Annotated in this window: 43 protein-coding genes and 1 pseudogene (1 of these 44 only partly in view); 19 read left to right on the top strand and 25 right to left on the bottom strand. The window is 64.7% G+C overall.

Annotation, left to right across the window (positions count from 1 at the left end):
- The 7 genes from ACODSD_RS16605 to ACODSD_RS16635 form a co-directional block, all read left to right on the top strand.
- A protein-coding gene (locus ACODSD_RS16605) for an ABC transporter permease (protein ID WP_488877854.1) crosses the window boundary here: on the top strand, positions 1-196 show its end. It extends 500 nt beyond the left edge of the window; 196 of the gene's 696 nt are visible here — the last part of the coding sequence; its start codon lies beyond the left edge, outside the window; its stop codon occupies positions 194-196.
- A 175-nt stretch (positions 197-371) separates the two neighbouring features.
- Entirely contained in the window at positions 372-1574 is a 1203-nt protein-coding gene (locus ACODSD_RS16610; protein ID WP_488877855.1) for a pyridoxal phosphate-dependent aminotransferase, read from the top strand.
- The gene (locus tag ACODSD_RS16615) at positions 1571-3160 is read left to right on the top strand and encodes a 5-guanidino-2-oxopentanoate decarboxylase (protein ID WP_488877856.1); all 1590 of its coding nucleotides are present in this window, start codon (positions 1571-1573) and stop codon (positions 3158-3160) included. The genes ACODSD_RS16610 and ACODSD_RS16615 overlap by 4 nt, the downstream gene beginning before the upstream one ends.
- A gap of 133 nt (positions 3161-3293) precedes the next feature.
- Positions 3294-3968: a hypothetical protein gene (locus ACODSD_RS16620; RefSeq protein WP_488877857.1), complete on the top strand. Its 675-nt coding sequence runs from the start codon at positions 3294-3296 to the stop codon at positions 3966-3968.
- Between the two features lie 41 nt (positions 3969-4009).
- On the top strand, positions 4010-4690 hold the full coding sequence (locus ACODSD_RS16625; protein ID WP_488877858.1) for a hypothetical protein: 681 nt from the start codon (positions 4010-4012) through the stop codon (positions 4688-4690).
- Between the two features lie 228 nt (positions 4691-4918).
- Positions 4919-5794 (top strand): toll/interleukin-1 receptor domain-containing protein, encoded by an 876-nt coding sequence (locus tag ACODSD_RS16630; protein ID WP_488877859.1) that lies wholly within the window; start codon positions 4919-4921, stop codon positions 5792-5794.
- A 642-nt stretch (positions 5795-6436) separates the two neighbouring features.
- Positions 6437-7537, top strand: coding sequence for a hypothetical protein (locus ACODSD_RS16635; protein WP_488877860.1), 1101 nt, complete (start codon positions 6437-6439; stop codon positions 7535-7537).
- A 497-nt stretch (positions 7538-8034) separates the two neighbouring features.
- Here the strand turns inward: ACODSD_RS16635 and ACODSD_RS16640 are convergent, their stop codons facing one another.
- The 7 genes from ACODSD_RS16640 to ACODSD_RS16670 all read right to left on the bottom strand — a co-directional run bounded on the left by ACODSD_RS16640 (position 8035) and on the right by ACODSD_RS16670 (position 13539).
- Positions 8035-8448, bottom strand: a complete 414-nt coding sequence (locus tag ACODSD_RS16640) for a phosphatase domain-containing protein (RefSeq protein WP_146176669.1) — start codon at positions 8446-8448, stop codon at positions 8035-8037.
- A 538-nt stretch (positions 8449-8986) separates the two neighbouring features.
- Positions 8987-9205, bottom strand: a complete 219-nt coding sequence (locus ACODSD_RS16645; RefSeq protein ID WP_488877861.1) for a peptidylprolyl isomerase — start codon at positions 9203-9205, stop codon at positions 8987-8989.
- A 449-nt stretch (positions 9206-9654) separates the two neighbouring features.
- Positions 9655-9909, bottom strand: coding sequence for a Txe/YoeB family addiction module toxin (locus ACODSD_RS16650; RefSeq protein ID WP_081575981.1), 255 nt, complete (start codon positions 9907-9909; stop codon positions 9655-9657).
- A complete protein-coding gene (locus tag ACODSD_RS16655; RefSeq protein WP_019101444.1) occupies positions 9909-10172 on the bottom strand; it encodes a type II toxin-antitoxin system Phd/YefM family antitoxin in 264 nt (87 codons plus the stop codon). Before ACODSD_RS16655 ends, ACODSD_RS16650 begins: the two co-directional genes overlap by 1 nt.
- 396 nt (positions 10173-10568) lie before the next feature.
- Positions 10569-11045 carry an FKBP-type peptidyl-prolyl cis-trans isomerase gene (locus ACODSD_RS16660; RefSeq protein ID WP_048410490.1) on the bottom strand — a complete coding sequence of 159 codons (477 nt, stop codon included), beginning with the start codon at positions 11043-11045 and terminating at the stop codon, positions 10569-10571.
- A 307-nt stretch (positions 11046-11352) separates the two neighbouring features.
- A complete protein-coding gene (locus ACODSD_RS16665; protein WP_488877862.1) occupies positions 11353-11877 on the bottom strand; it encodes a hypothetical protein in 525 nt (174 codons plus the stop codon).
- 726 nt (positions 11878-12603) lie between these two features.
- On the bottom strand, positions 12604-13539 hold the full coding sequence (locus ACODSD_RS16670; RefSeq protein ID WP_107799912.1) for a LysR family transcriptional regulator: 936 nt from the start codon (positions 13537-13539) through the stop codon (positions 12604-12606).
- A 210-nt stretch (positions 13540-13749) separates the two neighbouring features.
- On the opposite strand from ACODSD_RS16670, the gene ACODSD_RS16675 reads away from it, so the two are divergent.
- Both ACODSD_RS16675 and ACODSD_RS16680 read left to right on the top strand, forming a co-directional pair.
- Positions 13750-13821 (top strand): NAD(P)H-dependent oxidoreductase, encoded by a 72-nt coding sequence (locus tag ACODSD_RS16675; RefSeq protein ID WP_488877878.1) that lies wholly within the window; start codon positions 13750-13752, stop codon positions 13819-13821.
- 152 nt (positions 13822-13973) lie between these two features.
- Positions 13974-14498, top strand: a pseudogene (locus ACODSD_RS16680) (NAD(P)H-dependent oxidoreductase); the annotation flags it as partial.
- A gap of 26 nt (positions 14499-14524) precedes the next feature.
- Here ACODSD_RS16680 and ACODSD_RS16685 read toward each other — a convergent pair.
- Positions 14525-16480: an oxidoreductase gene (locus ACODSD_RS16685; RefSeq protein ID WP_488877863.1), complete on the bottom strand. Its 1956-nt coding sequence runs from the start codon at positions 16478-16480 to the stop codon at positions 14525-14527.
- Between the two features lie 138 nt (positions 16481-16618).
- On the opposite strand from ACODSD_RS16685, the gene ACODSD_RS16690 reads away from it, so the two are divergent.
- Together ACODSD_RS16690 and ACODSD_RS16695 are read left to right on the top strand one after the other, a co-directional pair.
- Complete coding sequence (locus ACODSD_RS16690; RefSeq protein WP_233246706.1) at positions 16619-17203, top strand: cupin domain-containing protein; 585 nt, start codon at positions 16619-16621, stop codon at positions 17201-17203.
- A 395-nt stretch (positions 17204-17598) separates the two neighbouring features.
- On the top strand, positions 17599-18633 hold the full coding sequence (locus ACODSD_RS16695) for an ABC transporter substrate-binding protein (protein ID WP_235089588.1): 1035 nt from the start codon (positions 17599-17601) through the stop codon (positions 18631-18633).
- Between the two features lie 66 nt (positions 18634-18699).
- On the opposite strand, the gene ACODSD_RS16700 is transcribed toward ACODSD_RS16695, so the two are convergent.
- The 4 genes from ACODSD_RS16700 to ACODSD_RS16715 form a co-directional block, all read right to left on the bottom strand.
- A complete protein-coding gene (locus tag ACODSD_RS16700) occupies positions 18700-20130 on the bottom strand; it encodes a carbohydrate-binding protein (protein WP_488877864.1) in 1431 nt (476 codons plus the stop codon).
- 67 nt (positions 20131-20197) lie between these two features.
- The gene (locus tag ACODSD_RS16705; protein ID WP_107799917.1) at positions 20198-20830 is read right to left on the bottom strand and encodes a lytic polysaccharide monooxygenase auxiliary activity family 9 protein; all 633 of its coding nucleotides are present in this window, start codon (positions 20828-20830) and stop codon (positions 20198-20200) included.
- A gap of 104 nt (positions 20831-20934) precedes the next feature.
- Positions 20935-21759, bottom strand: a complete 825-nt coding sequence (locus ACODSD_RS16710; protein ID WP_488877865.1) for a nucleotidyltransferase domain-containing protein — start codon at positions 21757-21759, stop codon at positions 20935-20937.
- 144 nt (positions 21760-21903) lie between these two features.
- The gene (locus ACODSD_RS16715; protein WP_488877866.1) at positions 21904-23130 is read right to left on the bottom strand and encodes an RtcB family protein; all 1227 of its coding nucleotides are present in this window, start codon (positions 23128-23130) and stop codon (positions 21904-21906) included.
- Positions 23131-23679: 549 nt separating this feature from the next.
- Here ACODSD_RS16715 and rtcR point away from each other — a divergent pair.
- From rtcR to ACODSD_RS16735, 4 genes are all read left to right on the top strand, one after another.
- Positions 23680-25284, top strand: a complete 1605-nt coding sequence (gene rtcR, locus ACODSD_RS16720) for an RNA repair transcriptional activator RtcR (protein ID WP_488877867.1) — start codon at positions 23680-23682, stop codon at positions 25282-25284.
- Between the two features lie 78 nt (positions 25285-25362).
- On the top strand, positions 25363-25695 hold the full coding sequence (locus ACODSD_RS16725) for a metal-sulfur cluster assembly factor (protein WP_107799924.1): 333 nt from the start codon (positions 25363-25365) through the stop codon (positions 25693-25695).
- Positions 25692-26783, top strand: a complete 1092-nt coding sequence (locus ACODSD_RS16730) for a DUF8744 domain-containing protein (RefSeq protein ID WP_107799925.1) — start codon at positions 25692-25694, stop codon at positions 26781-26783. Before ACODSD_RS16725 ends, ACODSD_RS16730 begins: the two co-directional genes overlap by 4 nt.
- Entirely contained in the window at positions 26780-27184 is a 405-nt protein-coding gene (locus ACODSD_RS16735; RefSeq protein ID WP_488877868.1) for a hemerythrin domain-containing protein, read from the top strand. Before ACODSD_RS16730 ends, ACODSD_RS16735 begins: the two co-directional genes overlap by 4 nt.
- Before the next feature lie 142 nt (positions 27185-27326).
- On the opposite strand, the gene ACODSD_RS16740 is transcribed toward ACODSD_RS16735, so the two are convergent.
- Positions 27327-28199: a LysR substrate-binding domain-containing protein gene (locus ACODSD_RS16740; RefSeq protein WP_107799927.1), complete on the bottom strand. Its 873-nt coding sequence runs from the start codon at positions 28197-28199 to the stop codon at positions 27327-27329.
- Positions 28200-28299: 100 nt separating this feature from the next.
- Here ACODSD_RS16740 and ACODSD_RS16745 point away from each other — a divergent pair, with 100 nt between their 5' ends.
- Positions 28300-28905 (top strand): LysE family transporter, encoded by a 606-nt coding sequence (locus ACODSD_RS16745; RefSeq protein WP_488877869.1) that lies wholly within the window; start codon positions 28300-28302, stop codon positions 28903-28905.
- A gap of 80 nt (positions 28906-28985) precedes the next feature.
- Positions 28986-29738, top strand: coding sequence for a substrate-binding periplasmic protein (locus tag ACODSD_RS16750; protein ID WP_488877870.1), 753 nt, complete (start codon positions 28986-28988; stop codon positions 29736-29738).
- Between the two features lie 248 nt (positions 29739-29986).
- On the opposite strand, the gene ACODSD_RS16755 is transcribed toward ACODSD_RS16750, so the two are convergent.
- On the bottom strand, positions 29987-30409 hold the full coding sequence (locus ACODSD_RS16755) for a MarR family winged helix-turn-helix transcriptional regulator (protein WP_107799930.1): 423 nt from the start codon (positions 30407-30409) through the stop codon (positions 29987-29989).
- An 82-nt stretch (positions 30410-30491) separates the two neighbouring features.
- Between ACODSD_RS16755 and ACODSD_RS16760 the strand changes: the two genes are divergently transcribed.
- Positions 30492-31067, top strand: a complete 576-nt coding sequence (locus ACODSD_RS16760; RefSeq protein ID WP_158274302.1) for a YIP1 family protein — start codon at positions 30492-30494, stop codon at positions 31065-31067.
- 1 nt (position 31068) lies between these two features.
- On the opposite strand, the gene pgaD is transcribed toward ACODSD_RS16760, so the two are convergent.
- From pgaD to pgaA, 4 genes are all read right to left on the bottom strand, one after another.
- Complete coding sequence (pgaD, locus tag ACODSD_RS16765; protein ID WP_107799932.1) at positions 31069-31542, bottom strand: poly-beta-1,6-N-acetyl-D-glucosamine biosynthesis protein PgaD; 474 nt, start codon at positions 31540-31542, stop codon at positions 31069-31071.
- A complete protein-coding gene (pgaC, locus tag ACODSD_RS16770; RefSeq protein ID WP_227107376.1) occupies positions 31539-32786 on the bottom strand; it encodes a poly-beta-1,6-N-acetyl-D-glucosamine synthase in 1248 nt (415 codons plus the stop codon). Before pgaC ends, pgaD begins: the two co-directional genes overlap by 4 nt.
- Before the next feature lie 67 nt (positions 32787-32853).
- Positions 32854-34812: a poly-beta-1,6-N-acetyl-D-glucosamine N-deacetylase PgaB gene (gene pgaB, locus ACODSD_RS16775; RefSeq protein ID WP_488877871.1), complete on the bottom strand. Its 1959-nt coding sequence runs from the start codon at positions 34810-34812 to the stop codon at positions 32854-32856.
- The gene (gene pgaA, locus ACODSD_RS16780; RefSeq protein WP_488877872.1) at positions 34812-37235 is read right to left on the bottom strand and encodes a poly-beta-1,6 N-acetyl-D-glucosamine export porin PgaA; all 2424 of its coding nucleotides are present in this window, start codon (positions 37233-37235) and stop codon (positions 34812-34814) included. The genes pgaB and pgaA overlap by 1 nt, the downstream gene beginning before the upstream one ends.
- Positions 37236-37532: 297 nt before the next feature.
- Here pgaA and ACODSD_RS16785 point away from each other — a divergent pair, with 297 nt between their 5' ends.
- On the top strand, positions 37533-38012 hold the full coding sequence (locus ACODSD_RS16785; RefSeq protein ID WP_227107373.1) for a VOC family protein: 480 nt from the start codon (positions 37533-37535) through the stop codon (positions 38010-38012).
- Positions 38013-38022: 10 nt separating this feature from the next.
- Here the strand turns inward: ACODSD_RS16785 and ACODSD_RS16790 are convergent, their stop codons facing one another.
- From ACODSD_RS16790 to ACODSD_RS16820, 7 genes are all read right to left on the bottom strand, one after another.
- Positions 38023-38586 carry a MarR family winged helix-turn-helix transcriptional regulator gene (locus ACODSD_RS16790; protein ID WP_107799936.1) on the bottom strand — a complete coding sequence of 188 codons (564 nt, stop codon included), beginning with the start codon at positions 38584-38586 and terminating at the stop codon, positions 38023-38025.
- A gap of 136 nt (positions 38587-38722) precedes the next feature.
- Positions 38723-39571 (bottom strand): 5'-nucleotidase, lipoprotein e(P4) family, encoded by an 849-nt coding sequence (locus ACODSD_RS16795; RefSeq protein WP_107799937.1) that lies wholly within the window; start codon positions 39569-39571, stop codon positions 38723-38725.
- 170 nt (positions 39572-39741) lie between these two features.
- A complete protein-coding gene (locus ACODSD_RS16800; RefSeq protein ID WP_488877873.1) occupies positions 39742-41997 on the bottom strand; it encodes a TonB-dependent receptor domain-containing protein in 2256 nt (751 codons plus the stop codon).
- A 159-nt stretch (positions 41998-42156) separates the two neighbouring features.
- Positions 42157-44292 (bottom strand): S9 family peptidase, encoded by a 2136-nt coding sequence (locus ACODSD_RS16805; RefSeq protein WP_488877874.1) that lies wholly within the window; start codon positions 44290-44292, stop codon positions 42157-42159.
- 86 nt (positions 44293-44378) lie between these two features.
- Positions 44379-45143 carry an energy transducer TonB gene (locus tag ACODSD_RS16810; RefSeq protein ID WP_488877875.1) on the bottom strand — a complete coding sequence of 255 codons (765 nt, stop codon included), beginning with the start codon at positions 45141-45143 and terminating at the stop codon, positions 44379-44381.
- 1 nt (position 45144) lies between these two features.
- A complete protein-coding gene (gene exbD / locus ACODSD_RS16815) occupies positions 45145-45564 on the bottom strand; it encodes a TonB system transport protein ExbD (protein ID WP_488877876.1) in 420 nt (139 codons plus the stop codon).
- Positions 45565-46043, bottom strand: a 479-nt coding sequence (locus tag ACODSD_RS16820; protein WP_488877877.1) for a MotA/TolQ/ExbB proton channel family protein, incomplete at its 5' end; no start/stop codon positions are given. It abuts the gene before it with no gap.

Below are 46043 nucleotides of genomic sequence, written 5' to 3' on the forward strand. Positions count from 1 at the left end.
GCTCAAATCCACCGCGCTGGCCTCCACCGTGGCGGTGATGGACGTGCTGGGCGCGGCCAACCTGGTGCGCGCGCAAACCCTGCGCACCTACGAACCGCTGCTGACCGTGGCGCTGATCTATTTCACGCTGGCCTGGCTGATAGAACGCGTCTTTCTGCGGCTGGAAAAGAGACTGCCGGTCCGCACCGCCTTCTGAGAACGTGTTTACGATCTAGCGAGCAAGAGCGAGACAAGGCGAAAACCGCTGAGAAAGCGGAATGTACGGATGGTACATGAGCATTTCGAAGTGGTTTTCAACGCCGTATCGCTGAAGCGCAGCAGATTGTAAATAGGTTCTGACACCGTCCTACACCATTATTACGGAGACCCCCATGCGCTTTTCCCCCCTGGTCGAACGCATCGCCGGCGAACGCGTCGATGCCTGGAACATCCACCTGGCGGCGCAGCAAGCCGCCGCCCGCGGCGAGGACGTGATCATCCTCAGCGTGGGCGATCCGGAGTTCGCCACCCCGGCCCCCATTATTGAGCGCGCCGTGGCCGCGCTGCGCGACGGCGACACCCACTACAGCCCGGTGGACGGCCGCGCCGACCTGCGCGCCGCCATCGCCCGCCGCCACGCCGCCACCACCGGCCTGGAGATGGACGCCGACAACGTCATCGTGGTGGCCGGCGCGCAAAACGGCCTGTTCTCCGCCGCGCTCTGCCTGTGCCAGGCCGGCGACGAAGTGCTGGTGCCGGAACCGATGTACCTGACCTACGAAGCCAGCATCCGCGCCAGCGGCGCCGCGCTGGTGCCGGTGCCGGTCAAGCCCGCGGACGGCTTCCACCTGGACCTGGCCGCGCTGGAAGCCGCCGTCACCCCGCGCAGCCGCGCGATCTTCCTCGCCACCCCCTGCAACCCCACCGGCGCGGCGCTGCGCCCGGACGAACTGGCCGCGGTGGCCACGCTGGCCCGCCGCCACGACCTGTGGGTGGTGGCCGACGAAGTCTACGCCGGCCTCAGTTTCGAAGCCCCGCACCACAGCATCGCCGCCCTGCCCGGCATGGCGGAGCGCACGCTGACCCTGGGCAGCCTGTCCAAATCCCACGCCATGGCCGGCTGGCGGCTGGGCTGGGCCGCCGGCCCGCGCCCGCTGATCCAGCACATGGGCACGCTGGCCCTGTGCATGCTCTACGGCATCCCCGGCTTCATCCAGCAAGCCGCGCTGCTGGCCCTGCAAGACTACGACGCCTTCGTCGACCCCGTCCGCGCGCTGTACCAGCGGCGGCGCGACCTGGCCCACAGCCTGCTCAGCGGCGTGGACGGCCTGCACTGCCCGCTGCCGGAAGCCGGCATGTTCCTGCTGCTGGACGTGCGCGGCTGCGGCCTGGAAGCCGGGGATTTCGCCTGGAAACTGTTTGAAGCCACCGGCGTCTCCGTGCTGGACGCCGCCGCCTTCGGCCCCACCGCCGCCGGCTTCATCCGCCTGGGCCTGGTGGTGGACGACGAACGCCTGGCCGAAGCCTGCCGCCGCATCGCCCGCTTCGCCGGCCAACTGCGCGCCGCCGCGCCAAGACAAAAGGAATCCGCATGACCCTGGGCAGCTACCTCACCGCCTGGCTGGCGGCTTACGGCGTCGACACCGTGTTCGGCATCCCCGGCGTCCACACCATCGAGCTCTACCGCGGCCTGGCCGGCAGCGGCATCCGCCACATCGCCGCCCGCCACGAACAAAGCCTGGGCTTCATGGCCGACGGCTACGCCCGCGTCAGCGGCAAGCCCGGCGTCTGCTTCGTCATCACCGGCCCCGGCCTCACCAATATCGCCACCGCCATGGGCCAGGCCTACGCCGACTCCATCCCGCTGCTGGTGATCTCCGGCGTCAACGCGCGCGGCAAGCTGGGCTCCGGCGACGGCCACCTGCACGAACTGCCGGACCAGCACGCGCTGGCCAGCCAGATCGCCGCCTTCAGCCACACCCTGACCGCGGCGGCGGAACTGCCGCAAGTGCTGGCGCGCGCCTTCGCCGTGTTCGACGGCGGCCGCCCGCGCCCGGTGCACATCGAAATCCCGCTGGACCTGATGGCCGCGCCCGCCGACGGCCTGCCGCCGCCGCAAGCGCCGGCGATGCGGCTGCTACGCGGGCCGGCCGCCCCCGCCGCCATCGACCGCGCCGCCCGCCTGCTGTCCAGCGCGGAACGGCCGCTGCTGCTGATAGGCGGCGGCGCGCGCCAGGCCGCGCCGCAACTGACCCGGCTGGCGGAAATGCTGGACGCGCCGGCGCTGATGACCATCAACGCGCGCGGCGCGCTGCCGGACGGCCACCCGCTGGCCCTGTCCTGCAGCCCCTCGCTGCCAGCCGCGCGCCGCCTGATCGCCGCCAGCGACGTGGTGCTGGCCGTGGGCTGCGAACTGGGGCCCACCGACTTCGACATGTACGTGGACGGCGGCTTCCGCCTGCCCGGCGCGCTGATCCGCGTCGACATCGACCCGGAACAACTCTGCCGCGGCCGCGGTGCCGACCTGCCGCTATTGGGCGACGCCAAAGAAACCCTGCAACTGCTGACGCTGCAACTGACCGACGCCGCCCGCCAGGGCGAAGAGCGCGCCGACGCCGCCCGCCGCCTGGCCGCCGCCGAAATGGAACCGGAACACGCCGCCGACCTGGCCTGGCTGCACCGCGTGCGCGACATCCTGCCGCAAGCGCGCTGGGTGGGAGACTCCACCCGCCTGGTCTACGCCGGCAACCTGGGCTTTTGCGCGCCGCGCGGCAACAGCTGGTTCAACGCCTCCGTGGGCTTCGGCGCGCTGGGCTACGGCCTGCCCGCCGCCATCGGCGCCGCGCTGGCCGAACCGGACCGGCCGGTGCTCTGCCTGGCCGGCGACGGCGGCTTCCAGTTCACCCTGGCGGAAATGGGCACCGCGATGGAAACCCGCGCCCGCCTGATCGTGCTGCTGCTCAACAACCGCGGCTACGGCGAAATCAAAAGCGCGATGCGCGCCGCCGATATGGAACCGCTGGGCGTGGACCTCTACACCCCGGACTTCCCGGCGCTGGCCCGCGCCTACGGCTGGCGCGCCGAAACCCTGGCGCTGGGCACCCCGGAACCGCTGCTGCGCCAGGCGCTGGAACAGGCCGCCGCCGCCGCCAATCCCACCCTGATAGAAATCGAAGCTTAAAGCGCGCGCCGGCCCGGCCCCGGGCCGCGCGCCGCAAACTCAATTTGCATAGAACCCGGCCGCGGCGATAACATGGCTTATCCACGGCGGCACCCGCCCCGCAAGCAATGCGAGACCGGCTCCGGGCATCCCTATGAGAGAACTCGAAATTGTCGAACAACTGGTCCTGGGCCTAGACCCGGCCGGCCGGCGCGACCCGCTGGGCACCCCCAAGGACCCGGCGCTGGACAAGGCGCGCGCGCAGTATTACGAGCAACTCAAGCGCGTCGCCAAACAACACGCCGCGGACCCGACCACCGCGCCCGAGCCTCCGCCAGCCCCCGGCGGCGCGCGCCAGGGCCAGCGCTGGACCATAGCCGAAGACAACCGCCTCGCCCTGCTGTGGGAAGCCTCCCCCGCGCCGGTGCGCCAACTATCGGAAAAACTGGGCCGCAGCCCGCTGGCCATCGTCTCCCGGTTGGTCCACCTGGGGCTGTACGAGCACCAGCAAGCGGCGATGCAGGCCGACAACGCCCGCATGCAAACGCTGCAACTGCCGCCGCTCTGGGACGTGCCCGCCGCCGCGGAAAAGCCGCCCACCAAACCCGCCGCGCCGCCCACAGCCGGCAAGCAAGGCGCGGTCTGGACTGTGGCTGACGACCAGCAACTGAAAACCCTGTGGCACAGCCCGGCCCAGCCGGACAGCCAGGCCATCGCCAAGCAACTGGGCCGCAGCCGCGGCGCCATCCTCGCCCGCCTGGTGCGCCTGGGCCTGTTCAGCGACCGCGAGGCGGCGTATCAGGCGGATCAAGCGAGGCAAGCGGGATGAAGCGCTCCCCTCACCCAACCAAGCCAATCTGAGCAGACGCCATGGCCTTTTCGCTCGCAAGCATCAGAAAAACTCTTTCACTGAAACCATCCACAATGACGGCCCCAACACCCAACCCCGCGCCCGCGCCGCCGCAAACAGCGGCCCCCATCCAAGCCGCTATCCCAGTTCCAGCTCAAGCACCCGCGCCTAATCCGCCGCCCGCCATAACCCAGACCGCCCCCAACACGGCGGAGGAAAAAGGCCATGAGGGCGAAAAAGCGCTCAACGCCTGGTTCAACCAGCACAAACTGGCCTATGTGGGCATCTGCCAGAACAAGGACAGCTTCGCCTCGCTATTCCAAGGCGCAGCCAAGCGGCCGGACTTCCTGCTCCTGCTGCCCTCGCTGGGCATGATCGCCATCGACGCCAAGAACTACACCCCATGGTGCGGCGAACTCACCCTCAACCTGGAAGAAGAACTCAAAAAAGCGCTCACCTTCGAGCGGCTGTTCCGCCTGCCGCTGTGGTACGCCTATTGCGATAAAGAAAACATGGGTCAGAACTGGTACTGGATCAGCGCGCTGAAAGCGATGGAAGTGGGCGAAGTGCGCAATGGCAGCAAGGGGCAATTCCTGGCCATCAAGATGGAACACTTTGAAACCATCGCCAGCCCCAAGGATTTGGCCAAGCTGTATACCCACACTTTGCCGAGTTTGGAGAAGGTGACGGCGGGGGTTTGATTTTGGGGTGGGAGGGGGAGTTATGGTGAGGCGTGCTGTTATTCAGCTATTCGGCCAGAGTTATCTTTTATCGATCCACATGCAATGACAGCTTTACACAAAATGCCAGACATACTCTTTCTTGCTGCTTCATGAATACTATGCACATAATTTTTCATCATTATTTGCTCATGTATGGCCTTAAAATGGCCATTTGATAGTTGTTATATTTTCGAGAGATTAACTACTATGCTTCCCACCGTTTTCCTCAGCCACAATCATGCCGATAAACTATTTGTTCGCCGACTAGCAGCGGATCTCGATAATCAAGGTGTAATGTATTGGCTGGATGAAGCGGAGATAAAGGTGGGTGAATCACTCATTGAGAAAATACGTGATGGTATCGATAGAATGGACTATATTGCTGTGGTTCTATCGCCCAACTCCATCGACTCACCCTGGGTTCAACGCGAAGTTGACGTAGCAATGAATCAGGAGATCATGGGCGGCAGAATCAAAGTGCTGCCCATTATGTACCGAAAATGCGAGCTTCCTGGTTTTCTTCTTGGCAAGCGCTACGCGGACTTCTCTGACGAGTCGCGCTACGCAGCAGCACTTGAAGATTTGGTGCGAAGTCTTGGTGTAGTCTTCAACCGCAACGCCTTGGCACCGCCTTCAGGTGTTACCCATTTAGGTGGTGCCCTCGACAAGGCATTCGACAAGGCACTTTTCATACTGCCTATGCCATTTCATCGTCCGTTCCAGTTCATGGGTATGACCATACAAGATGCCGCGCGTGCGACTGGAGGAACACCGAATGATGTCGGGAACATCATTCTGGACACGGATGAATGTCACATGTACCTCGAAGCAGAAGGGAACTTCATAAGCTACATAGACGTTGAGTTGAAGCGCACCGCACCTCACCGGCAGAACCAATGGTTCGACTCAGAGGCTATCTTAGGTGCCTTGAGCATCAGCCCTTCAGAATTGGAACTTGTAAGTAGGAAGGCTCACAGCCACACGTATTACGACCACAGGAAGCGTCTAAAGATCTGCGTCTCATGCCAATATAATGGTGCTCCGCTATCTGTCGGATTCAGCAGCAAATACTACGGAATGTAGGCCAATATCCGAACACGCGAAACATTAAGGTAGAGAGCTGCTCGGTTGTCTCACTAAGCATTTACCACCCCCATCGTTTAACACTAGCGATGCTGAAGTATGAGTTTTGAGTGGGGAGCAAACACACGTATTTACCAGATAAAAAACTACCGCTCTAAGCTATCAGACACTGAGCGGCAGACCTGTGCCAGATTGCAGCCTGATACAGGCCGATGGACCAACGACAGCTTTGGCTGAGGTTCTGCCGTTGCACTCGCATGATCAGCGGGAGGCCGACCGAAACAGTCCTTTACTTGAAGGTCAACTGTAGCTGCTTTACACAGTGAATTAGCCGCAAAAGTATATAGCTAAGGATGGCGATTCAGACCTCCACAGCACTCATCTCACAAAGGTGACGATGATGGTGAAAGCACAAAAAGTACCGAGCCAAATTGACGTATTGCTGCTTGGTTTACAAGCTGTACTGCCTGAGTCGCAGCACATCGAGCAAGTGTAGTGCGGCAGCCCTACCTGGCTGTGTACTTTCAAGCATTGACAGCCTACTAGCTCGTTAAAAAACACATGTTGCATACCAAGTTATACACAGAAAATTAAATATATACCTGCACAGATTTATATCTCACATCTAAAAGGGACACAATAATGGCCAATGGCGTGGTTGCAGACAACTGGTCACTGCAAGACATTTCCTCTTTGCTGGAAAATGGGTTTGACTCAGAGCCATCTGGGGAGATTATCGTTTCTGATGCAGATCATTCATATAAAGCTGTCTCAAGTGCCGCCATTCAAACGGAAGCTCTTTTTGACTTGGTAACAGATATTATCCTCAGGGATGAAATACTTGTCGAGGAGAAATTTACTTATGCCTGGGAAGCGCACGACAGCCCAATTAACCAAGCTAAAAATGCCGGCGTGATTAGAAGCTATCCATTCCTGAATGAACCAGAAAAACTAAAAGAACCTAGAGACAGAATCGTGCAGCATATTTGCTCTACGAAACCTCTTGCTGACGCACACAAGAAAAACGTAGAAGGGTGGGCTAAAAACAAAGAAACCCCAGACCCTCTGTTATCTGCCACATTATGGGGAGGAGCAGGCATGTGTGCTAGAAGCTTTGTTTACGAAAAAAGTTATACACCTCATCCACTACGCAAGAGACTTTTTCTTAATTCAGGCTTTCTCCTTCCGGCTCAAGACACGCTACATCAAGTAATTACATTTATAGATGACAACAAGGTAAAAGTATCGAAAAAAATATACGGAAACGACTCTCTTTACTCAGCATACTTAAAAATTCCTTCCTTGCCTGTGCGCGTGATCCAAGAGTCTTCGTCAGCTGATCAGATCATCTCAATTGCACTGGAAATGCGATCCGACTTCAAAAAACTAAGAGAGTGGTTAAAAATATTTCAGAATTCGATGACGTTAGAAGACACTGAAGAGCTCCTTAAAAAAAGGAAAGAATTAGATTCAGTTGCACAATATGTGAGCACTAAACTTGGACTAAATGATGGAGAATCAAATTCTTCTTTAGAAGTTGGCATAGGAATATTCAAGTTGTCGCTTGGCATAGGAGGCCCAATCAATTTCTTGAAAAATCAATTTGGGGTAAGGGCTACTCTTAATAGACTAATCTTTGGCTCTAGTGGAAAAAAAGAATTAGAAAAATACGTCGACATGTTTGATGCAAAGGGCACTGGCATTGGTTACGAAATTCAGCACTACTTTAGCAGGAATGCTTAACATGGCGCTCAACAGGGCAGGGAAAAGGCTACGCTTTTTCCTTGCTTGTTAGCTCCACGTTTGAATCGCCTATCATTTGCTAGAAACATTTTCGGCTGCTGCTAGCAGGAAAGCCGACGTTTTACATCGTGCATACGAATGTCTGATTTTGCCGGGTTAGAGACACTCAAAAAATTTGCCTCTACCTTCTACTTTTGACTACTAACAGCCCCCTGCTCTATTCACCTCCTACGCATATCAGCAACCAATCACCACCAACCCAAACGCCAGGTCCCACGCAAAAAAGCCCTCCCAAATCGGGAGGGCTTTTTTGTATGAGGCCGGTACTATCAATGCTGATGCCCGTGCTCACCGTGCACATGCTGGTGAGCGATTTCCTCAGCCGTTGCCGCGCGCACGTCCACCACTTTGACGGCAAAGCGCAGGGCTTTGCCGCACAGCGGGTGATTACTACTAAAGGAGTGCTAAAATCCCTCAAAAGAGGGCTTTTTACTTCATCAAACCTGGGCGCTGTTCAGCCCCAGTCCGCGCCACATATCGGCATGAGCATTGGAGCGCTCAAAGAACATCCGAACAGGATATTTTATTTTGCCATTATGGAACCATTCATTCTTGATTTGCATGTAGTCGCGATTGTCATCATCGGCACGCATCAACAAATCATAATCTTCATTTCCGCCCATAAAATTAAAAATCAATTTCTTGACTTCTTCGCGCTTGGATTCTTTGATGGAGGTTGTAATCAGGATGCGATAGCCTGCACGATGTGGCCTCAATGCCGTCAAAACTTGAATCAGATTCCAGTTATAAGAAGAATTTCCGTAGAGCTCAGAAACCAAATCAACACCAGAGATAATGGCCCCAAGCTCAAAAGCCATGTACGCATTTTCAACAGTCATCTCATTTTCCATTACAAGCACCTTAAGTGAACGTTAACATTCCAGACCAAACCCAATGACCTGAACCATAACTAGCAGCTTCAGCAATTGAAAACCCTAGCAAAGCTAATCAGCCAAAAATAGTATATCTATAAAGCCATACCGATACAGTCTGACAAGTATCACTGCCATTCAAATAATGGCAATAAAAAGACGGCAGCCACTTGGTTCCACTCTCAGCATCCATGATTCTGGCCATCAAATTTTATGAATGTTTGAACGTATACTCTCAGTACCTTACCTTAGCTTTTGTAAAGCCCCCTGCCCCAGCAATGGCAATGGGATTTTGGAAACAGAAGCGACCGAATCTCTGACGAATTCACCGCAATCAAAAACTAGCATCAACACAAATACCTAATGTTAGCCATCAAAGAGAATATGCTTTGAGACATCAAATTTAATCTCACAAGTGACAAAGCACTCAAGAACAGATACCCCCCAAACCACCAGACCCCATATAAAAAAAGCCCTCCACTTGAGGAGGGCTTTTTTTTGTGTGAGGCCGGTACTATCAATGCTGATGCCCGTGCTCGCCATGCACATGCTGGTGAGCAATTTCCTCGGCCGTGGCCGCGCACACATCCACCACTTTGACGGCAAAGCGCAGGGCTTTGCCGCATAGCGGGTGGTTGCCGTCCAGCAAGATGGTGGGGCCTTTGATCTTGGTGACGAAGTCGTAACGCGGCTCGCCGTCCGGGCCGATTCGCTGGATTTGGCCGCCTACCGTCACGCCGGGCGGGAAGTCCTACTTGGGCATGGTAGTAACCATGCGCTTCGTCGCGCGCGCCGAAGGTGTCGAGGAGCGGGAGGGCGTCAAGCCGGCGGCATCCTGCGAGACGAAAGTAGCCGTACACGGTAGGCCGCGGCCCCTACTAAATCATCATCCGCGCAGCGGACTCAATGCCTTGGCAATTGTGCTTAGAACGTGTTTACGATCTCGCGAGCTAAGGCGAGACAAGGCGTTGCGGCTGAAAAAGCGGAGTGTACACACGGTACATGAGCATTTTAAAGACGTACTCACCGTGTAACGCGTCCACGACGTGCAGCAGATCGTAAACAGGTTCTTAGACCCGCTAACAAAACCCCTGATCCTGCGTTGCGCCTCCTTGTCGTACGGCTTGTACTGCCTGCGTCGGCGCGCCTTGGCTCAGGTTCTCTGCGAGCTTTTGTTAGCAGCTCTTAGTAGTGGTAGCGGCACTGCAAGATGGTCAGAACGTTGCTCTGGACAGCGTAGACCAGCCGATGCTCATCATCGATGCGACGCGACCAGAAGCCAGCAAACTGATGCTTAAGCGGCTCAGGCTTGCCGATCCCCTCAAACGGGTTGCGCTGGATGTCCTTGATCAGAGCGTTGATGCGCTTGAGGGTAGGCTTGCTGCTCTGCTGCCAGTAGAGGTAATCCTCCCATGCGTTATCATCAAACTTGATCTGCATTACTCGCCCTCGTCTTCGAGAAGCGTTCTCTCTTTGGCCGCCCCGCTGTGAAACCTTGCCGCCGCATCGGCCAGACGCTTGGCATTTTCAGGGGAGCGCGTCAGGTAGGCGGTTTCTTCCAGCGCGTTGTAGTCGGCCAGCGACATGATCACCACCGGCTCACCGCGCTGGGTGGTGACGATCACCGGCGCCCGGTCTTCGTTCACTTGACGCATGACTTCGGCCAGGTGCTGGCGGGTGTGGCTGTAGGTAAGCGCTTTCACGGTGTTCCTCGCTCAAATCGACAATGATTGTACAAATCATAGCACAACCCAGGCGGCATGGTTCACGCACTAAGAACGTGTTTACGATCTGCTGCGCGTCGTGGAGCGTTACACGGTGAGTACGGCTTCGAAATGCTCATGTACCAACCGTACATTCCGCTTTTTCGCTCGTTTTCGCCTTGTCTCGCCCTTGCTCGCGAGATTTTGAACAGGCTCTCAGTGCGCCGCCGCCGGGTGACACGCGCCCACGCCTCCATCTCCGAATATGTCAGCGCTCGCGGGCCGCAGTCCGAAAACTGCCGCCCTGCCGATAAGCAACGCCAAATAATAGGTGGGGTCCAGACAAAACAAAGCCCTCCCAAATGGGGAGGGCTTTGTCTGAATGAAGCGGGGGAATCAGTGCTGATGCCCGTGCTCGCCATGCACATGCTGGTGAGCGATTTCCTCAGCCGTGGCCGCGCGCACGTCCACTACTTTGACGACAAAGCGCAGGGCTTTGCCGCACAGCGGGTGGTTGCCGTCCAGCAATACCGTGGGGCCTTTGATCTTGGTGACGAAGTAGTAACGCGGCTCGCCGTCCGGGCCGATGCGCTGGATTTGGCCGCCTACCTTCACGCCGGGCGGGAAGTCCGACTTGGGCATGGTGGTGACCAGGGCTTCGTCGCGTTCACCGAAGGTGTCTTCGGTAGCCAGTTCCAGCGTGGTTTGAAAACCCGATTCCTGGCCTTCCAGCGCGGCTTCCAGCTTGGCGAACAGGTTGTCGTAATCGCCGTGCAGGTAGGAGACGGGCTTCTTGCCATCGTCGTAAACCAGACCCTGGCTGTCGGTGACTTTCATGCGCAGGGTGACGGCGGTGTTGGCGGTGATTTTCATGGCAGGCAATAACAAAAAAATGGAAGCGGGAAGGTTCTCAGTTCAGCGAGGGAGTGTCAACCGAAACGCCCCTGCTTTGCTGGATACGGATGCGGCTGTTTTCCGGAACGCCCCTCCCCGTCCCCAACAGCCAGCCCCAAAGGGGCCGGCTGCCCCTCCCCGGCTTAGAACCTATTTACGATCTGCTACGCGTCGGCGATACGGCGTTGAAAGCAAGCTCAAAATGCTCATGTACCCCTTGTACATTCCGCTTTCTCAGCCGTTTTCGCCTTGTCTCGCTCTAGCTCGCAAGATCGTAAACAGGTTCTTAGCTTCTCTTCTTCTTCCGCCCCAGCCTCCGCGGCAAGGCTTCCAACTCGTCCAGGCTGAGATGGAGGCGGTTCACCGCCTCCACATGCCTCGGCAGGTCCACCTGTTCCACCCCCAGGTTCAACAACAACTCCAGATAGTTGAAGAAGCTCTTGCACATGCGGCGGCGGTGGCCGCGTTGGCTGAAATCCATATCGCTGGCGATGCGGAACAGCAGGCCGCGCGCGGAGTGCTGGCGGTTGAGTTTCAGCATCTGCGCCAGATGGGCGGCGTACTGATGGCCCAAGGCACGGGCTTCACATTCATCCTTGGCCTCGGCCGGCTGCCAATAATGCGGGTAGGTGCGGCCTTTGACGCGGCGGATGAAGGGCAGGCTGAGGTCTTTGGCGTGGGGGCCGGCAAACCGGTAGCGGGAGCGCGGCCCTAGCGGCGGGAGTGGAGAAGCGTCCTGATGGACGTCTTGGGTTTCAGCAGCGGATGGAGTGAGTTCGATGCCTAGCACCGGACGGACTAGCTTTACCATTTGCAACCTCCTGAGCAGAAGGGCCCGGCCGCAAGGCGGCAGGGCGGGCACATGACAAGAGTTAGCCTACCGGTGAGTCCTTACGAAAGCCGGCGCGCCCGCGAGGGCGCCACTTGCCATGGCCCGCCCGAATAGGCAAAGCAATGGCAGCGGATACGCTGTGGAAACAGCGCATCCGCAGTAAGAACTCATAAGCGGGAGGCTAATCCCGAGCGCCGCGATTGCTGCGGCGCGGGGGCTATTGTTGAGGAGGAGTGGGAGGGCGTCAAGCCGGCGGGGTCCGGTAAGGTGGATCGCCGCCATCATCTTGTGCGGCGCAGCGGGGTTCCGCGTGGGTATCGCTACGCTCCACCCACCCTACGCGCGGCCGCTCGTCATGGGTAGGGTGGGTGGAGCCGCAGGCGATACCCACCAGCCGCCAGCCCCGGCAGGAACAAGCCATTAGCGCAGCGGAACGTAACCGGTTCTAAGAACGTGTTTACGATCTCGCGAGCTAAGGCGAGACAAGGCGTTGCGGCTGAGAAAATGGAATGTACGCGCGGTACATGAGCATTGCGAAGCGGTACTCACCGTGCCACGTCTCACGACGCGCAGCAGATCGTAAACCGGTTCTAAGAGCCGCTAACAACACCTCGCAGAGAACCTGAGCCAAGGCGCGCCGACGCAGGCCGTACAAGTCGTACGGCAAGGAGGCGCAACGTAGGATCAGGGGTTTGGTTAGCGGGTCTAAGAGAGAGGCACCGCATCCGCCGCCAACCCCGCCTGCGCATTGACCAGGGTGATGATGAAGTCCCGCATCCAGCGATGGCCGGGGTGCTGCTGGGTGCGGTCGTGCCAGGCCATGCCCACTTCAAAGCTTTCGGTGGGCAGCGGAAACTCCACTTGCTTCAGCGCGTCGCCGCGGTCTTGCACCAGGCGCTGCGGCACCAGCGCGACAAAGTCGGACTGGGCCACCATTTCCGGCACAAACAGGAAGGACGCGGCGGACAAGGCCACGTTGCGGCGCAGGCCCAGCGCCGCCAGCGTGCGGTCCACCGGGGTGAAGAAGCCGTTGCCGTCCAAGGACACGATGACGTGGTCCAAGGCCGCGTATTCTTCCACGCTCAGCCCTTCTTTCAGGGTGGGGTGGTCGCGGCGGCCTATCAGCACATAGTGTTCGTCGAACAGACGGCAGCTTTGCAGCTTGGACGGGGCGGCCGGCGGGGTCAGCAGCGCCAGGTCCAGATCGCCCTGCTCCAGTTGCGCTTCCAGCCGGTGCAGGTCCAGCGCGCGCACCGCCACCCTCACGCCGGGCGCGCTTTTGCGCAGTTCCCGCGCCAGCGGGATCAGCAGCGCGGCTTGCAGGTAATCGGTGCAGGCGATGGCCACGGTCAGGTCCGCGCTGGCCGGCTCGAAATCCTGATGCCCGGCCACGGTGGCGCGCACTTCGTTGAGCGCCTTGCGCAAGGGCTCGAACATTTCCAGCGCCTTGGCCGTGGGATACATACCGCGGTGGACGGCCACCAGCAGCGGGTCGTCAAACAACTCGCGCAGGCGGTTCAATTGCGCGCTCACCGCCGGCTGGCTCAAGCTCAGCCGCGCGGCCGCGCGCGTCACGTTCTGTTCCACCAGCAAGGCTTCCAGCGTTACCAGCAGATTGAGGTCGAGTCGTTTGGTATCCATCTGATGAATAGTAAGCAATAAAAACCGTGATTTCACGGATTGTTGACCACGCGTCAGACTGACGGCTTTCCCCCTTTAAACGCTTGGAGGCCGCATGAACCGACACGCCCTGATCATCCACGCCCACCCGGACCCGGCATCGCTGACCGCCCAATTCGCCGCGCTGGCGCGGCCGAACAGCGCAAGCGGCTTGCAGCGGACTTGGTGATCATGCTGCTTCCGCTATGGTGGTACGCCCTGCCCGCCTTGCATAAAGGTTGGATTGAACGAGTCTACGCTTAAAACCTGTTTACGATCAGCTGCGCGTTGGCGATACAGCGTTGAAAACGTCTTCAGAATGCTCATGTACAACATGTACATTCCGCTTCTTCAGCCGTTTTCGCCTTGTCTCGCCTTAGCTCGCAAGATCGTAAACAGGTTTTTACGGCTTCGCCTATGGCTACCGCAACGAGGGCAATCGCTGGCGCTACGGCGACGGCGCGCTGAGCGGCAAACGCGCGATGCTGGCCGCGATGGTGGGCGGGCAGGAGCGGGACTACGGCCCGCGCGGCATCAACGGGCCGCTGGAGCAACTGTTGTTTCCTGTGACACACGGCTGCCTGTTCTACCCCGGCATGGAGGTGCTGCCCACCCATGCGGTATACGACGCCAACCGTCTTTCCGCCGCCGATATAGACGCGGCCAAGGACGCCTGGCGGCAAAGGCTGCTTGGGGTATTCGACGAAGCGCCCATCCCCTTCCGCCGCCAGAACGGCGGCGATTACCCGGACGGCCATACTTTGGGCGAACAGGTAGCCGCCGACGCCAGCGGCCTGAGAACCTGTTCAAAGTCTGCTGCGCTTCAGCGATACGGCGTTAAAAACAAGCTCAAAATACTCATGTACCACGAGTACATTCCGCTTTTTCGCTTGTTTTCGCCTTGTCTCGCCCTTGCTCGCGAGACTTTGAACAGGTTCTGACGGCGCATATCGCCGGCTGACGGCGGCTACAAACGCCAGCCCAGCCGCATGCCTTCATAAACGGCTTCTTCCGCGGTGCGCGGCGCCAGGCAATCGCCTATCGCGTGCAGTTCGGCGCCGCAGCCGCTCAGTTCCTCCCATAAACCATCCTCGGCCTGATGCCCCTGACACAGCACCAGGCAGTCCACTTCGCTCTCCACCATCGCCTCCTCGCTGGCGGTGTGCAGCAAGTACACGCTGTCGTCGTCGTGGCCGTACAGCCGCGCGTACGGCGTTACCGCCACGCCGGCGCGCTGCAGTTGGCCGGCCAGGTGGTCGCGCACATACATTTGCAGCGCTTCGCCGGCATGGGTGCCGTTGACCGCCAGCCTCACCTGGTGGCCGGCGGCGGCCAGCCGCAGCGCGATGCCGGGGCCGATCCAGTCGCAGCGCCAGTCCGCCACCAGCACCTTGCCGCCCCGCACCGCCTCGCCGCGCAGCACTTGCCAGGCGTCCAGCACTTGCATGGCGCCGCCGCCTTCCAGCGCCGGCCAGCGCGGCCGCGCGCCGGTGGCCACCACCACCGCGTCCGGGGCCAGCCGCCGCACCAGTTCGCGGTCTACCCTGACGTTGCGCCTCACTTCCACGCCGGCCACTTGCAGTTCCCGCTCCAGATTGGTGATCAGGCCGCCAAATTCCGCGCGGCCGGGCAGCAGTTGCGCCAGCAGCGCCTGGCCGCCCAGTTGCGGGCCGGCTTCGTACAGGCTGACCTGGTGGCCGCGCTGCGCCGCGATCACCGCCGCCTTCATGCCGGCCGGGCCGCCGCCGGCCACCAGCACTCGCCGCGGCGCGGCAGCCGGCCGCGGTTCGCCGTATTCCAGTTCGCGGCCGCTTTGCGGGTGTTGGATGCAGGAGATGGGCAGACCGCGGTGGAAGCGGCCGATGCAGGCTTGATTGCAGCCTATGCAGGCGCGGATGTCCTCATGCCGGCCCTGTTCGGCCTTGGCCGGCAGTTCCGGATCGCAGATCAGCGCGCGGGTCATGCCGCAAGCATCAGCCTGGCCGCCGGCCAGCACTTGCTCGGCCTCTTGCGGCTGGTTGATGCGCCCAGCCAGCAGCACCGGGATGCTCAGCGCGCGCTTGAAGCGCGCCGCCTGCGCCGCCAGGTAGGCGGCCGGCAGCGCCATCGGCGGCGCAATGTGGATGGCCGCGCCCAGGGTGGCGGAGCTGCCAGCCACCAGGCTGACGTAGTCCAGTTCGCTCTCCAGCGCCCGCGTGGCCGCCAGCGCCCGCTCGGCGTCCATGCCCTCGCCTTCTTCCTCGCCGGCGGAGATGCGCAGGCCCACCACAAAGCCCGGCCCGCCGCCGGCGCGAGCGGCGGCCACCGCTTCGCGCAGGAAGCGCAGCCGGCCGGCGTCGTCGCCGCCATAGCCGTCTTGGCGGCGGTTGACTTGCGGGTTGAGGAATTGCGCCGGCAGATAGCCGTGGCTGGCGACGATCTCGGCGCCGTCCACGCCGGCGGCGCGCAGCCGCCTTGCGGCCGCGCCGTAGCCGGCGACGATTTCATCTATCATTTCGCGGCTCAGCGCGCGCGGCTGCACGTGGAAGCGCTCGCTGGGGGTCGCCGAAGGCGCGTAGGCCACGCTCAGCAGGCCGTCGGCGCTTTCCATGATTTCGCGGCCGGGGTGGAACAGCTGGGCGAACAGCTTGCAGCCTTCGGCGTGCACGGCCTCGGCCAGTTGCCGGTAGCCGGGCACGCAGCTGTCGTCTGTGGCCATCAGGGCGTGCGAGGTGTAGTGCGCGGTTTCGTGGACGCCCGAGACTTGCAGCACGATCAGGCCGACGCCGCCGCGCGCCCGCGCCCGGTGGTAGGCCACCAGCGCCGGGCTGACCCGGCCGTCCACCGGCAGCACGGTGTCGTGGCCGGTGGACATGATACGATTCTTCAGCAGCGCCGGGCCGATGCGCAGCGGGGAGAACAGCAAGGGGAACAAGGTGCTCATCGCGTGGACCTTTGATCGGGTTTGGCGGACGCCAGCTCTATGGTAGTTTGATTTTGCTTAAATTAAAATTTATTGCAAATTTTTTTAATAAAATACAAGTCAGAACCGCGAACACACGCCGCGGCACAGGATTTCATCGTGAGCAAAAACGCAACATCCGCCGCCGACGCCCCGCTGCAGCTGGGCGCCCGCATCCGACAACTGCGCAAACGCCAGGGCCTGACGCTGAGCCGGCTGGCCGAAACCAGCGGCTTGTCCGTGGGCCACATCAGCCTGATCGAACGCGAGCTGGCCCAGCCGTCCATCAACGCGCTGGTGAATATCGCCCGCAGCCTGGGCGTGACGGTGCAGTGGTTTTTCAACGGCGCCGCCGAGCAGGCCGAGGACGAGAAGGACTACATCGTGCGCCGCGATCAGCGGCCGCGGCTGGATTACCAGAGCGGTTTCGTCGACCATTTGCTGACGCCCAAGAACCAGCGCCAATTGGAGATGATCCATTGCCTGATTCCTCCCGGCGCCAGCTGCGACGAGGGCTACAGCCACAACGGCGAGGAAGCCGGCTTTGTGCTCAAGGGATCGCTGGAGTTGTTTGTGGGCGAGCGCCAGTTTCATCTGGAACAGGGCGACAGCTTCGCCTATTCCAGCAGCGAGCCGCACCGCTACCGCAATCCGGGCAGCGGCGAGACCATCGTGATATGGGTGATTACTCCGCCCAGCTTCTGAGAACCAGGCCAAAGTCTGCTGCGCTTCAGCGATACGGCGTTGAAACCATCTTCAGAATGCGCATGTAGCACGTGTACATTCCGCTTTTTCGCTCGTTTTCGCCTTGTCTCGCCTTAGCCCGCGAGACTTTGAAGAGCCTGTTTGCGATCTGCTGCGCGTCGTGAAGCGTTGCACGGCGAGTACCGCGTCGAAATGCCCCCCAAGCAAAGCCGCTCCCTCAGCGGCTTTCGTTTTTCCCGCGCGGGCTTGCGCAGCGCCCGGCCCGCTCAAAGCCTGCCGATACCGCAACAGTTTTTTAATAAAATCAAAATAAATTTTACAGTTTTTTGATCGCTTCCTAGACTGTCCCGGCCGGCGCGGATAAGCCGGCCACGCAGCATCAGAGGAGACCGATCATGAAATTGACGCATCTGAGCATCGCCGCCAGCCTGCTGGCCGGCGGCGTCGCCTCCGCCAACCAGCTGGTGGTGGTGTCCTACGGCGGCGAGAACCAGGCGGCGCAATCGCGCGCCTATTACGCGCCCTATCAACGTCAAAGCGGCGTGCGCATCGTCGCGGACGCCTGGAACGGAGAGTTCGCCAAGATCAAGGCGATGGCGGCCACCGGCCGCTCGCGCTGGGACGCGGTGGAGGTGGACGCCGCGGCGCAGGGGCGCGGCTGTGAGGAGGGCTTGCTGGAGAGGCTGGATTACCGGCGGATAGGCGACAAGGCGGACTTTGTGCCCGGCGCGGCTCAGCCTTGCGCCATCGGCATGTTCCTGGCCTCCATGGTGCTGGCTTACAACGAGGACAAGCTGAAAACCGCGCCGCAAAGCTGGCGCGATTTCTGGGACGTGAAGCGCTTCCCCGGCAAGCGGGCATTGCGCCGCGGCGCACCCTACACGCTGGAGATCGCGCTGCTGGCGGACGGCGTGCCGCCGGCCGAGGTTTACAAAACCTTGGCCACGCCGGCCGGGGTGGACCGCGCCTTTCGCAAGCTGGATCAGCTCAAGCCCTATATCCAGTGGTGGGAAAGCGGCGCCCAGCCGCCGCAATACCTGCTGTCCGGCGACGTGGTGATGAGTTCTTCCTACAACGGCCGCATCAGCCTGGCGCGGCGCGAGGGCCGCAAGCTGCGCATGGTGTGGCGCAACAATATCAGCGAGTTCAGCTACTGGGCCATTCCCAAGGGCTCGCCCAACAAGGACGAGGCGCTGAAGTTCATCGCCTTCGCCAGCCGGCCGGAGCAGCAAAAGCTGTATTCGGAGCAGATGCCCTACGGCCCCAGCAACCGCAAAGCGCTCAGCCTGTTGCCGGCGGCGGTTCAGTCCGAGCTGCCCAGCCACCCGGCCAATATGGCCGGCTCGCTGGCGATGGATGCCGCCTTCTGGACCGATCACGGCGAGGCGCTGGAGCAGCGCTTCGCCAGTTGGGCGGCCAAGCGGCCGTAAGCGGCGCCGCTCATCCCGCAAGCTTTAATCAGCCCGCCGCCGCAACGGCGGGCCGCCAGGCTAGGCTCAGGCCAGCCGCCACAGGGTGAAGGCCACGTCCGGCGTCCACCCGGGGTTGGAGCGGTGCGCTTGCAGGCAGCGGTAAAGCTGGCCCTGGTAGCTGACGCCGTCGTCCACCAGGTAATCGTGCTCGTTCAACCACTCCGGAAACTCCGGCTCCGGCCCGCCGCCGCTGGTGCTGGCGCTCACGCTGTTGCTGGGGCCGGAGGCGTGGCCGGCGGCGTCCAGCGCGGTGACGAAATAACGGTAGGCGGTGCCGGGCCGCAGGCCGCTGTCCAAGTAGTTGAGCGCGCTGGTCTCCCCCGCCGGCTGGCCGTCGCGGTGCAGCTGGTAATGCGCCACCGGCTGTTCACCGCCCTGGGAGGCTTCCCAGCTCAGGCTGATGGCGGTGTCGCTGCGGCTGTCCACCTTGAGGTTTTGCGGCGCGCCCGGCCGGTTGCCGCCGCTTTCGCCGTGGATCAGTTCGGCGTAGTCGCGGACAAAGCCCCAGTCGTACGGCCGGCCGCCGGCGTCGCGTCCGGCGTCCCAGTTGACGGACCAGGTCATCAAGCCGCGGATGGGATTGCCGTCGGCGGCCAGGCGGCTGAAGGCGCGGTACACCGCGCCGGGGTCCGCCACATAGCCGGTGGCGGCGGCGTCGTTGTTGGCCGGCAGGCCGATGGCGAACTTGTCCGCCGGAATGCGCAGGAAGCCGCGGCTGCCGTTGATCAGGCTATCGGTCAGGTAATAAAGAAAGTCTTCTTTTTGCTCCTGGTTGTCCTGAGACAGCCAGGCGTTCAGCTCGTCCACCCAGACGCCGTCGCCGCCCTGGTTGTAGTACTGCGGGGCGATGAAGTCGTAATAGCCGTCCAGCGCGGCGAGATAAGGCGCGTATTTGTCCCCGGTCTTCAGGTAGGGGAATTCCGGCGCCATGCTGATGATGAAGCCGCGGCCCTCGGCGGCGTAACGGTCTTTGACCCGCTTGAGCGCGGCCGGGATCACCGCGCTGTTGTCGGCGGCGGCGATGGCGCTTTGCTCCAGATCGATGTCCAGGCCGTCGAAGCCGTAGGTTTCCACCAGGCGGACGATTTCGTCGGCCAGCGCTTGCTCTTGCCCGGCATGCAGTTCGATGTGGGCGTCCGCGCCGCCCAGCGAGATCAGCACCGCCCGTCCCTGGCGATTGAGTTCGCCCACTTGTTCGCGGAAGGCCTGATCGCTCAGATTGTAGGGTTTGAAAGTGGGAATGCCGGCGCCCTTCATGAAGGCCACCGCCACGATATTGTAGTCGGCCGGGGTTTCCGCCAGCGGCAGGTCCGCGGACTGGCCGCGCTGGTAGCCGTTGCCCGGCTCCGACGGCCAGTTGTGCCAGAAGCCCATCAAGAAGTTGCCCGCGATCTCCGGCATCAATGAGGCGTCGTCGCTCAGCGCGCGCCGTTCCGGCTTGGCGAATTGATTCATCTGCCCTTCCTTTCATGGAGACGACAGCGGCGGCCCAGGCCGCCGCGCCTTGCGCGATGCGCGTCGATCAGCTGAAGTCGAAATCGATCACCTGATAAAAGGCGTTGCCGGTGTCGGCCACTTCCCAGACCGCCAGCACCACGTGATAGCCCTGGCGCTCCGGCAGCCTGACGTTGTGGATGGTGGGGTCCGGCGGCATCAGTTCGGCGCCGTGGGACCAGTAAGGCTGGGCGGTCAGTTCCACTTTATAGAAAGGCTCGGACTCGAACTGGGCGCGGCTCAGCGGCTGATTGGGATTCCAGCCGGGCTTGGTGATGAAGTAGTTCCAGCGCCGGGTCAGGTGGACGGCGTGATAGCTCCAGTGGAATTCCTGCGCCTGACCGGATTTGACCGGGTGCTTGTGCCAACGCTCGGCGCTCTGCTCGTCCAGCACCGCGGCGAAGGCCTGGCCGGCGCTGGCTATCTTGCCGTCCGCCGGCGGGGCCACATTGGCCACGTCGTCCGGCGCCAGCGGGTCGCGCAGGCCGCCCGCGCCGGCGGGGAAGAATTTGCCGCCTTCCAGGCCGTTGACCTGCCAGCTTTGCAGCGGGCATTGGGCGTTGACGCCGTCCACGCAGAACTGGCCGCGCGATTCCGGCTTGAACACTTGGCCATGGCGCGGCTGTTGGCCAGGCCTGGATTCGACATTGGTGTAGCTCATCAGGATACCCCCGGGTTGATGTCAGGACGGCGGCGTCCGGCGCAAGTCCGTACCGCCCGCCGCCCACATCTTATTATCCCGATGGAATACGCAATGCTGTCCTTTCAGCTGGACACCAATTTCAGCTCATAGTCTAGCGGCCTGGCCAGCCGCCACAAGGCTTGGTCCAGCCGCGCGTTGTCGCCGCTGGGCCGCGCCAGGGCCGGCGCCGGTTCCGCCGCCGCCAGCTGCCGCTCGATGAAAGCGTGGATCCGCGGGCGGCGCGGTCCGCGCATGGTCTCGCCGCAGGCGATCTTCACCGCCAGCAGGCGGTTGATCTCGGCGGCCAGTTCGGCGTCGTCTACGGTGCCGGCGGCCAGTTGGGCGAAACGCGTCGGCGGCATGCCGCGGCCGGCGTCCAGCCAACGCACCGCCAACAGGGCTCTCAGCACGTACAGGTATTTTTTCAGGCACACGCTGTCGCCCTGCAGGTGGGCGTCGAAGTTTTTGCGCGCCATCGCCAGGTAGTGCCAACGGCATTTGAGGTCGGAGCGGAAGTCCGGCGCCAGGCCGCGCAGCAGCCGCAGCGCCTGCGGATCCGCCCGGTACACCAGCGGCGATTGCAGCCATTCGCACAGCGTGGGGTTGGAGCCTTGCAGCAGGCGCAGCGCCTTGCGCAGCTCCCAGCCGCTGATGTCCAGCTCATCGTTGATCGGCAGTTCGATCACGTCGCGCTGCGGCATCACGCGCAAATACCATTCCGGCTCGTGCACGTAGATGAAGCGCACGTCGTAATCGCTGTCCGGCGACGGAAAACCCCAGGCGCGGCTGCCGGATTCACAGGCGTAAAGCACTCGCACCCGGTGCCGTCCTTCCAGCGCGTCCAGTTCGCGCCGCACCCGCTCGCGCATCGCGTCTTCCAGCGGGTGTTGAAATAAAAATTCTCGCATTATCTTTGTCTCCAGCCCTGCCTAGGGGCTTGCTTTAGCTGCTATTCAATGTCCGCCGCGCGCAGGCCGGACGGCTAGCAAAGAAGCTTAAAAACCGCTCCCGCGCTGGCCCGCCCCGCCGCGCGCCCGATCATGAACCGCCGCTCATCCTTTCACGCACACCACCTGGCGCAAGGTGTGCACCACCTCCACCAGGCTGGACTGCGCCGCCATCACCGCGTCGATGTCCTTGTAAGCCATCGGGATTTCATCGATCACCTCGGCGTCCTTGCGGCATTCCACATGGGCGGTGGCGCGGCGCTGGTCTTCCAGGTCAAAGCGGCGCTTGGCTTCGGAGCGGCTCATCGCGCGCCCGGCGCCGTGGCTGCAGGAACAGAAGGCTTCCTCATTGCCCAGGCCGCGCACAATGAAGCTCTTGGCGCCCATGGAGCCGGGAATGATGCCCAACTGGCCCTTGTGGGCGGCCACCGCGCCCTTGCGCGTCACCAGCACTTCGCGGCCAAAGTGGGTCTCGCGCTGCACGTAGTTGTGGTGGCAGTTCACCGCTTCCACTTCGGCGTCGAAGGGCTTGCTTATCACGCCGCGGGCGGCGTCCACCGCCTGGCGCATCATCAACAGGCGGTTTTGGCGCGCGTAGTCCTGGGCCCAGCCCACCGCTTCCACGTAGTCGTCGAAATGACGGCTGCCTTCTTCGAAATAGGCCAGCTCGCGGTGCGGCAGATTGGCGATATGCCCGCGCATGTCCGCCTGGGCCAGTTCGATGAACAGATTGCCGATGGCGTTGCCCACGCCGCGAGAACCGGAGTGCAACATGAACCAGACCCGGTCCGCCTCGTCCAGGCACACTTCGACAAAGTGATTGCCGGTGCCCAGCGTGCCCAGGTGAAGGTGGTTATTGGTTTTCGCCAGCTTGGGGTATTTGGCCGCGATGGCGTCGAAACCCGGCAGCAGCCGCGCCCAGGCGGCGTCCACGCCGGCCGGCGGCCGCTGCCAAGCGCCTTTGTCGCGGCCGGAGCGGGAGGCGCTGCGGCCGTGCGGCACCGCGGCTTCAATGGCGCTCCGCAAGCCGCCCAGCTGGTCCGGCAGGTCCGCGGCGCTCAAGGTGGTGCGCGCCGCCATCATGCCGCAGCCGATGTCCACGCCCACCGCCGCCGGAATGACGGCCCCCACCGTGGGGATCACGCTGCCTATGGTGGAGCCCTTGCCCAGATGCACGTCCGGCATCACCGCCAGGTGCCGGAAGATGAAGGGCAGTTGCGCGGTCTGCAACAGCTGCTGGCGCGCGGCGTCTTCCACTGGCACGCCTTGCGTCCACATTTTGATAGGCGCGCCGTTGGGCGCCAGCAGGGTTTGATAGGGATTCACGGTCATATTCTTGTCTTTCTTTGTGCATATCTGTTTTTAGAGCCGCTAACAAAACCGCGCTGCCTACCTGAGCCAAGGCGCGCCGACGCAGAAAACGAAGTGTCTGCGAAGCGACAGCACCAGTCGTGCGACAAGGAGGCGCAACGCAGGATCAGGGGTTCTGTTAGCGGGTCTTAGAACCTGTTCACGATCTCGCGAGCAAGAGCGAGACAAGGCGAAAACAAGCGAAAAAGCGGAATGTACTCGTGGTACATGAGCATTTTTGATGCTTGTGCTCACCGTGCAACGCTTCACGAAGCGCAGCAGATCGTGAACAGGTTCTTAGCGCGCCGCCGGCGCGCTTCGCCCCAAGGCGCGGGCAGGCTTGCGCCGCCGCGCCCGTTCCGCGTATTGCCAGAATCGTGCCAGCTTCATGACAACTTGAAATTAAACATTCAAGCCATTGATTTAACAATAACAATCCTCCAACCCAGGTCCGCGCCGTCGGTTTCGGCAAAACCGTCATCAAGTCTTTTTTGATAAAATAGTCTATTCAATTATCCAAATAGATAATATATGCACGATAGAGTGGCGATTGGTTTCCTGGGCACGGTGCTGGACCGGCGCGGCCACGGCGCCGAGCGCTGGAAGAAATGGCGGCCCTCGGTGGGCATTTGCGCGCAGCCCGACATGCCGCTGCGGCGGCTGGAGTTGCTGCACGACAACCATCATGCGCGGCTGGCGCAACTGACGGCGCAGGATATCGCCGCGGTGTCGCCGGGCACCGAGGTGCGGCTGCATCCGGTCAATCTGCAAGACCCGTGGGATTTCGAGGAGATGTACGCGGCCTTGCACGACTTCGCCGCGCGCTACGCCTTCGACACCGAGCACGAGGATTACCTGGTTCATATCACCACCGGCACGCATGTGGCGCAGATTTGCTGGTTCCTGCTCACCGAATCCCGCCACCTGCCGGCGCGGCTGCTGCAAAGTTCGCCGGCGCGCCAGGGCCAGCGCCTGGCCGGCGAGGTCAGCCTCATCGACCTGGATCTGTCGCGCTACGACCAGATCGCGCAACGTTTCCGTCAGGAGAGCGACGACACCGTGTCCTTTCTCAAGTCCGGCATCGCCACCCGCAACCCGCGCTTCAACCGCATGATCGAGCAGATCGAACGGGTGGCGGTGCGCTCCGACGCGCCCATCCTGCTCAGCGGCCCCACCGGCGCCGGCAAGAGCCAGCTGGCGCGCCGGCTCTACCAGCTGAAAAAGACGCGTCACCGGCTGGACGGCCGCTTTGTCGAGGTCAATTGCGCCACCCTGCGCGGCGACAGCGCGATGTCCGCGCTGTTCGGCCATGTGAAGGGCGCGTTCACCGGCGCGCACGGCGAGCGCGCCGGCCTGTTGCGCAGCGCGGACGGCGGCATGTTGTTTCTGGACGAGATAGGCGAGCTGGGCCTGGACGAGCAGGCGATGCTGCTCAAGGCCATAGAGGAGAAACGCTTCTTCCCTTTTGGCGGCGATTGCGAGGTGCACAGCAATTTCCAGCTGATCTGCGGCACGGTGCGGGACTTGCGCCAATGGGTGCGCGCCGGCCGCTTCCGCGAGGATCTGTACGCGCGCATCAATCTGTGGAGCTTCGATCTGCCCGGCCTGGCCGAGCGCCGCGAGGACATCGAACCCAATCTGGAGTTCGAGCTGGCGCGCCACGCCGAGCAGCACGGCCTGCGCGCCCGCTTCAACGCCGAGGCGCGCCGCGCCTACCTCGCCTTCGCCGCCTCGCCGCAGGCGCGCTGGCAAGGCAATTTCCGCGAGCTGTCCGCCTCGGTGACGCGCATGGCCACGCTGGCCGACGCCGGCCGCATCGACGAGGACGGCGTCAGCGAGGAGATCGCGCGGCTGCGTCACGGTTGGCAAGACGAGACGCAGGACGAGGCAAGGGACGAGGCACTGGCGGCGCTGGACCCGGAGCGGCTGGCGCAGCTGGACCTGTTCGACCGCATGCAGCTGGAAGGCGTGTTGCGCGTCTGTCGCGACGCCGCCACGCTGTCCGAAGCCGGCCGCCGGCTGTTCGCCGCCTCGCGCCAGCTCAAGGCCCAGCCCAACGACGCGGACCGGCTGCGCAAGTATCTGGCGCGCTTCGGCCTGGATTGGGAGCGAGTGCGCCGCCGCGATTTAGGCTGAACGGGCTATTGCCCGCTCCCCGCCGCCGGCGTAGCATCCATAAGGTGTAATAAACATATACCTTTAAAGGCGACCACCATGCCGGACCCGCTCTCAGCCGAACAGCAACAGGAAGTGGACTTGGCGCGCAGCTTGCTGCGCCAGGTCATAGACCCGGAAATCGGCGTCAACATCATCGACCTCGGCCTGGTCTATCGCATCGATCCGCAAGCGGAACAGCTGTTGATCGAGATGACCATGACCTCGCCCGCCTGTCCGATGGGCGAAATGATTCTGGACGAGGTGGAGTTCGCGCTTACCCACGGCCTGCCGCCGCAGCGCCGCATCCACGTCAATCTGGTGTGGGAGCCGGCCTGGTCGCCGGAAAGAATGAGCGAGGACAGCCGCCGCCATTTCGGCTGGCAGGCATGAAGGCCCGGCTGCCCTGGCTGGGTCTGGCCGCGCTGGCCCTGCTCTGCGGCGCGCTGGCCGGTCTGGCGCGCCTGGGCTGGGCCGTGCCGGCCGCCGCCGCGGCGCTGGCCGGCTGGCACGGCGCGCTGATGATAGGCGCCTTCTTCGGCGGCGTGATCAGCCTGGAGCGGGCGGTGGCCTTGAACCGCGGCTGGGCCTTGCTGGCGCCGGCGGCCGCGGGCTTGTCCGGTCTGTGCCTGATCGCCGGCCTGCCGCCGCCGGCGGCGCAGTGGCTGCAAACGCTGGCCGCCGCCGTCTTGCTGGCCGGCAGCGTCCAGGTGCTGCGGCGTCAGGCCGCCGCCTTCACCCTGACCCTGGCCGCCGCCGCGCTGTGCTGGCTGATCGGCGCGCTGGCCTGGCAGCTGGGCGGCGATCTGCAGACGGCCGTGCCCTGGTGGCTGGCCTTCCTGATCCTGACCATTGCCGGCGAACGGCTGGAACTGACCCGCTTGCTGCCGCTGTCTTCCACGGCCCGGCGCGGCTTCGCGCTGGCGGCGCTGACGCTGGGCGGCGGCGCGGTCCTGTCGCTGTGGCGGCCGGACGCCGGTCTGCGGCTGTACGCGGCGGCCTTGCTGGCGCTGGCCGTCTGGCTGCTGCGCCACGACATCGCCCGGCGCAATGCGCGCCAGCGCGGGCTGACCCGCTATATCGCCGTCGCCCTGCTCTGCGGCTACGGCTGGCTGGCCGTCGCCGGCGCATTGGGCCTGGCCGGCGCGCTGCTGCCCGGCCATCCCTGGCGCGACGCGGCCTTGCACGCGGTGGGCCTGGGCTTTGTGTTTTCCATGGTGTTCGGCCACGCGCCCATCATCATTCCGGCGCTGACGCGGCTGAAACTGCCTTACCGCCCGCTGTTCTACGCGCCCTTGGCGGCCCTGCATCTGTCCTTGCTGCTGCGGCTGTACGGCATGCTGGACGGCGCTTTCGCCTGGCGGCGCGCGGCCGGCCTGCTCAATGCGCTGACCCTGCTGTTTTTCATCATCCTGCTGCTGAGCAGCCTGCGGCGCGGCCGCGCGCCGGCGAAGCCAGGCCAGAAAGAAGCCACCTCATGAAGCGACACCCCGCGCTGCTGGAATTGTCCCGAGAACACCACCACGCCTTGAAAATGGCGCGCCAGGCCCGGCTGGCCGTCGAATCCGGCGATCCGGAGCGGCAAACCCAGCTGGCCACCGCGCTGCGCGCCTGGAGCGCGGAGGCGCTGGAGCCGCATTTCGCGGAAGAAGAAGCGACGCTGCTGCCGCAACTGGCGCAGACGGAACACGCGGCGCTGGCCGCCCGGGCCTTGGATGAACACCGCCGGCTGCGCGCGCTGATCGCGGAATTGGCCGCGCCGCAAGCGACGACGCTGGCGCGCTTCGCCGAACTGCTGCAAGACCATGTGCGCTTCGAAGAGCGCGAGCTGTTCGAACGCTTTCAGGCGGGTCTCCCGGCCGGCGATCCGCTCAGCTCTTAGAACCGCTTTACGATCTGCTGCGCATCGTGGATGCGTGACACGGTGAGCCCCCTTTCGAAATGCTCATGTACCACGCGTACATTCCGCTTTCTCCGCCGCAACGCCTTGTCTCCCCTGAGCTCACGAGATCGTAAACACGTTCTTAAGTCAGATTCCGCTCCATCTGCCGGCGCAACCAATCCAGCACCGCCCGCCGGCGCGGGTCACCATCGAAGGGCCGCGACGACAGCAGCACATAGTTGGAGCCGTCCTCGCGAAAACCGGCCGGCGCCGTCAATTGCCCCAACGCCAGCGCGTCCGCCGCCATATAGAGCGAGGCGATGGCCAGCCCCAAACCGGCCTCGGCCGCCTGCAGGCTGAGGTAAAAATGCTCGAAGCGTCCGGCCTCCCCCGCCGCCGCCTCTCCCTGCGCCGCCAGCCAGCGGCTCCACGCTTCCGGCCGGCTGTCCGCGTGCAGCAGGGGCAAGGCGCGCCAGTCTCCGCCCGCGGCCTGCAGCCGCGCCGGCGCGCACACCGGCCCCATCCGTTCCCGCGCCACTTCGGCCACGTGGTCGCCCAGGTTCCAGCCGCTGTCGTCGCGGCGCAGCGCCAGGTCGATTCTCTGTGAGGAAAAATCGACTTTCCCGCCGGCGGCGGACAGCAGCAGCTCGATGTCGGGATGTTCGGCCTGGAAGGCCGGCAAGCGCGGAATCAGCCAGCGCATCGCGATGGTGGGTTCGCAAGACAGCCGCAAGGGCGCGTCCGCCTGCCTTTGCGCGCGGGCCGCGCCTTGCTCCAGCACGCGCAGCGCCTCGGCGCAGCTTTGGCGGAAGCTTTCGCCGGCCGCGGTCAGAAACACCGCCCGGTTGCGCCGCTCGAACAGGGCCACGCCCAACCCTTCCTCCAATTGCTTGACTTGGCGGCTGACCGCGCCGTGGGTCACGCACAGCTCGGCGGCGGCTTTGACGAAGCTGCCGTGGCGGGCGGCGGCTTCAAAGGCGCGAACGGCGGTCAAGGCCGGAATGCGATAGCTCATCTGTGATTTTTCCTCACGCAATGCAAGGACAATAAATCGATTTTCACCGCGCGCCAAGCCCGCGACAATCGCCGCGTCTCCCTTTGAAAGCCTTGTCGCGATGAACGAACTCCTGACCGTAGCCCTGCTGACCCTGCTCGCCGTGATCAGCCCCGGCGCCGACTTCGCCGTCATCACCCGCAACAGCCTGCAATACGGACGCGGCCACGGGCTGCTGGGCGCTTTCGGCATCGCTTTGGGCGTGCAATTCCACGTGCTGTGCGCGCTGCTGGGCGTCAGTCTGCTGCTCAGCCGCACGCCCTGGCTGCTGGCCGGCTTCAAGCTGCTGGGCGCCGCCTACCTGCTCTACATCGGCTACCGCACCTTCGTCCAGCCGCCACTGGCCGCCGGCCCCGCCGCCCGCGGCGGCCGGCAGAGCGCCTGGGCCGCGCTGCGCGCCGGCCTGCTGTGCAATGCGCTCAACCCCAAGACTTCACTGTTCGTGCTCAGCCTGTTCAGTCAGGCGGTCAACGCGGACACGCCGCTGTCGCTGCGCGCGGGCTACGGCCTGTTCATCTCCGCCGCCCATCTGGCCTGGTTCGCGCTGGTGGCCTTGCTGTTCACCCAGCCGCGGCTGCACGCCGGCATGTTGCGCCGTCAGCGCGGCTTGAACCGCGTCATAGGCTGCGCCTTGATCGGCCTGGGCGCCGCGCTGGCGCTGCGCTGAAACCGCCCATTTGTCATCAAACCGGCCCTTTTGTCTGGCAAACTGCCATGCTGTGAACCATCACGCATAACGGACAAGAAATGGTCATACCGGGGACTCTCATCCGCCCGCTGCTGGCGGCGCTCGGCGCATGCTGGGCGCTGACGACGGCGGCGGCCGACATCAAGGCCTATACCGAGGACCTGCCGCCGCTCAGCTATGTGGAAAACGGCAAGGTCAAGGGCTATGCCGCCGAGGTTTTGCGCCTGGTCGCGGAGGAAGCCGGGCTTAGCCTGGCAATCGAGGTGCAGCCCTGGCTGCGCGCTTACGCCACGGTGCGAAAAACGCCGGACGCGCTGTTGTTCGCCATGGTGCGCACGCCCGAGCGGGAAGCCCAATTCCAGTGGGTGGGGCCGATAGGCCCGCGCCGCGTCTTCCTGTACCGGCTGTCCGCCCGCCGCGACATCCGCCTGAGCGGCGCGGCGGACGCGCGGCGCTATCGCGTGGGGGCGCTGGCCGGCTCCGCCGCCTTCAACCGGCTGGCGGCGCTGGACCCGCGGCGCGAGGGGCTGGACGCCGGCCAGGACGACGCGGCCAATCTGAACAAACTGCTGCTGGATCGCGTCGATCTGGTGGCGATGCTGGACTGGGCGATGCGCTGGCATCTGGACAAGCTGAAGTTGCCGCCGCGCACGGCGGCGCCGGCCTATTTGCTGGACGGCGGCGGCCAGTACTGGTTCGCTCTCAACCCGGCCACGCCGCCGCAGCGCGCCCGGCGTTTGCAGCAGGCCTTGAACCGCCTCGCCGCCGACGGCCGGCTGCGGCTGCTGCGCCGGCGCTATCTGGGCGATTGAGAGCCGCGAACAAAACCTCGCAGAGACGCGCCGACGCAGAAAACGAAGTTTCTGCGAAGCTACAGTACCCGTACAACGCAGGATCAGGGGCTTTTGTTAGCGGGTCTAAGAACCGGTTTACGATCTTGCGAGCTAAGGCGAGACAAGGCGAAAACAAGCGAAAAAGCGGAGTGTACATACGGTACATGAGCATTTTGAGTTTGTTTTTAACGCGGTATCGCCGACGCGCAGCAGATCGTAAACAGGTTCTAAGCCGGGTCGAAGCCCGGCGGCGCAAGCTTGTCGCGCAGCAGACGGATTTCGTCGCGGTGCAGCGCGGCCAGCGCCTGCGCCTGATTGCGTCCGGCCTCGGTCAGATGGATTTCCACCTGCCGCCGATCCTCGCGGCCGGGCCGGCGCTGCACCAGGCCCAGCTCCTCGCAGCGGCTGACCAGCGCCACCACGCCGTGGTGGTGGGATTGCAGCCGCTCGGCCAGTTCGCCCACGGTGGCCCAGTCGCGGCCCGGATAGCCTTGCACGTGCAAGAGCAGTTGGTATTGCAGCGGCGTCAGGCCGTGGCCGCGGCAGGCGTCTTCGCTGAACCGCAGGAACACGCGCAGTTGATGGCGGAATTCGGACAGGCGTTCAAAATCCGCCTTGCTCAGGATGGGGGAGTCTGGAAAGGGATTCATGCTTGAATTTATATCACATCATGATACATATTGAGAGTATGTTCCGCCCGCCATGCCAGACTCGTCCTCAAGGAGCTTCGCCATGAAACTGAGCCATTATCCGAAGATGCTGTTTTCCAGCCACGGCGGCTGGGACGAGTTGCGCGGGCGCGCGCCGTCGCCGCGCCGCCTGATGTGGAAGCTGGTGCTGCCGTTCTCGCTGCTGCCCGCCCTGATGATTTGCTACGCCGGCCTGGCTCACGGCCGGCTTTACGCGCCCGACGCCGGCATGGAGCGCTGGCTCGCCGCCGCCGCGCTGTTCTTCGTCGCCGAACTGGCCACCGTGCCGCTGATGGCCTGGACGCTGCAAACGCTGGCCGCCAGCCACAAGCTGGCCGCGAGCTTCAAGGATTGCTTCTTGCTGGCGGCCGGCGCGGCGGTGCCGCTGTGGCTGTCCAGCCTGGCCTTGCTGGCGCCGGATCTCGCCTTCAATCTGCTGGGCGCGCTGCTGGGCCTGGCCGCGGCCTTCGCCCTGCTCTACCACGGCGCGCCGGCCATGCTGGGGCTGGAGGAGGAGGTGGAGTCGCAGCACTTCGCGTACAGCGCGCTGTGCGCCGGCGCGGCCGCCTGGGCGCTGTTGCTGGCCTTGGTGCTGCTGCCCTTGTTCGGCGGCTGGTGACTCAGCCGGGCGGCGGCAGCCGCGTCACGGTTTCGATGCGGGCGATGCCGCCCTCGCCGCAATGATGGACCACCGCCACCTTGGCGGCCTGGCCCTCGCGCAGCTCGTCCGGAGACACGCCCAGGTCTTCCGCCAGTTTTTCCAGGGTGACGTTGGGGATCGGGCTGCGTTTCTGCTTGCCGGCGAAGCGCCAGTAGTTGATGCGCGACCACAGCAGCAGGCATAGCCCGATCAGCGCGATTTCGAAGCCGTAATCGCGCAGCCTGCCCAGGTGCTCCGGCGCGTCCTGCGCGCGCAGCGCCGCCGGCAACACGTCCCGGCCCCAGATCAGGTAGCCGACATAGGCCAGGGCCGGCAGCCACAAATAGATCCACGCCAGCCAGCACGCCAGGGTCATCAGCCAGGACAGCAGCCGCTGCAAGGCGCTCATATTGTGCGCGGCCTGGATGATCAGGCCGTCTCCCAGCCGGCTCATGCCCTCACCCCCCGGTCCGGGCTGACCCAGCGCGCGCGCTTGCCCTTTTTGCGGAACACCGCCTGCGGGAAGGCCACGATGGTGGTGCAGACGTTGAGCAGCCAGTAAACCAGCGGATACCACACCATCCAGTAGTAGTTCTTGCCCAGCTTGGCGTCGTACTGGCTGTCCATCATCTTGCTGATCATGAATTGCAGCATGCAGGTGCCGCCCAGCACCATGCCGTGCCAGCGCGGAATCAACGGCGTGCCCATCTGGGGCAGCCAGTCGCCCAACACCAGGCTCAGCAGCCAATAGACGATAATGCCGGCCATGGTGTAGGACCACACCACGCTGAGGAAGTACTCGGAATACACCGGCCACATGTGGCGGTGGCGCCAGGTGCGCAGCACCCAGGCGTTGCGCATCAGCGCCTGGGTGCCGCCCTTGGCCCAGCGCAGCCGCTGTTTCCACAGCCCGCGCAGGGTTTCCGGCATCAGAATCCACACCAGCGCGCGCGGTTCGAAGCGCACGTTCCAGTGCTTGAGCTGAAGTTTCCAGCTGATGTCGATGTCCTCGGTCAGCATGTCCTCGCTCCAGTAGCCCGCCTGGTAAACCGCGGTCTTGCGGAAGGCGGTGATCACGCCGGAAACGGTGAACAATCGGCCGTAAGTGCGCTGCGCGCGCTTGATCAGGCCGATGATGGCGGTGAATTCGCCCACCTGCAGCCGTCCCAGCAGGGTGGTGCGGTTGCGGATGCGCGGGTTGCCGGTGACCGCGCCCACGCGCGGCGAAGTCAGGAAATGGCGCATCAGCCATTTGCCCGCGTACGGGTCCAGCAGCGCGTCGCCGTCTATGCACAGCAGGTATTCGTGGCGCGCCAGCGCCAGCGCGGTGTTGAGCCCCACCGCCTTGCCCTGGTTGGTGGCCTGGTGCACCACCCGCAGCCGCGGATGGGCGGCGGCCAGTTCGTCCAGGATGGCGCCGGTGGCGTCCCGGCTGCCGTCGTTGACCGCGATCACTTCGAAGTCCGGATAGTCCAGCGCCAGCGCGTAGGCCAAAGTCTCGCGCACATTGTCTTCCTCGTTGTAGCAGGGCACCACCACGCTCAGCGGCGGATAGTCCAGCGCCGGCGGCTGATTGAGCGGCGGATCTTTTCTTTCGTAGTGGAGGTAGTAATGCACCGCCCCCACCATCCACAGATAAGCCATGAACAACGGATAAAAAAAGGCATATGCCAGCAGCAGTATCAATGCCAGGTTCACAACACTTCTCCTCGCCCCTTGATGCGACGGGTCATCAATCGTCCATGCGGTCTCCCGCCGCCGGCCTTCATTCTTCCGGCCTCGCCGTCAGCGAAAACACTCGCTTGAACGTCTTCAGCCTGGGCTGGTCCTGGAACAGGTCGTCCGGGTAGTAGGCGATGTGCCGCGCGCCCAGGGTGTTGAGTTCGCGCACCGTGGCCGCCAGCTCCGCGGTGGGAATCGGCTTGCGGCTGCGCCAATCGACGGCCTGCAGTTCGAACACGGTTTTTTCCAGCGCGCCGGGTTTGGCCGCCAGCTTGTCGAACAGCCGCCGCAGCCAGGCCTTGGGCTGGGCCGCGTTTTCCATATAGGGCATCGCCATCACCGCCACCCGGTCGTAGCGGCTCAGCGCGCTGTCGAAGGACTGGGCGAACCAGGTTTCCGACTCCGGATTGAGCACCACCTCGGCGTAGAGATTGCGCGCGGTGCGCAAATCCGGCTGGTATTGGCGCACCACGGCCGCCAGCTCCATGCTGAAATCGTCCAGCAAGGCGGTTTTGTCGCGCGTCCAGCGCGCCATCTGCTCCGGGTCCGCGCGCACGTCGGCCACGCTGGCGGCCAGGCCCCGCCCTTGCCGCGCCTGCCGCGCCGCCGGGCCGGCGTCTTCGAAGTCGGACAGGGTGGCGTCGTCGTGGAACAGCAGGCCGCTGAAACGCGAGCTGCGCGCCAGGTCTTCGTAAATCTCGCGGATCAGTTGGCGCACCGGCGGCGAATACGGGGTCAGCCGCGCATAGCCCTGCACCTTGGCCTGAGCGCCGCCGCCCTGCTCCGCCAGCACCCGCTCGCCGGCCAGCGGATGGCCGGCCGGCAGCGCGAAGCCCAATAAGGGCATCCAGGCGTAAACCCTGACATTGGCCCGGGTCTGCAATTGCCAGGCGGCGCGGTTGAACAGGTCCGCGCGCATCGGCAGGTGGCGGTTGGGGAAATACAGCGCTTGCGCCACGCCGTCGCCGTCGGGATCGGCGAAGGCCTGCAGGTAAACGGTGCTCGCGCCCATGGCCTTGACCCGGTCCAGCAGCCGGCCCAGGTTTTCGTCCTGGCGTTTGGGATCGGGATCGTAGATGTAGTCCAGGTCCACGTGCATGATGCGGCTGGGTTCCGGCCGGACGCCGTCCGGCCAGCCGTTGAGCTGCTTGAATTGATAAGCCAGATCGCCCAGGTCCATATTGGCGTCCAGCAACACCCGGCGCAGCGAGGACAGCGGGGTGTCGCGGACGTTGATGCCCGCGCCCAGCCCCATGGTCACCGGCATGCCCTCCTGCGCCGCCACCCCCGCCGCTTGCGGCGAGTAGCTGCCGTAGGGCCATACCATCGCCCTGGGCGCCACGCCCAGCCGCGCCTTGAGCAGCGCGCTGTTGCGGCGCAAATCGTCGCGGATGCGCGCCAGATAGGCCGATTCGCTTTCATAGCCGCCGGCGCGGAAGGCGCGGGCGGTCAGCGCCGGTTCCAGATTGCCCTGGGGATTGGCCAATACGCCCAGATGCGAGGCGTAGCTGTGGCTGGCCACTTCCACCAGGCCGCTGGCCCGCATTTCGCGGATCTGCGCCCAGCTCAGGAATTTGCTCCGCCCCGCCACGCCGTCGCCGTAGCTGACCTGGCTGCCCTCGGGCGCTTCCAGCCAGCTGCCCACCAGCGCGATCACGGCCGGCGCCCGGAACAGCTTCAGCACCGGATAGACATTGGTGTACACGCTGCGGTAGCCGTCGTCGAAAGTCAGCAGCACCGCCTTGTCCGGCAAGGGCTTGCCGCCGGCGCGGTCGTCCAGCACCTGTTGCAGGCTGACGAAGCTGTAGCCCTGGCCGCGCATCCACTCCATTTGCTTCACCAGCGCGCGGGCGTCCACCGCGAACGGGTCCGAGGCGCCGCTGTCGGTCTTGTCCACCTCGTGGTAGCACAGAATCACCAAGCGCCCGGCCGCCGCTTGCGCCCAGCCGGTCCACAACAGGCAGGCCGTCGTCAGGGCCGCCAGCCATTGTTTCATTTTCATCAGAAGCGCCAATCCAGATTGAGATAAACCTTGTTGCCGGTTTCCGCCTTGCCGTCATAGGGGTGGCGCACCCGGGTGAAGCCGTAACGCAGGCTGCCGCGGCTGCCCCAGCGCCACTCCTGTTCCAACAGCAGCCCCCACACGCCGCCGGCGCCGAAGTCGCGCTGGGTGTAAGTGCCCAGCGTCAGCCCCAGGCGCTGATGCCAGGTGGTTTCGTATTCGCCCCACAACTTCCATTCCTGCATCGCCGTCACCGAGGCCTCGCCGTCGGCGCGCGGATTGAAATAGCGGGCGGACGTCACCGCGTCGTTGGCGCTGGCCGCCAGCGTCAAAATGGTGTTGAGTTTGTAGCGCGGTCCGCTGACCCAGCGCTGGTCCCAGTTGGCGGACACGGCGCGGCGCAGATTGCCGTCGGACAAGGACAGGGCCTCGGCTTGCAAGGCGTAGCTGCGGTAGTCGTCGGCGCGGTACTGCAGGCTCAGCTGGGTCCGGTTGCCGCGCACATCGTCCAGGCGGCCTTTCAACGGCGCTTCGGCGCTGTTCAATTCAAAGCGCGCGCCCAGCGTCCAATAGTCGTCCGGCGTCCAGTCGTAGCCGGCGAAAACGCCGCCGCGCCGTCCGCCGTCGATCTGGCCGGTCAGGCCGAATTCGCCTCGCCCCTGCTCGCCCCGCCATTCCGCGCCCATGCCCAGCGCCTCGTAACGGGCCGACGCCGTCTCGTTCACATAACTGGCGCGTTGCAGCTGATGCAGGCCGAACAAGCGCCAGTGGCCGAACGGCGAGGAATACAGCCGCACCGAGCTCTCCCAGGCGTTCTGCTCGCCCGCGCCCTGGCCGCCGCTCAAATCCTTCTTCCCTTCCAGCACCAGTTCCGGCCGCCGTTCCAGCCGGGCGCGCTCCCGCAACTGGCGCACGCCGGCGTTGTCCACGTCCAGTTCGTTCAACCGTTGCAACTGACGGTCCGCCTCGTCCAGCTCCTGCAAGTCCAGCGCCGCGCCGGCCAAGCCGGTCGCCGCCGCTTCCGGCTGGTCCGGTTCGTCCACGCCCAGCCGGGTGAATACGCCGCGCGCGCGCCGCGGCCAGCCGCGCATCAGGGCCAGGCTGCCCTGGTTCTGCCGCAGCTCCGGGTTGAACGACGCCTCGTCCAGCAGGGCTTCCATCCGCTCCCAGCCGCCGCGGGTGTCCTCTTGATAGGCGGTGACCATCGCGTCCAGCAAGGCCACGCGCTGAAACGCCGGATTGAACACGCGCCGGCCGCTGGCGCGCTCGGTCTTCTGCCGGGGCGTGGCGGCTTGCAAGGCGGTCAGTTCCCGGCGGCAGGCCGCGTGCTGGCCGGACTCCAGCAGGGCGTAGACCAGGCCGATGCGCCAATCCAAGGCCTCGTCCGCCTGCGGCGCGTCGCGCAGCGCCGAGCGGTACAGTTCCTCGGCGCGCAGCGGCTGGCGCTGGTTGAGATAGGCGTCGGCCAAGGCCGCGCGGGCGTACGGCGACCACGCCTGGCCGGCGCTCTGCCGGTCCAGTGCGACGGCCTGCGCCGACAGGCCGCGCTGCTGCAGCATTTGCACGCGGTCGTCCGCCGCCAGCGCGGCGAACGGCGGCCGCGCGGCTTCCGGCCGCGCCGCGATGTCCTGATTGAGCTTCAGCGCCGCGTCGGTTTGCGCGTGCCGGCCCGGCCCGCTGTCCTGGCTTTCCTGAATGCGTCCCCAACGGCTCAAGGTCGCCGCGCGGTCGAAATCGATCTGCAAAGCCAGCCGGGGATCCGCAACGGACGCCTGGTCCGCCTGCCATGGCGCGCCCAGGCGCAACAGGCAGCCCAGATAGCTGCGTTCCAGTTCCGGGTCTCCGGGAAAGCGCGTCCGCGCGCGGATCAGATAATCCAGCGCCTGGGTCAGGTCCCCGCTTTGCAGCAGGACGTAAGCGCGCGCGCGGCTCAGCTCCAGTTCGTCGGCCGGCGCGCCGGGCGGCGCGGCGTCCAGCGTGGCCAGCGCGGCGGCGGCCTGTCCGGCTTCGGCCTGGGCCATGGCCAGGCCGGCGCGATAGCCGGCCGCGGGCTGACGCGCCAGCAACACGCGGTACAGCCGCGTCGCTTCCGCCGCGTCGCGCTGATCGCGCGCCGCTCGCGCCAAGCGCGCCAGGGTGTCCGCCGACATCTCGGCCTCATGTCCGGGCAGCAGCCGCAGGGCCTCCGCGCCGCGTCCGCTCCAGCACAGCAGGGTCAGATAATCGTCCAGCAAGGGCGCGGGCAACGGTCCGCGCGCGCGTTCCCGCTCCAATAGCGCCAGCGCCGGCGCGGTCTGCCCCGCCCGGGCCTGGACGATGGCCGCCGCGTACTCCGGCTGTTTCCAGACCGGCGTTTCCGCTCCCGCCGCGCCGCCGGCCAACAACAAACCAGCCGCCAGGCTGGTGAATAGATTTCGCGTCATGCTTGGCCCGTCAAGGTCTGTCTCAACATCAAGTTACAAGTCATTAAACAGATATTAGATTCCATCCAATTAGATAGCAAATTTTTTTTCTATTTAAATTTGTTATTTAAAATAATCCGCATGAAAAACTACCCGCATTGCATGAAGGCAATATAGCCGTTGGCGCGCGGCTTGCTGGCTTGGCTGAGGTTTCCGTCTGTCCCGCTTAAAATACGCTTGACGTATAGTACGTATAACGTACTATATAGCGACAGGCGGCCGCCTCTATCGTCACCCTCCACTTAAGGAAGCACACTAATGGCTATCGAAGTATTGGAATTGCACCATCATGGCTTGCGCATGCCTCTGAGCCTGGTTGAGGCCATGGGCGCGTTTTACCGCGACGTCCTGGGCCTGGACGCCGACGCCGGCCGCTGGCACATCCCCGGGGTGCCCGGGTTTTTCCTGGACCTGGGCAACGACTGCCAGATCCATCTGCTGGGCAACGACGGCGTGTCGCCGTACGCTCAGGGCGCGGATCAGGATCCGGTGGACAATCATGTGGCGCTGGCGGTGCGGGACATCGCCCAGGCGGAGGCGGAATTGCTGCGGCAAGGCATCGCCCACTGGCGGCAGGCCAACGTCGCCGCGCCGGAATTGACGCAGTTGTTCCTGCGCGATCCGGCCGGCCACCTGATAGAGCTGCACCAGATCGGCCATTGCCGCTGCAAGGCCAGCGACCGCGCCCGCGCGGACGCCTTGGCGGCGGCCGGCGCTCAGCCCAGCGCGCCGCGCTGAGAAAGCGGCCTCAGTCCGCTTTCAGCCGGCACCACACTTTGGCGAGCAAAGGCCAAAGCGCCGCGCATTCGCTCTCGTCCAGCGCCTCGGTCAGGCGCTGGCAGGCGCGCCAGAAGCCCGGCAGCGCCTGTCTCAGCAGTTCCCGGCCGGCCTCGGTCAGGCTCAGCCCCAGGCTGCGGCGGTCTTCGTCGCGCAGTTGCCGTTGCAGCAGACCGCGCCGTTCCAGCCAGTCCAGCTGGCCGGTGACGGTGGAGCGGGTCACGCCCAGATAATCGGCGATCGCCGACGGGGTCAGCGGCCCGTTCCGCCACCAGCCCTGCTCTTGCAGCGAAAACAGCATCAACACGTTCAGCTTGCTCTCGGTCACGTCCAAGGCCTGCAAATCCGCGTTCACCGCGCCCAGCACGTCGTCGCTCAGCCACAGCAGCAGCAGGCCGAGCCCGGCGCGGGTCCGGCTCACCTCCTCGCCGGCGCTGTGCGCCAGCAATTGCAAATGAGGGGCGATGGCCGGCTCCAGTTCGCGCGCGGCGGAAGAATCGGACGGGGAAAGAGGGGCGGTGGCGTCGGCGGACATGGCTTCAAGACATTGAGGAGGAATCAAACCCGCGGCGGGCCTTGCCGGCCGCGGAAGCGAGGGCAACGCGCGGCGCTCCCGCGGCTATCATAGTGGCCGGCCCGGCGCGACGCAAACGCCCGCCGGGCCCGGCCGCTCAGGGCGCCGGCTTCCAGGCGGACTTGCTGGCCGCCTTCTTGAAGATCTCGCGGTTGCGGTCCGTGGCCGGCGGCTCGGAGTCGCCGAAAATCGCCCGCATCCAGTGGCCGTCGGTGGGATTGGGCATCAGGATGAATTTGCGGCCGAACAGCTCGCGGTCCTCCTCCATCAAACGCGCGCGCTCGTCCACATCCTTCACATAGTATTTGCGCTGAAAATCATTGAGATTGTCGCCCAACATCGCCACCACATGGTATTGGGCGGCGATCTCCTTCTGCCGCGGCTCCTTGTTGGAGCTGTCGCGCAGAATGGTCACGTGCTTTTCGTCGACGAAGGGAAAACCGGCGGCCCGCAGATTGCCCAGCGCGTATTCATAGGTCTTGTCGCCCTGATCGCGGCTGCTGACGTAGAACACTTCCACCCCCTGGGATTGGGCGTAGTTGAAGAAGTCCAGCGCGCCGGGCGTGGCGGTCAGCTTGTTTTCCGGAATCCATTTGTCCCAGATCGCGTCGTCGAAGAAATCCCGGTCCTGCTGGATCAGATAGCCCCAGTAATTGACGGCGTTGAGCACGGTGTCGTCGATGTCGGTGATCACGGCCAGCGGTTTGTCGCCGGGCTTGCGCGCCGCCAGCGCCTGATCCAGCCGCATCCGCGCCAGATTGAAAGCCTGATGGTAGAGCGCGCGGTATTCCGCCGCGGTCTGCTTCCAGGCCGCGGCGGCGATCAGCAGATTATTGCCGCCGTTGCCGGACGGGCCGTTGCGATTGTCGGCCTCGGCGGCCTGCGCGCCGTGTCCTACGCTGAGCGCGCACAAGGCGGCGATGGCCGCGCGGCTGAGCTTGTTCATGGAGATCTCCTTTGTCGTTTGGTCTTGTCCAGGTTCCGGTCATGCCGGAACCTGGACAATCTACCCTGAGACGACCTGGCTTTGAACCTGTTTATGATCTCGCGAGCTCAGGCGAGACAAGGCGTTTTCAACGCCGTATCGCCGACGCGCAGCAAATCGTACGCAGCTTCTTAAAAGCGCAGTTCGGTGGCCAGCATATAACTGCGGCCGCGCGCCGTGCTGTTGGGCGAAATGTCGGGCGACTGCGACGGAAGCGAATTCAAAGTGTTCAGCGGCTCGGAGTAGCTGCGGTTGGCCAGGTTGCGCACGCCGGCGCGGATCAGCCATTGCTTGTTGACGCGATAGCTGGCGTAGAGGTCGATGATGACCGGATTGGCCTTCTGCTCCTCCTTGAGATAGGCGCTGGTACTGTCGTCCTGCAATTGGTCCGGCGACAGCCGGCGGTTGGCGCCGTCGCGCTTGAACAGCGCGCCCACTTCCAGCTTGCGCTCCAGCCAGCGGCTGCCCAGGTCCAGCGTGTAGTACTCGTCCGGCAGCTCGCTGACATTGCCGACGGAGAACATGCCGCTGGCGAAGGAGGTCGGCTGACTGGTGTGCTCGCGGCTGTAAGACAGCCGCGCGTAGACGAAGCCGGCGTCGTAGTCCGCCTCCAGCTCGAAACCGCGGGTGCGCACCGGGGTCAGCGAATTGGTGTAGATGGTCATGCCGTCGTTGTAGTCGTCGGAACTATTGGACCAAAACTCGTCCAGCGTGCACTTGCGTCCGCCCTTGCACACATTGAAGGCCTGGCTGGAGATGTAGTCGGCGATGCGGCTGCGGTAGAACAGCGCCTTGGTGCGCAGGGTGTCGCGCTCGCTCAGCAGGCCGTGGAACATCGACGTCACGCCCAATTGGTAGGTTTCGGCGCGTTCGCTTTTCAGGAAAGGGTTCATCGACTGACCGCCGGAATTGGCGAAGAAGACCTCTTGCGGATTCGGCCCGCGCATGGTGCGCGCATAGCTGGCGAAGGGCTGGAACCAGGGTTTGATCTCGGCGGACAGCAAGAGCGAGGGGTTGAACGCGCTTTCTTCCAGCTTGATGTCGGCCGCGCCTTGCGGGAAGCATTCCACGCGCGGATCGCAAGCCGGCTTATGGCCGCTGAGCGCGAAGCGGCTGTAGTTGAGATCAGCCTGCAGCGTGTAAATGCCGCGGCGGAACTCCAGGCCGGTGAACAGGCTGCGGATTTCCTGGCGGCCGGCCGGCGCGAATATATTGTTTTCTATCGCCTGCTGGTTGGCGTCCGGGTTGTCGTCGGTGCTTTGCACCATGCTGTTCACATTGCGGGTGAAGCGGTTGCGCATCCACTTGCCGCCGACGCTCAGCGTGGCGTCGCCGCCGGCCAGGCTGAAACGGCTGCTGTTGCGCGCTTCCAGCGCGTCGCCGATGTTATCGGTGCTGCTGTTGTAGAAGCTGAACAGGGAACCGCGCTGATAGGCCTGGCGGCCGCGGCCGTGGCTGGCCAGCACGGAAAAGTCCAGCCATTCCGAATGCGGGGTGTAGTTGTACTTCAGGTAGAAGTCGTCGCTCTGGATGTCGCGGCGCACGAAGTTGTTGCGGTAGCGCCGCGCGGACAGTTCCGCCTCGTGAACATCGCCCACGCGCAGATTGGCCTTGAACATCTGCGACTGCGGGTTCTGGGTGAAGTGCTCGTCGTAGCCGAAGCCGAAGGCCTCGCTGTCCACGCCCTGGGCGTTGCGATAATTGCCGCCTATCGAGCTGCTGCTGATCGCCCCCAGCAGGCCGAAGCGCACGCCGGGCGCCAGTTCCGTCCGCGCCGCGCCGGCCGCCATGCCGCTGCGGCCCAGGCCGTTGCTGCCCACGCTGTACTTCAGGCGCGCGCCCTGCTGTTGGCCGTCGAAGATCACGTCTTCCACGCCCAGGGTGCGGAAGTTGGCGCTGCCCGCCAGCGCGTTGACGCCGCTGGCGCCGCCGCCGGTGCCGCGCGTGACGTCGACGCCGACGATGAAGTTGGGATCGATCAGCGCGCCGAAGGAACTTGACGGCGCTGCGCCGTGGCTCAAGGAGGACGGCGCCGAACCGTAATAGTTCTGGCTGACGCCGTCTATCATGGTGTTGACCCGGCCCAGGCCGCTCAGGCCGCGGATATTGACGCTGACCGCGCCCTGGCCGGGGTCGATCTGGGTATAGGTGCCGGGAATCCCGCGCAGGATGCTGTCCAGCGATTGCAGCTTGGTGTTTTCACCGCGGCTGCTGACCGCGCCGGGTTTCTCCAGCGCGCGCTGCTCGTCGCTCAGCGCGTCTCCGGACACCACCAAAGGTTTGAATTCAACATTCCCCTGCCCGGCGGCGCTCTCCGCCGCGCTGGCCGGAGCGGCTGCCACCGCCAGCGCGGCGCCGACCAGCCGGGCCATCATTTTCTTTTTCACAAGCAAACTCTCCACAGTGATCGCCGTCCGCCGCGTCAGGCGCGAAAACGGACGGCTTGGAACAGGAGAGCCGCGGGCCAGGCGGCCAGGCGGGGGACGAAATGGACATGGTGACGGGCTCCAGCCCGCCGCCGGCGCGGCCGGCGACGGGGATCAAGATTAGCTTCCGGCTTGCGCCGCGGACGGGGACGGCGGCTCGGCGTCCACCGTCAGCAGGAAGGCGTAATCGCGCGCCGCCGCCTCCAGCCGGTTCAAGCGGCCGGACTGGCCGCGATGGCCGGCCATCATGTCGGTGAACAGCAACAGGCGCTGGCCCGGCCATTGCCGCTCGCGCAGCTTGGCCACCCATTTGGCCGGCTCCCAGTACGACACCTGGCCGTCGTGCAGGCCGGCGCTGACCAGCAGATGCGGGTAGCGTCGCGCGGCCACATTGTCATAGGGGCTGTAGGCCTTGATCCAGCGGTAGGCCTCGGCCCGTTCCGGATTGCCCCACTCCCCGTACTCGCCCGTGGTCAGCGGCAGCGTCGGGTCCTGCATGGTGGAGAGCACATCGACGAAGGGCACTTGCGCCACCACCGCGCGGAACAGCTCCGGCGCCTGGTTCATCGCCGCGGCCACCAGCAGGCCGCCGGCGCTGCCGCCCATCGCGTACAAGCGGCCGGGCGCGGCATAGCCCTGGCGCAGCAGGCCGCGGCCGGCGTCCACGAAATCGTTGAAGCTGTTGCTCTTGCGTTCCAGCTTGCCCTGGCGGTGCCAGTCCTCGCCCAGTTCCCCGCCGCCGCGCACGTGGACGATGGCGAAGACGAAGCCGCGATCCAGCAGGCTGAGCTGCTGGCTGCCGAAGGCGGCGTCCATGCTGGTGCCGTAAGCGCCGTAGCCATAGGCCAGCAAGGGATTGCCGCCTTTGCGGAACAAGGATTTGCGGTAGACCAAGGACACCGGCGCGCGCGCGCCATCGCGCATCGTCAGCCAGACCCGCTCGCTGCGATAGTCCCCGGCCCGATAGCCGGCGATCGCCTTGCGCTGCAACAGGCGGCTGCCGCCGCCGGCCATGTCCCACTCATAGGTGGAGGTCGGCGTGCTCATCGAGGAATAGCCGTAACGCAGGCGGCCGCTGTCCGGGTCCGGGTTGTAGGCCAGCCAGGCGCGGTAGCTCGGGTCCGGGAAAGCCAGGCTGCGCTCCTCGCCGCTCCGCCAGGCGATGCGGCGGATGCGGGTCAGCCCGTCCGCGCGCTCCTTAACCACCAGGTAGCGTCGGAACAGCTGGAAGCTGTCCAGCTCGCGCTTGGGGTCGGGCGGCAGCACCGCCTCCCAATCCGCGCCCGGCGCCGCCGCGCGGTACAGGCCGAAGCGCCCGCCCTCGTGGTTGGAACGCAGGTAGAAGCGGTCGCGGTAGTGATCCAGATAGTATTCGCGGCCCGGCCGGCGCGCGGCGAAACGCCGCGGCGGCGCGTCCGGCGCATGCGCGTCCAGCAGCCAGGTTTCCGAGCTGTCGGCGCTGCTGGCGATCAATTGCAGATAGCGGCGCGAGGCGGTATTGGACAGGTTCAGCGAGAAGGCCTCGTCGTCTTCCTGGTAAACCAGCGCGTCCCGGCTCTGCGGCTGGCCGGGGCGATGGCGGTAGAGCTGGTAGGGACGCAGGGTTTGCGGGTGCAGCTTGACGTAAAACAGGCTGCCGCCGTCTGCGCTCCACTGCAGGCTGCCGGACGCCTGCTCCAGCGTTTCCGGCAGCCAGCGGCCGCTGGACAGATCGCGCAGCGACAGCCGCGAGGCGCCGCGCGCGCCCAGGTCTTCCGCCGCCGCCAGCATGGGCCGGCCGGCGGCCACGCTCCAGGCGCCCAAGCGGTAGTAACGCTGGCCGGCGGCGCGTTCGCTCCCGTCCAGCAGCAACTGCCAGCGGCCGCCGGCGGCGGGCTGACGCTCCAGCCGCGGCTGCTGGCCGCCCGGCGCATAGCTTTCGCGATAGCGCCAGCCGCCGTCGACAAAGGGCGGCGAGCTGTCGCGCTCGCCGATGCGCGCCCGCATCTCGGCCAACAGCGTGCGGCGCAGCGGCGCGGCGGCCGCCAGCTGGGCTTCGGCGTAGCGGTTTTCCGCTTCCAGATGAGCCAGCACGTCCGGCCGGCTGCGGCTGTCGTCGCGCAGCCAGGCGTAGTCGTCGACGCGCACGTCCCCGTGCGCTTCCAACTTTTGCGGCCGGCGTTCGGCCTGCGGCGGCGCGTCCGCGGACGCGGCCGGCGCGAACGCCAGCAAGACGCCGGCCAGCGCCGCCGCGGACAGATGGGAATTCAACTTCATGCGAACCTCGATTCAGGATGCGCGCCGCCGGCGGCGACGCGAAAAACCGGATGGATAGGCGCTACAGGACGGGAGCGGAACCGGGCTTAAGATTCGCTCAGCTCGAAGCGCATCGGCAGGCTGACGCTGACCCGGCCGCCCTTGAGCAGATCCGCCGGCGGCGCCGGCAAGGGCTGGGCGCGCTGCAGCATGGCGGCGGCCTCGCGGTCCAGCGAGGCGGTGCCGGAGCCGGCCAATTGCTGGCTGGACAAAACCCGGCCGTCGGCATCGACGACGAAGCTCATCTTGACCACCCCGTCGCGGCGGCGGCGGCTGGCGTCTTCCGGATAACGGCGGAAACGCGCCAGATGGCTTTGCACCCGTCCCTCCCAGCTCTGCTTCAGCGCGCGCGCCGCGCCCTCGCTATTGAACGGCGCGGCGGCGACCTCCCCGGCGTCGGCCCGCGGCGCGGCGCTGCTGGCGGCCGGCGCGGATTGCGAGGCCTGCTCGCTGTCCCGCGCCTCCGCCTTGTCCGCGGGCTGTTCCCGGCTTTGCCGCGCCGCCAACAGCCGCGGCGCTTCCGCCTCGGCCAGTTTGGGCAGCCGCTCCGGACGGCGCTCGGCCTTGGGCCGGCTGGCGGCGGCGGCCAGGCTTTGCTGCGCGCCGGTGGGCAGCGGACGGCTGGACGGCTCGGCGCTGACCTCCGCGGCCCACACCCGCATCACGGCGGCCGGCGCGGCCGGGGCCGGAACCGGCTCGGCCACGGACAGGTATAGGCGCAGCGCCAACAGCGGCGCCCCCAGCGTCAGCAGACAGGCGTTGCCCCAGCTGGCCAGCGGCAGCGGCGAACGATCCCATGCGGCGACGGCCATCTCAGCCGCCCTCGCGGGCGACCAGGCCGACGCTCAGATAGCCGGCCTCGCGCAAAGCGTCCATCACCGCCATCACGTCTTCGTAGCGCGCCAGGCGGTCTGCCTGGAAAAACAGCGGGGTGTCGCGACGGCCGCCGCTGTCGCGGTCCAGCCGCGCGGCCAGCTCCGCCAGCGTCACCGGCTGCTTGCCCAGTTGCAGCGAGCGGTCCTGATTCATCGTCAAATAAAGGGGCTTGTCCGGCCGCGGCTGCTGGCGCGCGCTGGAGGCCGGCAGTTCGATCCGGGTGTCCACGGTGGACAGCGGCGCCACCACCATGAAGATGATCAGCAGCACCAGCATCACGTCGATGAAGGGGGTGACGTTGATATCGGACAGCTCCGCCAGGCCCTCGTCCTGGCTGCTGGGAAAACCGCCGGCCATTCAAGCGCTCTCCACGCGGACGTCCAGCTCGCGGCTAAGCAGCAAGAGCGCCAGGCCGGCCGCCTGCTGGCTGCGGCCTTTGTGCCGGGCCAGCGCGCGGCTGAACAGGTTGTAGATCACCACGGCGGGGATGGCGGCCACCAGGCCGACGGCGGTGGCGAGCAAGGCCTCGGCGATGCCCGGGGCCACGGTGGCCAAGGAGCTGCTGCCGCTGCGGGCGATGCCGACGAAGCTGTTCATGATGCCCCACACCGTGCCGAACAGGCCGACGAAGGGCGCCACCGCGCCTATGGTGGCCAGCAGGCCGATGCCGGCGGCCAAGCGCCGCCCCTGCTCCGCCTGCCATTGCTCCAGCCGGAAGCCCGCCCGCGCCTGCACGCTGTCGCGCGGCGCGCCGGGCGAGGACAAGCGCAGCTCGGCGTCGGCTTCGGCCAGCAAGCCGCGGGCCGGCTCGTGCGCCGGCTGCGCGGCGCAGCCGG

Source organism: Chromobacterium sp. FG22 (assembly GCF_057809415.1).

What these genes read in the sequence shown, in the direction of transcription:
- pgaA (WP_488877872.1), bottom strand. Translation starts at nt 37,235, where the DNA reads ATGACGCGAAATCTATTCACCAGCCTGGCGGCTGGTTTGTTGTTGGCC.
- rtcR (WP_488877867.1), top strand. Translation starts at nt 23,680, where the DNA reads ATGCACGATAGAGTGGCGATTGGTTTCCTGGGCACGGTGCTGGACCGG.
- ACODSD_RS16665 (WP_488877862.1), bottom strand. Translation starts at nt 11,877, where the DNA reads ATGGTAAAGCTAGTCCGTCCGGTGCTAGGCATCGAACTCACTCCATCC.
- ACODSD_RS16700 (WP_488877864.1), bottom strand. Translation starts at nt 20,130, where the DNA reads ATGAATCAATTCGCCAAGCCGGAACGGCGCGCGCTGAGCGACGACGCC.
- ACODSD_RS16785 (WP_227107373.1), top strand. Translation starts at nt 37,533, where the DNA reads ATGGCTATCGAAGTATTGGAATTGCACCATCATGGCTTGCGCATGCCT.
- ACODSD_RS16640 (WP_146176669.1), bottom strand. Translation starts at nt 8,448, where the DNA reads ATGGAAAATGAGATGACTGTTGAAAATGCGTACATGGCTTTTGAGCTT.
- ACODSD_RS16660 (WP_048410490.1), bottom strand. Translation starts at nt 11,045, where the DNA reads ATGAAAATCACCGCCAACACCGCCGTCACCCTGCGCATGAAAGTCACC.
- ACODSD_RS16790 (WP_107799936.1), bottom strand. Translation starts at nt 38,586, where the DNA reads ATGTCCGCCGACGCCACCGCCCCTCTTTCCCCGTCCGATTCTTCCGCC.
- ACODSD_RS16610 (WP_488877855.1), top strand. Translation starts at nt 372, where the DNA reads ATGCGCTTTTCCCCCCTGGTCGAACGCATCGCCGGCGAACGCGTCGAT.
- ACODSD_RS16650 (WP_081575981.1), bottom strand. Translation starts at nt 9,909, where the DNA reads ATGCAGATCAAGTTTGATGATAACGCATGGGAGGATTACCTCTACTGG.
- ACODSD_RS16735 (WP_488877868.1), top strand. Translation starts at nt 26,780, where the DNA reads ATGAAGCGACACCCCGCGCTGCTGGAATTGTCCCGAGAACACCACCAC.
- ACODSD_RS16685 (WP_488877863.1), bottom strand. Translation starts at nt 16,480, where the DNA reads ATGAGCACCTTGTTCCCCTTGCTGTTCTCCCCGCTGCGCATCGGCCCG.
- ACODSD_RS16760 (WP_158274302.1), top strand. Translation starts at nt 30,492, where the DNA reads ATGAAACTGAGCCATTATCCGAAGATGCTGTTTTCCAGCCACGGCGGC.
- ACODSD_RS16625 (WP_488877858.1), top strand. Translation starts at nt 4,010, where the DNA reads ATGGCCTTTTCGCTCGCAAGCATCAGAAAAACTCTTTCACTGAAACCA.
- ACODSD_RS16630 (WP_488877859.1), top strand. Translation starts at nt 4,919, where the DNA reads ATGCTTCCCACCGTTTTCCTCAGCCACAATCATGCCGATAAACTATTT.
- ACODSD_RS16805 (WP_488877874.1), bottom strand. Translation starts at nt 44,292, where the DNA reads ATGAAGTTGAATTCCCATCTGTCCGCGGCGGCGCTGGCCGGCGTCTTG.
- ACODSD_RS16750 (WP_488877870.1), top strand. Translation starts at nt 28,986, where the DNA reads ATGGTCATACCGGGGACTCTCATCCGCCCGCTGCTGGCGGCGCTCGGC.
- ACODSD_RS16695 (WP_235089588.1), top strand. Translation starts at nt 17,599, where the DNA reads ATGAAATTGACGCATCTGAGCATCGCCGCCAGCCTGCTGGCCGGCGGC.
- ACODSD_RS16715 (WP_488877866.1), bottom strand. Translation starts at nt 23,130, where the DNA reads ATGACCGTGAATCCCTATCAAACCCTGCTGGCGCCCAACGGCGCGCCT.
- ACODSD_RS16730 (WP_107799925.1), top strand. Translation starts at nt 25,692, where the DNA reads ATGAAGGCCCGGCTGCCCTGGCTGGGTCTGGCCGCGCTGGCCCTGCTC.
- ACODSD_RS16755 (WP_107799930.1), bottom strand. Translation starts at nt 30,409, where the DNA reads ATGAATCCCTTTCCAGACTCCCCCATCCTGAGCAAGGCGGATTTTGAA.
- ACODSD_RS16725 (WP_107799924.1), top strand. Translation starts at nt 25,363, where the DNA reads ATGCCGGACCCGCTCTCAGCCGAACAGCAACAGGAAGTGGACTTGGCG.
- pgaD (WP_107799932.1), bottom strand. Translation starts at nt 31,542, where the DNA reads ATGAGCCGGCTGGGAGACGGCCTGATCATCCAGGCCGCGCACAATATG.
- ACODSD_RS16705 (WP_107799917.1), bottom strand. Translation starts at nt 20,830, where the DNA reads ATGAGCTACACCAATGTCGAATCCAGGCCTGGCCAACAGCCGCGCCAT.
- ACODSD_RS16795 (WP_107799937.1), bottom strand. Translation starts at nt 39,571, where the DNA reads ATGAACAAGCTCAGCCGCGCGGCCATCGCCGCCTTGTGCGCGCTCAGC.
- ACODSD_RS16810 (WP_488877875.1), bottom strand. Translation starts at nt 45,143, where the DNA reads ATGGCCGTCGCCGCATGGGATCGTTCGCCGCTGCCGCTGGCCAGCTGG.
- exbD (WP_488877876.1), bottom strand. Translation starts at nt 45,564, where the DNA reads ATGGCCGGCGGTTTTCCCAGCAGCCAGGACGAGGGCCTGGCGGAGCTG.
- ACODSD_RS16710 (WP_488877865.1), bottom strand. Translation starts at nt 21,759, where the DNA reads ATGCGAGAATTTTTATTTCAACACCCGCTGGAAGACGCGATGCGCGAG.
- ACODSD_RS16745 (WP_488877869.1), top strand. Translation starts at nt 28,300, where the DNA reads ATGAACGAACTCCTGACCGTAGCCCTGCTGACCCTGCTCGCCGTGATC.
- ACODSD_RS16635 (WP_488877860.1), top strand. Translation starts at nt 6,437, where the DNA reads ATGGCCAATGGCGTGGTTGCAGACAACTGGTCACTGCAAGACATTTCC.
- ACODSD_RS16615 (WP_488877856.1), top strand. Translation starts at nt 1,571, where the DNA reads ATGACCCTGGGCAGCTACCTCACCGCCTGGCTGGCGGCTTACGGCGTC.
- ACODSD_RS16740 (WP_107799927.1), bottom strand. Translation starts at nt 28,199, where the DNA reads ATGAGCTATCGCATTCCGGCCTTGACCGCCGTTCGCGCCTTTGAAGCC.
- ACODSD_RS16620 (WP_488877857.1), top strand. Translation starts at nt 3,294, where the DNA reads ATGAGAGAACTCGAAATTGTCGAACAACTGGTCCTGGGCCTAGACCCG.
- pgaB (WP_488877871.1), bottom strand. Translation starts at nt 34,812, where the DNA reads ATGAAAATGAAACAATGGCTGGCGGCCCTGACGACGGCCTGCCTGTTG.
- ACODSD_RS16670 (WP_107799912.1), bottom strand. Translation starts at nt 13,539, where the DNA reads ATGGATACCAAACGACTCGACCTCAATCTGCTGGTAACGCTGGAAGCC.